Origin of the sequence: Tahibacter aquaticus (assembly GCF_004363655.1) — a bacterium.
Classification (GTDB): Bacteria; Pseudomonadota; Gammaproteobacteria; order Xanthomonadales; family Rhodanobacteraceae; genus Tahibacter; species Tahibacter aquaticus.
Genome location: NZ_SNZH01000001.1, coordinates 334,451 through 392,121, shown reverse-complemented (window position 1 = coordinate 392,121; position 57,671 = coordinate 334,451). Strand labels below are relative to the sequence as shown.

Genomic DNA, 57,671 nt, shown 5'->3' with positions numbered 1-57,671 from the left:
TATCTGCGCCTGCCGCAGGCGACGGCGGACTTCATCGAGGTACGCGGCAACGGCACGGCGGCACGCTTCGCGCCGCTGCGGGCGGCGCGCGAATCGCTGCTGCTGGCGCAACGCGGCGGCGACGGCCTGATGGCCGAAGCCGAACTGCTGCCCGAACTGCGCGACGCCGTCGCGCGCAACCTCGATCGCTGAAGCCGGGAGCCTCCATGAAAGCCTTGATCCGTCATGCCGTGCTGGCCGCCTTGCTGGCCGCCAGTGCCAGCAGCAATGCCGCGTACCGTTATCTCAATGTGAACCTTGTCACCCAGGAGCACAGCAACTGGTGCTGGGCCGCCACCGCAGTCGACGTGCTGCGCTGGTACGGCTCCACGCCCAGCCAGTGCGGCGTGGTCAACTGGGCCTACGGCCGCAGCGACGCCTGCGGCAACAGCAATTTCAACTGGAATTCCGGCGCAAATACGGCCAATTCCATGTACGGCACGGGCGGCAGCATCCAGTCCATCCTGTCCAACTGGGGCCTGTCCAGTTCCGGCTATGGGTATGCCTTGAGCTGGAATGCGGTGGTCAGCGACATCAACGCCAATCGCCCCTTCGTGCTGCGGTTCGGCTGGTACAGCGGCGGCGGGCATTTCATCGTCGGCTATGGCTACGACGACCGCAGCGGTACCCAGCGCGTGGCCTATATGAACCCCTGGCCGGGCGAAGGCTTTACCTGGTCCAACTACAACTGGACCGTTTCGGCGCCGTATGACCATACCTGGACGCATACGCTGCGTATGAACCGCTAGGCGAGGGGTGCGCCGGCCGGAGCGGGGAGGGGGCCTGTTGGGTTCCGGCCGGTAGCATCTTGCGCAAGACCAGAAAATCGCATTTGTAGCTTTATTTAATGTTTAGCGAGTCGCCAGCAGCTGCCGCGCCTGCTCGATCTGGTTGGCGCGGCAGTCGGGGCTGTTGCCCAGGTGGTCCAGTGCGGCAGCGAGCAAGGCTTGGCCCTCGCTGCGGCGGCCGGCCTGGGTCAGGGCCAGGCCGCGGCCCAGCTGGAGGATGGTCAGGCGCTGGTGTTGCGGCGCATAAAGCGGCTGGGCTGCAGCGATGGCACGGTCGAACAGAGGGATCGCCCAGGCATAGCGGTGCTGCGCCAGGGCCAGGTCGGCGCGGTTTTCCAGCACGATGGCCTTGACGAACGGCGTTGTTGGGCCGGATGCATCGAGGATGGCGTCGGCTTCGTCGAGTGCCTGCGCCGCGCCGGTGGTATCGCCCTGGCGCAGCAAGGCCATGCTGAGTACAGCCAGGCTCATCGCATGCCAGGGATGTTGCTCGCCCAGTTCGCGGGCACGGCCCTGCGCGGCCTGGCGCAGCCAGCTCGCGCCTTCGGCCTGGCCGGCGCAAGTCAGGGCGAAGCCCAGGTCGTGGGTTACCGTCAGCGTGGTCGGGTGCGCCGCGCCGTAGCGGTGGGACAGCTGCCGCTGCAGTTCGCGCAGCAGTACGACCGCTTCGTCGTAGCGGCCCAGCCCGACCAGGGCGGTTTCGATCGCGATATGCGTTTCCAGGGTGAATGCGTGATCGGCGCCGCGTACGCCCGCATACAGTTCGCGCGCACGCCGCGCGTGCTGCAGGGCGGCGTCGAAATGCCCCAGGCGCGATTCGCACAGGCTCAGGCCCATGTAGGTATCGGCCTGCGAGGCGGGCGTCATCTGCGCGGTGCGCGGCAGCAAGGCCAGATAGCGCGCTTCGCACAGGGCGAATTCTTCACGCAGGAAGGCGGCACGGCCGATCTGGTTGTCGATGTCGGCGACCAGCTCGGCGCGGTCGCCCAGCGCTGCAAGGGCATCGCTGCGCAGGACGTGCAGGTCGGCTTCGTTCTGGGCCAGGCCGGCGGCGCCGATGCGCACTTGGCTCAGGCTCAGACGCGCCTGCAGCACGCTGACATGCGTAGCCCCGCGCACCTGGCCCAGGCGGGCGATGGCACGGCCCAGGGCGACTTCGGCCAGGTCGTAGCGGCCCAGGCCGGCCAGCGAGCGGCCCAGGCTCAGGTCGATTTCGCCGGCCACTTCGGGCATGCCGGACAGGCGCTGCTCGACCTTGTCCAGCGCGCCGGCCATCAGCTCGGCCACGCGAATGTCGCCACTGCCGCGCTGCAGCGGATCGGCGCCGGGCAGGAAATCCTCGTTGATGAAGCGGTTGACTGCCTGGGCCACTTCGCGCGCCTGTTCGGCCGCATCGCGTTGGCGCGCCAGCTTGAGCATGAAGCCGGCGATGATGGCGACAAAGGCCAGCACCAGCAGGCCGGCGGCGAGCGAACCCAGTGGATAGGCCTGCAGCAGCAGGTGTGCCCTGTGCGCCAAGTGCGGCGGCCGCGCACTGACCGGCTGGTAGGCCAGCAGGCGTTTGAGATCGGCTTGCAATGCGGAAACCGTGGCGTAGCGCCGCGCCGGATCGTCGGCCATGGCCTTGGCCACGACAGCGGCGAGATCGCGCGGCGCGGCCGGGCTGTTGCCGGCGGCCAGCACGTCGTGCAGCAGCCGGCCCAGCTGCCAGATGTCCGAGGCGACCTGCGGCGCGGCGCCGGCCAGTTGTTCCGGGCTGGCATAGCCGGGGGTGAAGGCGCGTTGCGCCGTGCTGTCGGTCACCAGGGTGGCGATGCCGAAATCCAGCAGCTTGGCGCGGCCGTCCGCATCGACGCGCACGTTGGCCGGCTTGATGTCCCGGTGCAGCAGCAGCCGGCCATGGGCGAACTGCACAGCATCGACGACGGGCAGCAGCAGTTGCACGCGTTCGCGCCAGCCCAGGCCCTGTTCGGCGGCGTGCTGGTCGATGGTTGTGCCCTCTACGTATTCCATCGCAAACCAGAGGTGGCCGTCTTCGCCATGGCCGCCGTCGAGCAGGCGGGCGATATGCGGATGGCGCAGTCCGGCCAGAATCTGCCGCTCGTGCCGGAACAACTGCAGCGCGACGGCGTCGAGCCGGCCCAGCGGCAGCCATTTGATGGCGACGTCCTGTTCGTATTCGCCGTCGGCGCGGGCGGCGAGATAGACGATCCCCATGCCGCCGCGGGCGATCTCGCGAGCGATGCGGAACGGCCCCAGCGTGCGGCCGGGCGCCAGTTCGGCCAGGCCGGCCGAGCGCAGCAGGCTGCGCACCAGCGCGCCCTGCAGCAGTTGGCCTGGTTCGAACATGCGCTCGATCAGGCCGGCCATTGCCGGGCTAGGCCGCCAGCAGGTTCTGCAGGCGTTCCCGCGCCTGCGCCCAGAGGCGTTGCACCGAGCGCAGCGGCATGCGCAAGGCTTCGGCGGTCTCGACTTCGGTCAGTCCGCCGAAGATGCGGCAATCGACGATGCGCACCATGCGCTCGTCTTCGCGTCCGAGTTGTTGCAGTACCGAGTCCACGCCGATGAGTTCTTCCGCTTCGCGGTCGGCGGCGAGTTCGTGCTGGTCCAGCGTGGTGTGTTCAGCGCCGCCGCCGCGCTTGGCCGCCATGCGGTCACGGGCATGATTGACCAGGATCTGGCGCATGGCACGGCCGGCCAGGGCGAGAAAGTGCGAGCGGCTGCCGATGCCGTTCTCGCCGCTGTTGCTGGCGATGCGCAGGTAGCACTCGTGCACCAGCGCAGTGGCATTCAGGGTGTTGGGCCGGCCCGAGGTGCTGGCGCAGCGGGCCAGCCGCAGCAGATCGCCATACAGCAGGGCGACGACCTGTTGCCAGGCTGCGTCGTCACCGGCGTGGGCCTGTTCGAGCAACAGCGTGATTTGACTCATGAAACTTCCCCCGGTCGGAAGCGTTTGCCTGCGGGGGCTATAGATCCTCCCGAAACAATGCGCAGGCAGAGTCTATCGCCTGCGCAACATTTCGGGGATGCATAAGGACCGCGGCCGTGGCCGCGGCAATCAGCCGCGCTCGGTGAACGGAATCAGGCGCTTCCAGCTCTTCCGCTTGGGCGGGTACTTGCCCTGCAGATACGGGTGTTCCGGATAGTTCAGCTCCAGCACGCGCTTGGCGTCGGTACTGAGCTTGTCCTGGCCCAGGCGCGCATACGACTCGGCCAGCACGGCCAGGGCGTCGCCGGCCTGCGGCGTGCGCTGGTAGTTTTCGATGATTTTCTCGGCGCGGTTGGCGGCGGCCACATAGGCCTTCTGGCGCAGATAGAACAGGGCGACGCCGATTTCCGCCTGGGCCATGTTGTTGCGCAGGTAGATCATGCGCTGGCGGGCATCGTTGCTGAAGCGGCTGTCGGGATAGCGCTTGATCAGTTCGCTGAAGTCTTCGAACGACTGCAGGGCGAAGGCCTGGTCGCGCTTGGTCTCGTCGCGGCTGATATAGCGCTCGAGCAGGCCGTTGGACCGGTTGAAGTTGATCAGACCGCGCAAGTAGTAGGCGTAGTCGATGTGTTTGTGCGTGGGATAGGTCTTGATGAAGCGGTTGATCGCGGAGTAGGCCTCTTCCTCCTTGTGGTCCTTGTACTGGGCGTAGGCCAGTTCCAGCTGTGCCTGTTCCGTATAAGGGCCGAAGGGAAAGCGCGCGATCAGTCGTTCATAAGTACGGGCGGCGCGTTCGAGGTTATTGTTTTGCAAGGCCTCTTTGCCCAGGGAGTAGACCTGGTCCACCGGCAGGGTTTCGATCGGATCGCCCTTCTTGCCACTGCGCGAGCAGGCGCCCAGCGCCAGCAGTGCAACAAGCAGGGTCAGTCGGATCAGCAAGGAAACTCGCATGGTAGGGCCACGCTCTGCGAAAATGCGGGCCGCGATCATAGCCCAAAGAATCGAGCCTCGCCCCGGCCAGGCAAAACCCCGCATGAATGAATCCTCTGCTGTCCTTACCGTTGAAATTCCGTTCGAACACGCGGGCCGCCGCTTCGATCAAGTGCTGGCCGAGCTGTTTCCGGACTATTCCCGCTCGCGTCTGAGCAGCTGGATCAAATCTGGCGATGCCTTGCTCGACGGTGCCCTGGTGGCGCCGCGCCAGCTGGTCAAGGGCGGCCAGCGCATCAGCCTGGTGGCCGTGGCCTCGCAAGAGGTGCCGATGGCGCCCGAGGACATCGAGCTGGACATCCGCTTCGAAGACGCCGACGTGCTGGTGATCAACAAGCCCGTCGGCCTGGTGGTGCATCCGGGCGCCGGCAACCCGGCCGGCACTTTGCAGAACGCGCTGCTGCACTACGATGCCAAGCTGATCGAGATTCCCCGCGCCGGCATCGTGCACCGCCTGGACAAGGACACTTCCGGCCTGATGGTGATTGCGCGCAGCCTGCGTGCCCACACCACCCTGGTGGAACAGCTGTCCGAACGCGCCATGCACCGCCAGTACGAGGCCCTGGTCATGGGGCCGATGATTTCCGGCGGCAGTGTCGATGCGCCGATCGGCCGCCATCCCAAGGACCGGGTCAAGCAGGCCGTGGTCGACGAACCGGCCGGCCGGCCGGCGGTGACGCACTACCGCGTGCGCGAGCGCTTCCGCGCCCACACCCTGGTGCAATGCAACCTGGAAACCGGCCGTACCCACCAGATTCGCGTGCATATGTCGCATATCCGCCATCCGCTGGTGGGCGACATCATGTACGGCGGCGGCTTGCGCCTGCCCAAGGGGGCTACGCCGGAGCTGACCGAAGTGCTGCGCGGCTTCAAGCGCCAGGCCTTGCACGCGGAGAAGCTGGAATTCACCCATCCGGTCGGCGGCAAGACGATCTCGGTCGAGGCCGAACGTCCGGCCGACCTGGCGGCGCTGGTCGTGGCCTTGCGCGGCGATACCAAGGTCAACGGCGAAGCCGACAATGCGAAGCGGCGCTAGACCATGACGACAGCCGGCGGTCTTGTGCATCGGGCCGGCGGCTTGTTGATTCCTGCCTGGGAGCTGCCTCCCGGCGTGCGGGCAGCGGTGACGACGCGCCGGCTCGCCGGTGTTTCGCCGTCGCCGTTCGATTCGGGCAACCTGGGTTCGCGCTGCGGCGATGCGCCGGCCAATGTGGTGGCGAATCGTGTCGTGCTACGCCACACCCTCGCCTTGCCGTCCGAGCCGGTCTGGTTGCGCCAGGTGCACGGCGTTGCCGTGCATTCGGTGGCGCAGCAGGGCAACCCGGATGGCGACCATCACGACGATCCGGTCGCCGACGCGGCCTATACCAACCGCCCCGGCCTGGTCTGCCTGGTGCAGACGGCCGACTGCCTGCCGCTGCTTATCTGCAGCGACGATGGGCGCGAAGTCGCTGCCGTGCACGCAGGCTGGCGCGGGCTGGCCGCCGGTGTGATCGAGGCGACCCTGGCCCGCTTCGAGGCGCCGGCCGCGCAGTTGCGCGTCTGGCTGGGGCCGGCGATAGGGCCGGCGAGCTACGAAGTGGGCGAGGAAGTGCGCGCTGCCTTTGTCGCCCACGATGCCACTGCGCACAGGGCGTTCAGCGAGACGCGGCCCGGCCACTGGCTATGCGATCTGTATGAACTGGCGCGGCAGCGCCTGGCCGCCGTAGGCGTCGACGCTGTCAGCGGCGGCGGCTTCGACACGTTTACCGACCCGCGCTTCTATTCGCACCGGCGCTCGCGGCCGACGGGACGTTTCGCCAGCCTGATCTGGATCGAGCCGCTGGCGTCGGCACAGCCGGCGCAGCATACGGCAAGGCCAACTGCGCTCGCGGCGCATCGGCGCGCGACCCGGCTGATGTTCCCGCGCCTGCTCGGCAGCGCCTTCGCCAAGCTGCCCAGGACGGTGCAGGCGCTGCATCTGCGCCGGGGTCTGCAAACATTCCAGGGTGCGGCGACGATACGCCGCGGCAGTCATTGGCTGGCGAGGCTATGCGGACGGGTCACCGGACTGCCGCCCGCCATGCAGGATGCGCCGCTGTGCGTGGAAATCACCGCGACGCCCCGGCGCGAACACTGGCTGCGCAATTTCGACGGCCATCGCATGGGTTCGGCGATGTGGAAGCGCAAAGGCCGTCTGTGCGAACGTCTTGGCCTGGTCACCTTCCATTTCCGCCTGTCGGTGCAAAACGCTGCGCTGGTCTGGACAGTGGACCGCGTACGGGCGCTGGGTCTGCCCTTGCCGGCCAGCTGGTTCTCTGGCGTGAAGGCGCGCGAGTTCGAACGCGACGGACGCTATTGCTTCGAGGTCGCCGCCGCGCTGCCGCTGGCGGGCGAACTGGTTCATTACAGCGGCTGGCTCGATGCCGATCCGGCCTGGGTCGAAAACGAATGGCCCGACCAGCCCCTCGCCGATGAGGCTCGCGACGACTACGACAGTAGCGACGACTACGACAGCGAGCGCCACGGCAATGCCGATAGTGGCGACGGTGGTGGCGATGGCGGCGACTGAGCCTGTGCCTGTGGACAACGGCGGCGCGCCGGTCGTCGTGTTCGACGGGGTCTGTCGCCTGTGCAGCGGCTGGGTGCAGTTCCTGCTCAGGCATGACAAGGCTGGTCGTATCCGCTTTGCGCCCATGCAGTCGGCCAGCGGCCGCCGCTTGCTGCAGCAGCACGGGCTGGATGCGGACGATCCTTTGTCGTTCCTCTGGATCGACGCCGGCCAGGGATATCGCGACAGCGATGCGATCCTGCGCATCGTCGACAGCTTCGGTGGTGCCTGGCGCCTGCTTCGTGCGCTACGGCTGGTGCCGCGACCGCTGCGCGATGCGGGCTACCGCTTGGTCGCGCGCAACCGCTACCGCTGGTTCGGCCGGCGCGATACCTGCCTGCTGCCCGATGCGGCGACGGCGCCGCGCTTTCTCGACTGACAACGACGGAAGCCCCTTGGGCGGAGCTTCCGCCGTGGTGCGGCGACGTCCGCTCAGCCGTCGGACCTGCCGCAGTTGCGCGTTGAGCTGCCGGTACCCAGCAGCTGGTTGTTCGCGTCGAGCACGGTTACGCCGATCTGCAGCAACTGGCTGCCGCCGTTTTCCTGCGGACAGCGAAAGGTACAGGTCGAGCGGTTTTCGCAGGGCGAGGGAATCACCACGCTGGAATGCGGCGGGCCTTCGGCGTACGACCAGTTCCAGCTGTATTTGAACGGCGTCGGCGAACCGGGCTGCTGGCGAAGGCGAAGCAGATGTTGGTGGTCGAGCAGTCCAGACTGACCGAGGCGAAGGCTGCGCCGGGCAGCGTCAGGGCCAGCGCCAGCAGGGTAGTGCGAAACAGATTCATGGCTTTCGCCAACTCGACGGGGATAGACCCGCGCCGGCCAGCGTAATGACGGCGCCGACGCGGGCGATGCGCGTTCGGCTGCGGTGAGAGCGGCGCGCTGCCGGACGGGCCGGATTGGTTCCGGACCAACCAAGCTATTCGCAAAAACCGCGGCGATGTGATCAAGTTCACTTCGCTTCAACAGCGCAGTTTGGGAAAAAGCGGTTTCCACATCGTGCATCGATAGGGCGTGGAATGGCTGCCGGCTGTCAGCGCAGCCGGGTTTCGATCGCGTACGGCTGGAGCGAGCGCAGGCATTCGGCTAGCGTGAACAGACCGATGCAGGGCAGCGCGCCGCGCACGGCAAGCTCGCCACGGGCAAGTTTGATCGCGACGACGACGGCGGCCGTCGCCGGAATCTGCGGGCCGTCGCCGTCGCGGGCGATGATTTCCCAGCAGCGCTCGTGCGCGCTGCCGCTATTGCCCACGCCGCTCAGTGCGACGTGCATGGCGCCTTGCTCGCTGCCGTCCCGGGCGAACCATTCGCTCAGGCGCTTGAGCGTGGGCGCGTGGCGGGCCAGGTCGCGCACCAGGCCGGCTCGCACCAGCCAGGACAGCAGCCAAAGGCCGAAATGCAGGTGTTTGAGTTCCAGCCCGGCGCGAAAACGCAGATGCTGCAGCGGGCCGTAGCGCGGTTCGAACAGCGCAAGGTCCGGCACGTCGCAGGCGGCCAGCCAGCGCGGCCCCACCGGCGTTGCGTAGACGTGCCGTTGCAGGGCCTGCCAGCCGTATACCGCCACCGGCCGCGCGTGTTCGCGCCAGGGCAGGGGGCGGCCGACGTAGGACAGGATGGCCGCGACGGTGGCGAGCCCGCGCTCGGTACGGTTGCCCGGGCTGATGCCGATGTCGATGCCGTCCAGGCGCGAGAATTCGCCACGGCACTGGTCGACGACGGCAGCCGACAGGCCCGGCACGGTGCTGGCGCCGGTGACAGCAAGGCGGTCGTACTTGCGGGCCAGCGCATCCAGCGCCGGGCCGAAGCCGAGCACGTAGTCGCGGCCGTCGGCGAGATCGACGTAGTGCGCGCCGGCTTCCAGGCAGGCCTGCGCGATCGCATAGCCCTGCTGCTGGAACGGTCCGGCGCAGTGAATGACGAGCTGAGGCCGTTCGCGTTGCAGTAGCGCTGCGAAGCCCGCGGTGTGAGCATCCACGAGGACGGGGACGAGTTCGGCAAGGCAGTCCGGATCGGCGCGGCAGCGCACGGCCAGGGCCTGGGCGCGACTTGCATCGCGACCGGCCAGCAGCAGGCGCCAGCCGTTCTGCCGCGCCAGGCGTTGCGCGATGCGCGTGCCGAACAAGCCGTAGGCGCCGAGCAGCAATACGGTCCAGGACATAAGCGACGTCGCCGCAAAAACGCCATGGTAACCGCGCCGTGCCAACCGCCTGCAATGCTGCCGGGCGCCACACCTGTGCTTGAATCGGCGCGCCGCGGCCTTATTCATGCGCCATCGCCGGGATTACCCGGCCTCCTTCTTTCCTCCGGGTGACCCATGCGTCTGGACAAGTTCACATCGCGTCTGCAACAGGCCCTGGCCGATGCGCAAAGTCTTGCGCTGGGCCGCGACCACAACATGCTGGAACCGCTGCACCTGATGGCGGCCCTGCTCGACCAGCAAGGCGGTTCCACCGTGCCGCTGCTGAGCCAGGCTCAGGTCAATGTGCCGCTGCTGCGCCAGCGCGTGGCCGAGGCCGTGCAACGCCTGCCGCAGATCAAGGGGCAGGAAGGCAATATCAACATTTCCAGCGATCTCAACCGCCTGCTCAACCTGTGCGACAAGCTGGCGCAGCAACGCGGCGACCAATTCATTGCCAGCGAACTGTTCGTGCTGGCTGCGCTGGATGACAAGGGCGAACTGGGCACGGCGCTGAAGGCCGCCGGCGCGAACAAAAGCAATGTCGCTGCGGCGATCGACAAGATGCGCGGCGGCGAAAAAGTGCAGAGCGAAGGCGCGGAAGAGCAGCGCCAGGCGCTGGAAAAATACTGCGTCGACCTGACCGCGCTGGCCGAGAGCGGCAAGCTCGATCCGGTCATCGGTCGCGACGAGGAAATCCGCCGCACCATCCAGGTATTGCAGCGGCGCACCAAGAACAATCCGGTGCTGATCGGCGAGCCCGGCGTGGGCAAGACCGCCATCGTCGAAGGACTGGCCCAGCGCATCGTCAATCACGAAGTGCCGGAAAACCTGCGCGACCGCCGCGTGCTGAGCCTGGACATGGGTGCGCTGATCGCCGGGGCCAAGTTCCGCGGCGAATTCGAGGAGCGCCTCAAGGCCGTGCTCAGCGACCTGTCCAAGCAGGAAGGCCGGGTGATTCTTTTCATCGACGAGCTGCACACCATGGTCGGCGCGGGCAAGGCCGAAGGCTCGATGGACGCGGGCAATATGCTCAAGCCTGCGCTGGCCCGCGGCGAGCTGCATTGCATCGGCGCGACCACGCTCGATGAATATCGTAAATATGTGGAAAAAGACGCTGCGTTGGAGCGGCGCTTCCAGAAGGTGTTCGTGGGCGAGCCCAGCGTCGAGGACACCATTGCCATCCTGCGCGGGCTGAAGGAGCGCTACGCCGTACACCACGGCGTGGAGATCACCGACCCGGCGGTGGTCGCCGCTGCCACGCTGTCGCACCGCTATATCGCCGACCGCCAGCTGCCGGACAAGGCCATCGACCTGATGGACGAGGCGGCCTCGCGCATCCGCATGGAGATCGATTCCAAGCCCGAGGAAATGGACCGGCGTGAGCGCCGCCTGATCCAGCTGAAGATCCAGCGCGAAGCGCTGAAAAAAGAGAAGGATTCCGAATCGATCCAGCGCCTGGCCGACCTGGAAAAAGACATTGCCGTGCTGGAGCGGGAGTTCTCCGACCTGGAAGAAGTGTGGAAATCGGAAAAAGCCACGCTGCAGGGCGCTACCCGCATCAAGGAGCAGATCGAGCAGGCGCGCCTGGAGCTGGAAGCGGCGCAGCGCCATCAGGATTTCGCGCGCATGAGCGAAATCCAGTATGGCCGCCTGCCCGAGCTGGAAAAGCAGCTCAAGCTGGCGCAGGAAGCCGAGAACGTCGGCTTTACCCTGCTGCAGGACAAGGTCACGGCCGAGGAGATCGCCGAGGTCGTGGCGCGCTGGACCGGCATTCCGGTCAGCCGCATGCTCGAAGGCGAGCGCGAAAAACTGCTGCGCATGGAAGCCGAACTGCACAAGCGCGTGGTCGGCCAGGACGAGGCCGTGCGTGCGGTCAGCGATGCGATACGGCGTGCCCGTGCCGGGCTGTCCGATCCGAACCGGCCGTCCGGCTCTTTCCTGTTCCTCGGACCGACCGGCGTGGGCAAGACCGAACTGTGCAAGGCCCTGGCGGATTTCCTGTTCGATGCCAGCGATGCGATGGTGCGTATCGACATGTCGGAATTCATGGAAAAACATTCGGTGTCGCGCCTGATCGGCGCGCCGCCGGGCTATGTCGGCTACGAGGAAGGCGGCTACCTGACCGAGGCGGTGCGGCGCCGCCCGTACAGCGTGATCCTGCTCGACGAAGTGGAAAAAGCGCATCCGGACGTGTTCAACGTACTGCTGCAGGTGCTCGACGACGGCCGCCTGACCGACGGCCAGGGCCGCACCGTGGATTTCCGCAACTGTGTGATCGTGCTGACCTCCAATCTCGGTTCGCAGCTTATTCAAGAGGCGGCGAGCATCGGCGGCGAGGAAGGCTATACCCAGATCAAGGCTGCGGTAATGGGCGTGGTGCAGGCGCAGTTCCGTCCCGAATTCATCAACCGGCTGGACGAGATCGTGGTGTTCCGCCCGCTGGAGCAGGCGCAGATTCGCGCGATTGCACGCATCCAGACCGCCGGGCTGGCCCGGCGCCTGGCCGAACGCCAACTGCGGCTGGAAATCAGCGACGCGGCGCTGGACCTGCTCGGCCAGGCTGGTTTCGACCCGGTATACGGCGCGCGGCCGCTCAAGCGGGCGATCCAGCAGCAGTTGGAAAACCCGTTGGCGCGGCAGATCCTGGAAGGCCGTTTCGGCAGCGGCGAGACCGTCACGGTAGACGCCCACGGCAGCCAGCTGGTGTTCGGCCACACGGGTGCTACGGCAGCGGCCTGAGACGCCGTCCGGCCGAAATTGCTTGAAAACCCCGCGCCGGTCCGCACAATGCGGGCCGGCGCCGCTTCCTGCGGCGCGTTTTTGCCTATCCAGGTGCAGCAATGCCGATCTATGAGTTCGAATGCAGCGAGTGCGGCAAGCGCTTCGATCGCCTGCAGAAATTGTCCGACCCCGATCCCACCGACTGCCCGGCCTGCGCCAAGCCCGGCGTGCGTCGCCGCGTGACCGCACCGTCGTTCCGGCTGGCCGGCTCGGGCTGGTACGAGACCGATTTCAAGAAAGACGGCGACAAGAAGCGCAATCTGGCCGAAGGCGGCAGCGACAGCGGTGCAGCCAAGAGCGAACCGGCCAAGAGCGAGCCCGCGGCAGCGACGCCGAGCAGCGACAAGCCGGCGACTGCTACCACGACGCCGTCGTCGGGCTGAGTTTTGCTGCGGCCTGAACCATTGCCGTGCTGCAGCGTGGTCCTCACGCACCTGTCAGGTGTTCAGCACTTACACTAGGCAGGCGTTTGGCCAAAGGAGAAGGTGCAATGATCACGCGTGTGCTGGGAATAGCCGCTCTGTTTCTGGGGGCATTGTTGGGGACTTCGTCCGTGGCCCAGGCTCAACGGGGCGGCGGTCGCGATTCGATCGAATGCCGTAGCGAGAATTACCGTTACGCCCGCTGCGATGCCGGCTGGCGCGACGCCCGCCTGGTGCGCCAGCTGTCGGGCAGCAGTTGTGTACGTGGCCAGACCTGGGGCATCGACCGTCGTGGCAGCATCTGGGTAGACCGCGGCTGTTCCGGCGTCTTCGTCGAAGCAGGCGGCGGCGGAGGTGGTCACGGCGGTGGTGGTGGCGGTGGCTGGAATCCGGGTCCGGACTGGGACCGCGACATCAGCTTCGTCTGCCGCAGCAGCGACTACCGCTACAACATGTGTCAGGTCGATGTCGGTCGTGGCGGCGAAGTACGCCTCGTGCGCCAGATCTCCAGCACGCGCTGCGTCCAGGGCCGTACCTGGGGCTATAACCGCGCCGGCGTCTGGGTCGACCAGGGCTGTGCTGCCGAGTTCGTGGTGGAGCGCCGTTGGCGCTGATCCCCAGCCGGCAATAACCTGCTGAAATGCCTGCCACCTCCTGCTGAGACGCAGAAGGTGGCAGCCGCCGGGCCTGCAACGGGCCGCGGCGACAACGACGGACAGATCCGTCCCGGCGGCCTTAGTGCCGGCTTTTGTTTGCAGCGCAACAAATTCCTCCGTAGGATTCCGGCCTTTCCGCCTGTGCCAGGCGGACAGTCTATTCCGGAGCCTTGAGCGTATGCGCAGCCATTACTGCGGTCTCGTCGACGAGACCCTGATCGGTCAGACCGTCACCTTGTGCGGATGGGCTGATACCCGGCGCGACCACGGCAAGCTGATTTTCATCGACCTGCGCGACCACGAAGGCATCGTCCAGTGCGTGGCAGAGCCGGAGAATGAGGCCGCTTTCAAGCCGGCCGAAGGCGTGCGCTACGAATACTGCCTGCGCATCGTCGGCAAGGTGCAGGCGCGACCGGCCAGCCAGGTGAACGAGAACTTGCGCAGCGGCAAGATCGAAGTGATCGCCGATAGTGTGGAAATCCTCAACGCCGCGGCACCACTGCCTTTCATGCTGGACGACAGCGTTGGCGAAGACACGCGTCTGCGCTACCGCTATCTGGATATCCGCCGCCCCGACATGCAGCGCAAGCTGCGCATGCGCACGCGCCTGGTCTCGGCGCTGCGCCATTACCTGGACGACAAGGGCTTCCAGGACATCGAAACGCCGATCCTGACCAAGGCCACGCCCGAAGGTGCGCGCGACTATCTCGTGCCCAGCCGCGTGCATCCGGGCGAATTCTTCGCCTTGCCGCAGTCGCCGCAGCTGTTCAAGCAGCTGCTGATGATGGCCGGCATGGACCGTTACTACCAGATTGCGCGCTGCTTCCGCGACGAAGACCTGCGTGCCGACCGCCAGCCCGAATTCACCCAGCTCGACATGGAATTCGCCTTCGTCGGCGAGCGCGATGTGCAGGATTTCGTCGAAGGCATGATCCGCTCCATCTTCAAGCAGGTGGTCGATGTCGACCTGGTCGCCGAATTCCCGCGCCTGACCTATGCCGAGGCCATGCGCCGCTACGGTTCGGACAAGCCCGATCTGCGCATCGAGCTGGAACTGGTCGACGTGGCGGACGCCGTGAAGAGCTGCGACTTCAAGGTGTTTTCCGGTCCGGCCAATGACATCGGCGGTCGCGTTGCGGCGCTGCGCGTGCCCAGCGGGGCCGAACTCACGCGCAAGCAGCTCGACGACTACGGCGTCTACGTGCAGAAGTGCGGCGCCAAGGGGCTGGCCTGGATACGCATCGACGACCTCGACAAGGGGCGCGAAGGACTGACTTCACCGATCGTGAAATTCCTCGGCGATGATGCGATCAAGGCCATCTTCGCCGCGGTCGGCGCGCAGACCGGCGACGTGATCTTCTTCGGCGCCGGCCCCTACAAGACGGTCAGTGATTTCCTCGGTGCGCTGCGCCTGAAGGTCGCCCGCGACCTGGGCCTGGTCGCCAACGCCTGGCGTCCACTCTGGATAGTCGATTTCCCGATGTTCGAATACGACTTCGACGCCAAGCGCTACGTTGCCCTGCATCATCCGTTCACCGCGCCCAAGGTCGACGATGTCTCCGACCTGCGCGCGAATGCGGCGATTTCGGTGTCGCGCGGCTACGACATGGTGCTCAACGGCAACGAGATCGGCGGCGGCTCCATCCGTATCCACCGGCCGGAAATGCAGAGCACCGTGTTCGAGCTGCTCGGCATCGGCGCGGAAGAAGCCGAGGCCAAGTTCGGCTTCCTGCTCGATGCGCTCAAATACGGCGCACCGCCGCACGGCGGCATTGCGTTCGGTATCGATCGCATCGCCGCGCTGATGGCGGGAACCGAGTCGATCCGCGACGTGATCGCCTTCCCCAAGACCGCCAGCGCGCAATGCCTGCTGACCTCGGCGCCGTCCAGCGTGCCCGAAGCGCAGTTGCAGGAATTGCACGTGCGCGTGGTCAAGCCGGTGAAGAGCTGAGATGAAACGGCCGCGGCTTGCATGGCAGGCCGCAGCACGAGCAGGATGCGCGCATGAGTGACGAGGCAGTGATCCTGGTCCACGGCGTCTGGATGCGCGCATTCAGCCTGCTGGTCTTGCGCCGGCGGCTGCGCGAAGCCGGCTTCCATACCGAACTGTTCGACTATGCCAGCGTATTCGGCCGCGGCGAGCGCGGTGTCGAACGCCTGTGCCGGCGCGTGCAGGCGCAGCGTGCAAGCACAGTACATCTGGTTGGCCACAGCATGGGCGGCCTGCTCGCCCTGCAAAGTCTGCAGCGCCTGCCGCAGGGACTCAGCGGCCGTATCGTCTGCCTGGGCTCGCCCTTGAACGGCAGTGCGGTGGCGCGTCGCGTCGAGCGCTGGCCGCTGGGACCGCGCATTCTCGGCGGCAGCCGCGATCCGCTGTGCAAGGGGCTGGGCGAGGCCAGGCCGGCGGCCAGCGTCGGCGTCATCGCCGGTACGCGCGCCTTCGGTCTGGGCCAGCTGGCTGGCGTGTTCGACGAGCCCAACGACGGCACCGTCGGCCTGTCCGAAACACGCTGGCCCGGTGCCAGTGCGCACTGCGCCGTGGATACCTCGCATACCGGCCTAACCTTGTCGCGCGAAGCGGCCAGGCTGACCGTGAATTTTCTGCGTTCGGGAAATTTCCACAACGAGGCAATGCCGTCTTGACCGTCCTGATCGGCGTGCGCCAGTGGGTTGCGCCCACCAACACGGCCCTGCCGCCGATGCGCATCCTGGGCATCGATCCGGGCTCGCAGCGCACTGGCGTCGGCGTGATCGAAACCGATGCCCAGGGCAATGCGCGCCACATCTTCCATGCGGCGATCAACCTGCTCGCCAACGACAGCTTCGCCCTGCGCCTGAAGCAGATCTTCGACGAAATAGGCGCGGTGATCGAAGCGCACCAGCCGACCGAAGTGGCTATCGAACGCGTCTTCATGGCGAAGAACGCCGATTCCGCGCTGAAGCTGGGGCAGGCGCGCGGCGCGGCGATCTGCGCTGTCGTGCATCGCAATCTCAGCGTGGCCGAATACGCCCCCAAGGAAATCAAGCAGGCCGTGGTCGGCGGCGGCGCGGCGGACAAGAGCCAGATCCAGCATATGGTCGGCGTGCTGCTGCAATTGCCGGGTAAACTCCAGGCCGATGCGGCCGATGCCCTGGCTATTGCGCTGACGCACGCGCATACCCGGGCGACGACGCAACGTATCGGCATACCGCGCACCGCATGGAGGCGCAGGCGATGATTGGTCGACTCAAAGGCGTACTCGCGAGCAAGCAGCCGCCCTGGCTGCTGATCGACGTCAACGGCGTGGGCTACGAGCTGGAAGCGCCGATGTCCACGTTCTACGACCTGCCCGAGGTCGGCCGCGAAGTGACCCTGTGCACGCACTATGCGGTCAAGGAAGATTCGGTCGCGCTGTACGGCTTTCTGCGCGAAAGCGAGCGGCTGCTGTTCCGCACCGTGCAGAAGGTCAGCGGCATCGGCGCGAAGATCGCCCTGGCGATTCTTTCCGGCGCCTCGGTGGAAGAGTTTTCGCGCCTTGTACAGACCGGTGACATCGCCGCGCTGACGCGCATTCCCGGCATCGGCAAGAAGACCGCCGAACGCATCATCGTCGAGCTGCGCGATCGTGTAGACGGCCTCGGCGGTGGCATTGCCGGTATCAGCCTTGGCGGTGCCGTGCCCCACGACCCCGTCGCCGAAGCCAGCGTCGCGCTGCAGCAGCTGGGCTACAAGCCAGCCGAGGTCAGCCGCCTGGTCAAGGACGCGTCAGCCCCCGGCGACACAGCCGAAGCGATCATTCGCAAGGCGTTGCGCGCCGCGCTGCGCTGAAGCTCTACATTTCCCTTTTTTTCGATGCCTTCCCCATGAGCAGCCAAGAGCACGGCAATAAGAATCTGTATGCCCTGGCGCTGGGCGCGATCGGCGTCGTCTACGGCGACATCGGCACCAGCCCGCTTTACACACTGAAAGAAGCCTTCGGCCCGCACGGCGTGGCGGTTACGCCCGACAACGTCCTTGGCGTGCTGTCACTGATCTTCTGGTCGCTGATCGTGGTGGTGTCGATCAAATACGCCACTTTCATCATGTCGGCGGACAACAAGGGCGAGGGCGGCATCATGGCCCTGACCACGCTGGCGCACCGCGGCGTGCGATCCAGCGCCCGTGCGCGCTGGATCATCATGGTGCTGGGCCTGTTCGGCGCGGCCCTGTTCTTCGGCGACAGCGTGATCACGCCGGCCATGTCGGTGCTGTCGGCGGTGGAAGGCCTCAAGGTGGCCACGCCGGCGCTGGACCGTTTCGTCGTGCCGATTGCGGTCGTGGTGCTGATCGCGCTGTTTGCACTGCAGCGCAACGGCACAGCCAAGGTGGCACGCGTGTTCGCGCCGATCATGGTGATCTGGTTCCTGGCGCTGGCCGTGCTGGGCGTGATCAAGATCATCGATGCGCCGCAGGTATTGAACGCACTGAATCCCTACTACGCGATGGAGTTCTTCTACGAGAACGGCCGCGTCGGTTTCTTCGCACTGGCCTCGGTCATCCTGGCGCTGACCGGCGCCGAGGCGCTGTATGCGGACATGGGGCATTTCGGCAAGCGGCCGATCCGCCGCGCCTGGTTCGCTTTCGTGCTGCCGGCATTGATGCTCAATTATCTGGGGCAGGGTGCCTTGCTGCTGGCCGATCCGGCCGCGGCGCAGAATCCGTTCTACCTGCTGGTACCGCCGGTGCTGCTCTACCCGATGATCGCACTGGCGACAATGGCGGCGGTGATCGCTTCGCAGGCGGTGATCTCCGGCGCCTTCTCGGTCACGCGCCAGGCGATACAGCTGGGCTATCTGCCGCGCATGGAAGTGGTGCATACCTCGCGCGAAACCATGGGCCAGATCTACCTGCCCGGGCTCAACCGCGTGCTGCTGGTACTCACCGTTGCGGTGGTGATCGGCTTCCACAGCTCGACCAATCTGGCGGCGGCCTACGGCATCGCGGTGATTGGCACCATGACCATCGACTCGGTGCTGGTGATGATCGTGGCGCGGCGCATCTGGGCCTGGCAGCGCTGGCACGTGGCGGCGCTGGGCGGCTTGTTCCTCGCCGTCGACCTGGCCTTCCTCGGCGCCAATCTGGAAAAAGTGGAGCATGGCGGCTGGTTCCCCCTGGTGCTGGGCCTGGTCGTGTTCACCGTGATGACGACCTGGCGCCGTGGCCGCGATCTGGTCATCCGCGAACTGAAGAACGCCGGACTCGCTCTGCGCCCGTTCATCGAATCCATCGCCGAACATCCGCCGCTGCGCGTGCCAGGGCAGGCGGTATTCCTGACCGCGCAGATCGATGCCGTGCCGCACGCCTTGCTGCACAACCTCAAGCACAACAAGGTGCTGCACGAGCAGAACGTGGTACTGACGGTGGAATGGCTGGAAACGCCTACGGCTGAGCCGGAAGAGCGCATCGAGCTGATTGCACTGGGGCACGAATTCCACCAGCTGACCATCCGCTACGGCTTTGCCGAAGACCCCGATGTGCCCGACATGCTGGCCAAGTGCGAGAAGGCCGGGCTGGTATTCGACATGATGGACACCACGTTCTTCCTCAGCCGCGAAAGTATCGTCGCGACCGACAACCGCGGCATGCCGAAATGGCGCGACAAGCTGTTTGCCTTCATGCAGCGCAACGCCTTGCCGGCGACGGCGTTCTTTCAGATTCCCGGCAATCGCCTCATCGAGCTGGGCACGCAGGTGGAGATCTGATGCCTGGCCAGGGCAGTGCGCACGGCCGCGGCGCTGCGGTAATTCGTATACAGGTGGAACGATGAACGATCGCGTCAGCTCCAGCGCATCCACGCGCGAGGACGAATTGCTGGAAGCCTCGATCCGGCCGCAGCGCCTGGCCGAGTACCTGGGCCAGCAGGCCGCGCGCGAGCAGCTGAGCATCTACATCGAGGCAGCACGCCGGCGCGCCGGTGCGCTGGACCACGTTCTGATCTTCGGCCCGCCCGGCCTGGGCAAGACCACCCTCGCCCACGTGATTGCCAACGAGATGGGCGTGAACCTGCGCACGACCTCGGGGCCGGTGATCGAGCGTGCCGGCGACCTGGCGGCGCTGCTGACCAACCTGCAGCCCCACGACGTGCTGTTCGTCGACGAGATCCACCGGCTGTCGCCCGTGGTCGAGGAAGTGCTGTATCCGGCCATGGAAGACTTCCAGATCGACATCATGATCGGTGAAGGGCCAGCTGCCCGTTCGATCAAGCTCGACCTGCCGCCGTTTACCCTGATCGGCGCAACCACCCGCGCCGGCCTGCTCACCAGTCCGCTGCGCGACCGCTTCGGCATCGTGCAGCGGCTGGAGTTCTATACGCCGGAGGAGCTCGGCGCGATCGTGCGGCGCTCGTCGCGCATCCTCGGCATTCCCTGCGAGCCGGCCGGCGCGGCCGAGATCGCACGGCGTTCCCGCGGTACGCCGCGCATTGCCAACCGCCTGCTGCGCCGGGCTCGTGACTTTGCCGAGGTGCGCGCCGGTGGCGTCATCACGCTCGATGTCGCCAAGGCGGCGATGGACATGCTCAAGGTCGACCCCGAAGGCTTCGACGCACTCGACCGGCGCCTGCTGCGCACCATCATGGAAAGTTTCGACGGCGGTCCTGTCGGGGCTGAGTCGCTGGCTGCGGCGTTGTCGGAAGAGCGCGGCACTATCGAAGATGTGCTGGAGCCCTATCTGATCCAGCAGGGCTACCTGGTGCGCACCGCGCGCGGCCGCATGGTGACCGCGCGGGCCTATCAGCATTTTGGCCTGAAGCCGCCGCGGCGGGCCGATCAGGCGCCGGATCTGTTCGGGGCTGAGCCCTAGCGATACCTGGGTGCGGCCGTGTTCAGGCGCGGCCAGCTATGATCGCCGCCTCGTTTTGCGCGCAGAAATCACCGTCGCTGTTGTCCGGCGGCACTGTCCCCGTCCAAGGATGCGTCATGGTCGCTGCTCAGTTCCGCTGGTCTGTCCGAGTGTATTGGGAAGACACGGATGCGGGCGGGGTGGTCTACCATGCGAGCTACCTGCGTTTCCTCGAGCGAGCCCGTACCGAGTACCTGCGTCATCTCGGTATTGAGCAGGAGGGGCTGCGCAAGGACAATAACCTGGTCTTCGTGGTGCGCGATCTTGCGATCGGTTTCGAGAAACCGGCGCGGCTCGACGATCTGCTGGGTGTTACCGTGGCGCTGGTGGAACGGCGTCCGGCCAGCCTGGTGTTCCAGCAACAGATCCTGCGCGAGTCCGATGCGGTAGTACTGGTGCAGGCGCGCGTGCGCGCCGCCTGTGTCGCTGCAGCGGGTTTCCGTCCACGTCCCATTCCCGACGGCTTGTTTGCGGAGATTTCCAAGGCATGAACGCTGGTGATTTGAATATTTGGCAGCTGGTCCTGCACGCAAGCCTGTTCGTCAAGTTCGTCATGCTGGTGCTGCTGGCGTTCTCGTTCCTGTCCTGGGGCATCATCTTCCGCAAGCACACCATGCTGAAGACGGCGCTGACCGGCGCGAACGAATTCGAAGAGCGCTTCTGGTCCGGCGCGGATCTGGCCGCGCTGTTCCGCGAAGTGACCGGCCGTGGCGGACAGATCAGTGGCATCGAAGGCATCTTCGAGGCGGGCTTCCGAGAGTTCGCGCGCCAGCGCCAGCGCCGCGGGGTCGACCCGCGTACCCTGCTCGAAGGCGCCCAGCGTGCCATGCGCGTCGCCCAGACGCGCGAGATCGATCGCCTCGAAGGCAATCTGGAATTTCTTGCCAATGTCGGCTCGATCAGCCCCTACGTCGGCCTGCTCGGTACCGTCTACGGCATCATGATCTCATTCCAGGGCCTGGCCACGTTGAAGGAAGCGACCATCGCCAGCGTCGCGCCCGGTATTTCCGAAGCCCTGGTCGCCACCGCCATGGGCCTGATCGCGGCCATCCCGGCTTCCTGGGCCTACAACCGCTATTCCAACAAGGTCGAGCGTGTCGCTACGCGCTTCGATACCTTCACCGAAGAGTTCTCCGCCATCCTGCAGCGCCAGGCGCACGTCGAGGATTGAGCGCAACCCCGCGTTCGAATCCGTACCGTTGGAGCCGCCGATGCAAACCCACCGCCGCAAGCGCAAGAAACTCAAATCCGAAATCAACGTCGTGCCGTATATCGACGTGATGCTGGTGCTGCTGATCATCTTCATGGTCACTGCGCCGCTGCTGAACCTGGGCGTGGACATCGAGCTGCCCGAGTCGGAAGTGGCAAAAAGTATTAGTGTGGACAAAGACCCGGTCGTGGTCAGCGTCGACGAGGCCGGCAATTTCTATATGACCGAACCCAAGGGGGAGCGCATCAAGCTCGATGCGAATGCCTTGAGGGAGCGCATGGCCGCCTACGTGCGCAACAACCCCAAGCAGCCGGTCTACGTGGCCGGCGACGGCAAGGTCGAGTACAGCAAGGTGTACGACGCCATGGCGCAGCTGCAGGCCGCCGGCGTGCCCAAGGTCGGCCTGATGGGCCAGCCGCCGCCGGACAAGGCGAAATGAGCGCCGCCTGATGTATAGCGACGACGACAGCCTGCTGCCCTGGGTGTATTCCCTGCTCTGCCATCTCGGCGTGGCAGCATTGGTCTTTGCCGGTATCTGGTGGAGCAGCAAGGCCGTGGTCGTGAGCATTCCGGGGCCGATCATCGAGGGCGTTTTCATCGGCAAGGCAGCGACACCACCGCCGCGAAAGAAAGCCGAGGTCAAGCCGCCCAAGCCGGTCGAGGCCAAGCCCGAAACGGAAAAGCCCAAGGTCGAAGAGCCAGCACCGGAACCGCCCAAGCTGGACCGGAAAGACCAGGAAAAGGTCACCGACAAGATCACCCAGCAGAAAGCCGACGACGACGCCAAGGTGCAGGAAGAACTGCGCAAGAAGCAGGACCAGATCGAGCTGGCCGAGAAGCAAGCCGCCGAAGCCGAGAAAAAGAAAAAGCTGGAAGAAGAAAAGGCGCAGCAGAAGCGCGATCGCGAGGCCAAGGCCGCTGCGGAAAAGGCCAAGAAGGAAGAGGCCGCGCATCTGCTGGCGATGATCGCCGACGAAGCCAAGAGTGGCCAGGAAGGTACCGATACCAGCCTGGAGGCCGAGTATTACGCCGCCATCCAGCGCGTGGTCACGGACAACTGGCTGCGGCCCGAAAGCACGCCGGCCGGGCTGCGCTGCACCCTGGAAATTGTCCAGTATGTCGGGGGCGACGTGGTCAGTGCCGTGGTGGTTAACCCCTGCAATGCCGACCAGCCCACCCGCACCTCGCTGGAGCAGGCGCCGATGCGGGCCTCGCCCTTGCCGTATACCGGCTACGAGTCGGTGTTCAAGCGCCGCTTGCGCTTCGAGTTCAAGTATGACGGCTGATGTGTACGCGATAACCGTCGATACGGGATTGCTTGCCGCTGACGACGTTCTGGCGGACTCTTCCATATCTGCGGAAATTCGCCGTGAGCTGGCCGGCCCCGTGGCTGCCGTGCACGCGGCAGTCATGGCGAATTGGGTACAAGCGGCAACGGCCAGGAGTTGCCTGAGTTGCCCGGCCGACAGTATTCAGCCTGGTGGTGGCGACGTCGTTCAGGTCAGCTTCGGCAAGCCCTGCAATGCTGATGTGGCCTCGCGCAACGCCATCGAACGGGCTGTGCGGCGCACATCGCCACAACCTTTTGCCGGCTTTGAACAAGCGCTTCAGCGCCGGATTTCCCTCGTTTTCACGTACAACGGCCACTAGGGCGGACCCGATCTATGCGAGCAAAACCCCTCATCCGATTCGCCAATCACCTGCTTTGCCTGCTCGCCTTGAGCCTGCTTGGACTGGGCCCGGCCCTGGCCCAGGCGCCGCAGGCGGGGCTCAGCAGTGACGTGCCGACCATTGTCATCAATACCGGCACGGCTGCCCAGCTCAAGATTGCTGTCGTCCCCTTCGCCTTCGAAGCTGCCGGCGCGCCGGTCGAGACCGATGTGTCCGATGTCGTGCGCATGGATCTGTCCCGCTCCGGCACGTTTGCCCCGCTGGACAAGAAAGACGTCGTCGAATTCCCGACCCGCGGCAACGACATCAAATACGCCACCTGGAACCTGCTCAAGCAGCAGTTCATCGCTGTCGGCCGCGTGACCGATGCCGATGGCGGCGCCATGCGGGTCGAGTTCGAGCTTTACGACGTAGCCAAGCAGGAACGCCTGCTCGGCCTGGCCATCACCGGCCAGCGCAGCGACCTGCGCGGCGTCGGCCACCAGATCGCCGACCTGATCTACGAAAAGATCACCGGCCTGCGCGGTGCGTTCTGGACGCGAGTGGCCTATGTCACCGCTGCCGGCGTCAGCCCGAACATCAACTATGCGCTGATGGTGGCCGATTCCGACGGTTACAACCCGCAGGTATTGGTGAAGTCGCGCGAGCCGCTGCTGTCGCCGTCGTGGTCGCCGGACGGCAAGAAGCTGGCCTATGTCTCGTTCGAGCGCGGCGATTCGGCCATCTACATCCAGGAAATCGCCACCGGTTCGCGCCAGGTCGTGTCCAACCGCAAGGGCATCAATGGCGCGCCCGCGTTCTCGCCGGACGGCAGCAAGCTGGCCCTGACCCTGTCTTACCTGGGCAATCCCGACATCTTCATCATGGATCTGGCCAGCCGCGAACTGAAGCGCGTGACCAACCATTTCTCCATCGATACCGAAGCCCAATGGATGCCGGACGGCCAGTCCCTGGTGTTCACTTCCGACCGCTCGGGCAAGCCGCAGCTGTATACCGTATCGACCGCGGGCGGAGACGCTACCCGCCTTACGTTCCAGGGCGAATACAACGCCAAGTCGTCCATCTCCTACGACGGCAAGAAGTTCGCTATGGCGCAAGGCACTGGAAATGTGTATCGTATTGCGGTTTTGGACCGGAGCAAGTCCGCGGCGGGCATGAATGTCCTCTCGCCAGGCAGCGTGGACGAGTCGCCGAGCTTCGCACCGAATGGAAGCATGCTGCTTTACGCCGCTACCGACGGACCGCGCGGTGTGTTGTATGCGGTGTCGGCGGATGGCCGAGTGCGCCAGCGGCTAGTTCTGGCAGACGGTGATGTGCGGGAGCCGTCGTGGGGCCCATTCCGACAGCGATAAATGAAGACGCCGGGTGACCGGCGCTAGCTACTGACCTTGTTTTATCTGACTGACCTGACCTCCTAAGGACTACACCATGAACACCTCGCTTCGCCTTGCTATCGCCGCGCTGCTTTGCGTCACCGCTGTTGGTTGCGCCAAGAAAGCCGTCAAGACCCAGCCGTCGGGCAACACCGAATCCACCTCGCAGCCCACCACCGGCGGCAGCACCGAAGCCGGCGGCTACAAGGAAACCGACCTGACCTCGGACTCCTGCCTGCGCCAGCGCGTGATCTACTTCGATCTGGACAAGACCGAGATCAAGGGCGAATTCCAGGCCCAGATCGCCTGCCATTCCAAGTTCATCCGCCAGTTCCCGAACTACAACGTCACGCTGGAAGGCAACGCCGACGAGCGCGGTTCGCGCGAATACAACCTGGGTCTGGGCGAGCGTCGCGGCAATGCCGTGCAGAGCGGCCTGTCCTCGGCCGGCGCCCCGGGCAACCAGCTGAACGTGGTGTCCTACGGCGAAGAGCGTCCGACCTGCAAAGACCACAGCGAAGACTGCTGGTCGAAGAACCGTCGCGTCGAAATCGTCTACACCAAGAACTAAGCAGTAAAGGAAGGCGATGCGCGTGATCACCACCTCGTTCGGTGCCCGCATCACAGTCGCGGCGGCCTTGGCCGCCGCGACTGTTTCCATGCCGGTAGCCGCAGAACGACTGAGCCTCGCCGAGCGCGTGGCTGCCCTGGAAGCCCAGGCTCAGGCCGGCAAGGGCAATGTCGACATGGTCAACCAGATCCAGGCGCTGCAGACGGAAGTTCAGCAGCTCAACGGGCTGGTCGAACAGCTTCGCCACCAGCTCGACGAAACCAAGGAACGCAACAAGCAGCAATACGGCGACCTCGATTCCCGTCTCGGCCGCCTCGAAGGCGGTGGTGGCGGTGCTGCCCCGGCCAGTGCGCCGGCGAACAACGGCCAACTCCAGGATATTCAGCTGAACGCGCCAGCCGGTGCGGCCAGCACTCTGCCGCCACCGTCGACCGATCCTGCACTGGATCTGGGCGGTGCCAGCTCAACCCCCTCGCATACGCCGGAACCCGCGGCGGTCCCGCCGCCGGCTTCGCCGCGGTTCGACCCGGCAGCGGAAAAGGCGGGTTATGACGAAGCCTTTGCTGCGCTCAAGGACGGCCGCTACGCGGAATCCGCGCGCCGTTTCCAGGCCTTCATCGACGCCTATCCGAACTCCGAACTGACTGCCAACGCCTATTACTGGCTAGGCGAGTCGTACTACGTGACGCAGAACTACCGCGTCTCGCTGGATACCTTCCAGACCTTGCTGAAGACCTATCCGGACAGCCAGAAAGCGCCGGATGCGATGCTCAAGACCGGCTACTGCCAGTACGAACTGAAACAGTGGGAGCCGGCCAAGGCGACGCTGACCCGCGTCGTGCAGAAGTATCCGGACACCACGGTGGCGCGCCTGGCCCAAGGCCGTCTGCGCGCGCTGCAGTCCGAGGGCGCACGCCAGTAAGCAGCACCCGCTGCCTTCGGTGCCAGTGGCCGGTTTGCAGGGAAACAGCCAGGGCCGACAGCATTGCTGTCGGCTTTTTCCATTTTGCGGCAGCCATGCGAATGGCTTGCTGGCCGGACCCTGAGGCTGCAGCGATCCCGCCGCCCGTGCCAACGGGGCGCGCTGTACTTCACTGGCGGCACGGCCGCGTCGTCCGACGAAACCCCGCCGCCACGATTGAAACTACTTGCGAGACAGAAGCCAGCCCGATGCATTTTTTCCCTTCCAACCTGAGTCCCTGTCCGGTGTCAGCGCGATGACGGCCGGTGCTGGCCAGTCTGTGCCCGCTGCTGCATCCCGGGCCGATGCCGTGCCGCTGGATCAGCGCCTGCGCATCACCGAAATCTTCCACTCCATCCAGGGCGAGGCGGATGCGGTGGGCTGGCCGACGGTGTTCGTACGCCTGACCGGCTGCCCGCTGCGCTGCACCTGGTGCGACACCACGTATTCCTTCCATGGCGGCCAGTGGCACAGCATCGACGAGATCCTGGCAGAAGTCGGCCGGCACGGCGCGCGCCATGTCTGCGTCACTGGCGGCGAGCCCCTGTCGCAGAAACGCTGCCTCGTCCTGCTGCGCAGGCTCTGCGATGCGGGCTACGACGTGTCGCTGGAAACTTCCGGTGCGCTCGACGTCGCTGCCGTCGATGGCCGCGTGCGCAAGGTGATGGATCTCAAGGCGCCCGACTCGGGCGAGTTCAAACGCAACCGCTGGAGCAATCTCGCCCACCTGCGCGCACACGACCAAGTCAAATTCGTCCTGGCTGGCCGTGCCGACTACGAATGGGCACGTGCCACCGTCGAAGAGCATCAGCTGGCACAAACCTGCCAGGTGCTGTTTTCCCCCGTGCACGCCAGCCTGAAACCGCGCGCGCTGGCCGAGTGGATACTCGCCGACCGCCTGCCCGTGCGCATGCAATTGCAATTGCACAAACTGCTCTGGGGCGATGAGCCCGGGCATTGAAGGTCAGAACTAACCCATGAGCAAACCCGCAGTCGTACTCGTTTCCGGTGGCATGGATTCCGCCGTCGTCCTCGCCATTGCGCGCGAACAGGGCTTCAGCTGCCACGCCCTCAGCGTGGCCTACGGCCAGCGCCACGTGTCCGAGCTGGACGCTTCCGACCGCGTCTGCGCCCTGCTCGGCGCCGCCGCCCACAAGACCGTCACCGTCGACCTGCGCAGCATCGGCGGCTCTGCCCTTACGGCCGACATCGCCGTGCCCGAACAGGGTGGCGCCGGTATCCCGATCACCTACGTGCCCGCGCGCAACACCATCATGCTGTCCATCGCCCTGGGCTGGGCCGAGGTGCTGGGCTCCAGCGACATCTTCTGCGGCGTCAACGCAGTCGACTACTCCGGCTATCCCGACTGCCGCCCCGCGTTCATCGACAGTTTCCAGCAGTTGGCCAACCTCGCCACCAAGGCGGGCGTCGAAGGCGCCGGTATCCGCGTCCACGCGCCGCTGATGCGCATGAGCAAGGCCGACATCGCCCGGCAAGGCCAGCGCCTGGGCGTCGACTTCGCCGTCACCGTGTCGTGCTATCAGGCCGACGAAAAAGGCCGCGCCTGCGCCCACTGCGACGCCTGCCGCCTGCGTGCCGAAGGCTTCCGCGACGCAGGCATGATCGATCCGACGCGTTACCGCTGAGCGCCACACTCCGGCTTGCCGCACTGCGCGCTCGCGCGAGCGACAAATGCGGCGGTGCTACCTGCATAAAGCCGCTTGTCCCTGGCCGTCCCAGGCACTAAACTTCGCCTCCCTCGCGCGCCGGCCTTCCCGCCAGCGCCCAGAAGCACCCTCCGTGGGCCGTTAGCTCAGTGGTAGAGCATCGGACTTTTAATCCGTTGGTCGATGGTTCGAGTCCATCACGGCCCACCACAAACTAGTCCGGCAACGTCCGCCGGCATCCACAGCCCCCCCAGAAACCGCGCCACAGCGGGTTCTTCGTCGGGCAGTGTCCGACTCTGTCCGTTGAGAACCTGACAAAGGTGAGGGCACTTTTGGGGGCATCGCGCTAACTCGCAAGGCTGATAGCCCCAATGGCACTGACCGATACTGCTAGGACTGTTCTCGTACTCGTCAGTGGATGCGCGCGTGCGGCGGAGCATCCGATCCTCAAGCTGCGTGAACTGGTGGACGGTGTTCTGCGGGAGATGTGTGGGCTATTCGAAGCGCGTTATGCGAAAACCGGCCGGCCATCGATTCCGCCGGAGCGTCTGCTACGCGCTTCGCTGCTGCACGTGGTCTACAGCGTGAAAGAGCGAGCTTCTGTTGATGGAGCAGTCGGACTACAACTTGCTGTTCCGCTGGTTTGTCGTCTTCAACATCGATGAGGCGGTATCGGATCCCTCGACATTCTCTTTCAATCGTGAGCGGTTGTTCGACGAGGAGGGCGCCCAGCAGTTCTTCGACAACACCGTGCTGGTGGCGCAGCCCAAGCAGCTGACGAGCAACGAGCATTTCTCCGTAGCCACAGCTCATCGCTCATCCGACACTCCCTTTCCAGCTCGACGGCGTGCCGGGTGACCTGCACAGGGCGGCACACAGCAGAGTCATGGTCTGTGCGCCCAGCGCCAGTTCCGGATCTCGGGCATGTCCTGGCCGTTTCGATTGATGTACAGCCTGTGCTCGATCAGCTTCGCCTCAAGCCGCTGCTTGAGTTCCAAGCCCTCGTCGCCGGTTTTTGGCAGGCGATTTATGGTGTCGATCGCGAGATGGAACCGATCCATGTCGTTGAGTACAGTCATGTCGAAGGGCGTGGTGGTCGTGCCTTCTTCCTTGTAGCCGCGAACGTGGATGTTGCGGTGGTTGGTGCGGCGGTACGTCAACTTGTGAATCAGCGACGGATACGCATGAAACGCGAAGATCACAGGCCTGTCGCACGTGAACAGCGCGTCGAAGTTCGCATCGCTCAATCCATGCGGGTGTTCGCTCCGCGGTTGCAAGCGCATCAGGTCGACGACATTGACCACGCGAATTTTCAGCGCCGGCAGGTGTTCGCGCAGGATGGAAACCGCGGCCAGCGTCTCCAGTGTCGGCACGTCGCCACAGCACGCCATGACGACATCCGGCTCCTGGCCTGCATCGTTGCTTGCGAAGGACCAGATGCCGATGCCGGCCGCGCAGTGTTCGGCCGCCGCATCCATGTCCAGCCATTGCGGTGCCGGATGCTTGCCGGCAACGACGACATTGACGTAGTGGCGGCTGCGCAGGCAGTGGTCCATCACCGACAACAGGCAGTTCGCATCGGGCGGCAGATAAACGCGTACCACGCCGGACTTCTTGTTGGTGACGTGGTCGATGAAACCGGGATCCTGGTGCGAAAAGCCGTTGTGGTCCTGGCGCCAGACGTGCGAAGCCAGAAGGTAGTTCAGCGACGCGACCGGGCGGCGCCACGGTAACTGGGCGCTGACCTTCAGCCATTTGGCGTGCTGGTTGAACATCGAATCCACAATGTGGATGAAGGCCTCGTAGCAGTTGAACAAGCCATGCCGCCCGGTCAGGAGGTAGCCTTCAAGCCAGCCCTGGCATTGGTGCTCGCTCAGCATCGAATCGACCACGCCGCCACTGTGCGCAAGGAACTCGTCGTTCGGCAGAGTCGCCGCTTCCCACTGCCGGCTTGTCACATCGAAGAGCGCCGCCAATCCGTTGGAGGCTGTCTCGTCCGGTCCGAACACGCGGAAGTTGCGAGGTGTCTCGTTGCGCTTCGCCACGTCGCGCAGGAACGGACCCAGCACGCGCGTATCGCCGATGCCCGGAGTACCTGGCGCAGGAACGGGCGCGGCATACTCGCGGAAGTCTGGTAACTGTAGATCGTGCAGGAGCGCGCCGCCGTTTGCGTGGGGGTTTGCACCCATGCGCCTGTTGCCTTGAGGCGCCAGTTCAGTGAGTTCGGCGTTCAGCCGTCCGCGCTCGTCGAACAGTTCTTCTGGCCGGTAACTCTTCAGCCAATCTTCCAGCAGCTTTAGGTGCGCCGGCTGAGCGGAGGGCGCCGATATAGGCACCTGGTGTGAGCGAGAGGTACCTTCGATCGTTTTACCGTCGACAACTTTAGGGCCGGTCCAGCCTTTGGGCGACGACAGCACGATCATCGGCCAGCGCGGTCGGGCGAGATCTCCGTCGACGCGCGCCCTGTGCTGGATGGCTTTGATCTGGAAAATCGCACTGTCGAGCGCGCTGGCCATCGCTTCGTGCATGAGTGCAGGGTCGGAACCTTCGACGAACAACGGAGACCACCCGTAGCCGAGGAACAGTTGTTCCAGTTCTTCGTGTGTTATGCGCGCCAGCACGCTGGGGTTGGCGATCTTGTAGCCGTTGAGGTGCAAGATCGGCAGCACAGCGCCGTCGGAAGCCGGGTCGAGAAATTTATTGGAGTGCCAGGCCGTGGCCAGCGGGCCGGTCTCGGCCTCGCCATCGCCGACCACGCACGCGACGACGAGCGATGGGTTGTCGAACACCGCGCCGAACGAATGACTCAGTGAATAGCCCAGCTCGCCGCCTTCGTGGATCGAGCCGGGACACTCCGGCGATGCGTGGCTGGGAATGCCGCCGGGAAATGAAAACTGGAGAAAGAGCTTTTGCAGCCCAGCTTCGTCCTGGCCGATGTGCGGGTAAATCTCGCTGTAGCTGCCCTCCAGATACGTGTTCGCCACTACGGCCGGCCCGCCGTGCCCTGGGCCGCACACGTAAATCATGTCGAGGTCGTACTGGCGAATGACCCGGTTGAGATGCACGTAGATGAAGTTCTGTCCCGGTGTCGTGCCCCAGTGGCCGAGCAACATCGGTTTCACGTCGCTCAGCATCAGCGGCCGTCTCAGCAACGGATTGTCGAACAGGTAGATCTGGCCCACAGACAAGTAGTTGGCAGCGCGCCAGTAGGCGTCCATTTTCCGCGACAGTTCGGGCGCGAGCGTCGGAGCGTTCATGATTGCGTTCTCTGTGCGGTACACCGCGATGGCCGCCCGAGAAACCGGAGCCTTCGGCTCGTTGCAGAGAGCCCTTCGATGAAAGTCCGCTCTTCCTTGGCATCGGACGCAGCAATCGGACGGATAACGACGCGATTTCTGTCGCGTAACGTTTGCGTCCAGTGCTGATTGACTATCGCGGCGGGTAAGGATGGTTGCTGCATGACGGTGCTCCGGAGTGGGCCATTCGAGGCGAGTTCGCTGCAACCTATCGCGGTGGCAGGTACGCAGCGGTGCGGGAGGCTAGCCCGCAGTTCGCCGGCAAACCGTTTCGGATAGGCTGTGGGTGGAAAAATCAACCGACACAGCAGATAGGCTCGCCGCGGTCTCTGTCGATGCGCAGGCTGCGTGCGGACTCTCGCCCCTAACGAGCAGGGCGCGGTGCCGGCCGGCCCAGGAAGAAGCCTTGCCCGAACTGAACTCCTAGTTCGACGAGTACTTCAAACTCGGCGTCAGTTTCAATTCCTTCCGCAACCAGGGCCGCTGCGGTACCGTTCGCGAAAGTCAGCATCGCCGATACCAAGGTTTGATGCACGGGCTTCTGGTCAATGGATGCTGTAATCGATCGGTCAAGTTTGATCAGGTCCGGTTGCACATGCAGTACATGGCGAAGTGTGCTGAAGCCTGCGCCGGCATCGTCAACGGCAATCTTCACACCGTGCCGGCGTAGCCAGTGGGTCCTCTCCAGTAGCTCTGCATAGTCGTCTACGGAACTATGTTCCGTGAGCTCCAGGATGATGCGCTCAGCTTTGTGCGACACGCACAGTTGAGCCAGACCGTCGGAAATCATGGTTGCCGGGGAGACGTTGACGGCGACATATAACTCTTCTGGCACGACAGCCAATTCGACCAACGCTCGTTTTGCGAGGGCAAGTTCAAACTCGACGCCGAGTCCTACATTCGCAGCTGCCCTCAACCACCATTCTGTCGGTTCGCTGGCGTTAGGGAAGCGTGCCAACGCCTCCAGACCTACTTCGCGTCGCTCGCCAATATCGAAGATCGGTTGATAGACCATGTCAAAAGATTCACTGGCGATCACGGCTTCAACACGTTCGCGCGTCTGCTGTAGGAGTTCAGACTCTTCACGATCGAGAGTCTTGTCGAACATGCGTTCCCGGGCCTGGCCCAGCGCGAACCCCATGAGGACACTGAGGTGTTCCAGAGCCATGACGTCACCCGGCCCGTAAGAAAACGCGTAGGGCGAAACGACTTTAAGGATTGCAATAGTCCGGTTGTCAAACGGCAGGGGAGCAACGATCAGCGAACGGGTCCCGTCGCGAATACTGGCCTTGTGATCGATTCTTGCGTCGTTTTCGCTGTCGTCGCAGACGAGCACGCATTTCAGCCGGGAGCAAAGGCCTGACAGACTTTTCTCCGCGCTGCACTTCTGCCCGAGAAACCGCTGCATGCTCCCACTGGCAGCTCCGTAGATCAGCTGATCGCCATCCAGCATCTCAAGTACAGCGCCAGCCGAGCCGGTAAGGGCCTGCGCCTGTTCCAAAATCGCTTCAATCACGCTGCCAGGTTCCGTACCTGCACCGACAATAATGCCTTGTGCTTCGAGCAGCGATTGAAGAAACAGGGAATCTGCTCCGGACATCCGCCTATGGCACTGGGGAAATCTTGGCAAGGCCGGGCGTATAGGCGCAAACGGCACCATCATTTATCACCTTTTGATGAGCATATCTGTAATTTTTTCTCAGAACAGCAGCGTCCTCCGTAGAAGGTGCAGCACGTGTGAAGAAATTGCGTTGGCCTGAAGTCGGGCGGCTTCGTTCTGGCGCCGATGCCAGCGGTTGTCGGCGAGCAGCGATGTCGGCGTGCAGCCGGGTCCGCGTTGCCGAGCGATTCGTTGATCGATTGCTACTCGCGTATTTCTCCGCTATATCCGGGAAATTTGACGACAAATTCGCTACCTTTCCCGCCGCCGGCACTGGTAGCGACGACAGTTCCGCCGTGGGCTTCCACCAGCTCCCGCACGACCGCGAGTCCGATGCCCAGGCCGGCGCGGTTGAAATTGACCGCCGTCTTCTCTTGAACGTAGGGATCGAAGATGGTGAGCAATGCTTCGGCAGCAATTCCGATACCGTCATCCGCCACGGTCAGAACGAGATGGCCTTCCGGCTCTTCGAGCGAAAGGATGATGTGTCCACCGTTGCCCGTGTATTTGGATGCGTTGTCGAGCAGATTGCGAACGATCTGAGCCAGGCGAACGGGATCACCCTGCATGTTGGTCGACGATGACGGAAGACGAACATCCAAGTGCTGCAACCGCAAATCCATCGCCGGTCGACACGCATTCGCTGCGCCATCGACAACATGGGCCAAACTGACGATCTGACGTTCCAAGTTCATCTTGCCGCTGTTGATGCGCCCAGCGTCAAGCAGGTCATCGACCAGCCGCGTCATGTGCCCGATCTCTCGCTCAATGATGGAATGCATCTTCGGGTGCTCGGCCACCGGGAGCCGTCCCATCAAGTTGGCAGCCATGCGAATGGGCCCGAGTGGCGAACGCAGTTCGTGGGCCAGCAGGGCGAGAAATTGGATCTGATCACGTTGCGACTGCTCGGCATTGCCTTGCAAGACTTGTGCGCTGATGGCGGCCTTGACGAGCTGTTCGTTGGCATCGCGCAATTGGTTGAGATGGTATTCGGTTTCGCTGGTTGTCCCCTCCGGCGCGTTCGGCGGCTGCCGAAGTGCGGCCAAAGGCAGCGCTGGCGGAGGCTGCTTTCCGGCCAACAAGGCGCCGTGTGAAACAAAGCGCCCGACGCCATGGCGCTTGGCCAGGTACATGGCGGCGTCGGCACGATCAATAAGTACGTCGGCCTCGTCTCCGTCGTCGGGATACAAACTGATGCCAATGCTTGCTGTCAGGCGAAGTACGTTGTTTCCGAAGCGGCTGGGCGCGCCGAGCGTGGTTGTCATTTTGTCGGCAATGGCGACCGCATCAACGGCCAGCTTCACCTCGGTGAGCAAGACCAGGAACTCATCGCCTCCGTGGCGACTGACGGTGTCGCTCTCGCGGATGCAGCCGGCCAAAGAGTGGGCCGCCCGTTGAAGGACCTGGTCGCCGATCGCGTGGCCCAGCGTATCGTTGATCTGCTTGAAGTGGTTGAGGTCCACAAACAACACGGCCAATCGCGTGCCGTGGCGATGCGCCTGCGCGATGGCTTGTTCGAGGCGATCATGGAAGAGCACCCGGTTGGGTAGCTCCGTCAACGGATCATGTTCGGCTGCGCGGGAAACCTCGCCAAGGGTCCTGTTGCAATCGTCGGCGTCGAGCTGGGCCTTGAGTGCCGAGCAAACCAGCCGCTCGTTGACCGCCCGCAGGGGCGACGCGGCATCGCTGTCTGCTGCGTTCATCGCCTCCACGATGGTCTGCCGCAGTCGAGTCAGCATCTCCCGGGCAACCTGGGTTTGGCGTCGAACGGCAGCCAGCTCCAAAGCCGCTTCCATTGCGTCGAGCGCGGCCTGATCCGGCAGATCGTTCACGACGCCGGGACCGTGCCCATACCGGCGGGTGGGTTCGAAACCCACTCCTGAACGGGATGGTGCGTCGTTGGCCGACCGCCCAGGAGGCCCACGTAGTCAGGCAGTTTGTCGCCGATGCAAATGCCTTCCGTTGAAATGGTGAACTCGCGCAATTCGTGCGAATGGGTGCTTCCGCGCACCTTGACCACCGCCATGACGCGTCTGATTTCGCTGTGCACTTCGATGTATCGCTGAACAATAATCGCGTCGGTCAGAAACGCCGTGCCGTAGGGGCTGAAGCGAAGGTCGGTGTATCGGTCTTCCAGTTCCGATGTCATCAGCACCGAAACGCCCGCATGAGCCAATGCCATGACCAGGCGAGCCAGTGATTCGCGAAAGTCGGCGCGGAAGGTTGGCGCGATCGCCAGCTCAAAGCCCGACAGGGAATCGATGACTACACGTGTGGCCTTCAGACGATGGATCTCATCGAGCAACAAACGCACGATTTCATCGATGGACAGATCGGGAGCCTGGGGATCGACCAGGGCCACACGATCGCTACGAATCAGTTCGGCCAGCGCCCGGTTGTAGAAGGGATTGGGCCGGCGTTCGAAAGCCGCGATGACGCCCGACTCGCCGCGGCGTGCGCCTTCTGCGAGGAACGCTGCGGCCAGCACGCTCTTGCCCGAACCCGAGGGGCCGGCCACCAGCAGGGAGTAGCCCCGCGGCAGGCCACCGCCCAACATGTCGTCCAGGCCGGGCACCCCCATCCCCAGACGAAAGTCCAGCGCGCCTGAGTCAGGGCGATCGTCGATGGCGGCCGCACGCGCGGGTGCGAAGACCTGGATGCCGGCCGAAGTGATGCGGAACGTATGCAAGCCCGGCAACGAAGACTGTCCCCGCATCTTCACGATTTCCATTTTGCGGACCATCGAGTTGCGCTCCACGCTTTGGCGCAACCAGATCAGGCCGTCGCACACCGTGAACACCGGATTGGCGTCGGATTCCGCAAAATATTCGCCAATCAGAAACGTCGTGGCTTGCCAGCTGGTCATGAGCACACCCAGCTGCTGTACGAACTGTTGAAGGGCGTGGTTCGGCTTGCCCTCGGTCGTGCTGGCCAGCACAACCGATCGAAATGAATCGACGAAAACCAGCGCCGAATCGTGGGCACGAACTTCCGCGACGATGCGCTGCAGCACCGCGCCCAGATCACCCTTGAGCGTGTCGTCCGAAAGGTTGACGAAACGGATCGAACGATTGATCGCCGTGCTGTCGAAATAGGAAAACTGCTGCTGGTACCGGAGCATCTTCAACGGCGGTTCGCCCAGCACCGTGAAGTAGATCGCCGGACGCTCGGGGGTCGCCATCGCAAACATCATCTGGTGTGCCAGTGTTGTCTTGCCACAGCCGGGGGCACCAGCAATGAGGTTGAACGAAAACTCCGGCAGTCCGCCGCCGAGAACCTCGTCCAAACCGGGGACGCCTGTGCCGAGGCGCTGGATGGTAGCTGTGTGGTTCATGGGGCATCCTGGACAGGTGAACCCGCGGGCGGTTGAATCCACACCGCCCCGAGCAATTGTTCCGAAAGCGAAAGGCCGATCAAACTGACGAGCAACCGGGAGAATCTCTCCAGTATTTCCACGCCGCCGGCCAGTGCCGTCTCGTCGGTCTGTTGTGCCAGCAGAGTTCGCAGTGTGGAAAAATCAACGCGAGGGGTTTGCGCTGGTGAGGAGATGTCGATCCAGTGATGGGTCGCCTTGGCAAGATGCAGACTGCGCTGATAGAGCGCGACCACGCCGCCTGGTCCAACAATGGGCGTCAGAGCCCCCTCGATTTCCCGATAGACGGCGACCACGACATCGGCGATGTGGGGCGACGTCGCATCCTGGCCGAGTCTATGGTTCAGAGTGGCGGCAATCCGCGGGCTGAACGTGTCTTCCACGTAGAAGGTTCCCGTAGATGTTCGCGAGGAACATCCTGAGTCTACGCCCTTCTTCGGGCCTTCCACGTGAAGGGTGGTAACCTGTTGATTTATGGTGATAAGAGCATAAGTTTTTGGTATCAAAATATTTCTTATGTTGAAAGGTATCTTTGTATTAATGCTTATTTGGGTTGGCCGCTCGTTCTTATTTGCTGCCGCGTACGCCCAAATCGACGGAGATTTATGCAAAACGAGCAGAAGAGTGCGGACATCGCTGAGCCGGGGTGCAGCATCGCAGTCGGGCGGGATCGTCCAGCGGTAGCGAATACATGACCTGCATCAGGTTCGTCACTATCCCCAAGTTCAGTGAGGTGTCCGGCTACGCGGAAAACGCGATGCGCACAAATATCCGGGACGGCATGTGGCTGAAGGACGTGCTCTGGGTCAAGGCGCCCGACGCAAGGGTGCTCAAGTGTGAGACAGCCCCGGTACGAATGGCTGATCCACCGGCCGGCGCTGTCGCATACCGTTGGCAGGCTCGCCAGGCGACCATGGGTCGCTTAGCCGGCAACGCAGCGATCGAGTCCGTATATCCGGGGAGTGGCAGCCATCGTGATACCGAAATGCAAGCCTGATGCGCGGCCGGCAGCGGGTGGATTCCGCTGCTGGCTGGCCGCCGTGTTCGTCGGCCTGTGCGTGTTGCAGCCGGTGACTGGCGCCCCGGTACTCGCCAACGCCGGCGCTGCGCCGCCTGCCTATGTGCAGCGAACGCTCGCCAACGGCCTGCGTGTGCTGGCGATCCGCGATACGACGACGCCGAATGTTTCGGTGCAGGTCTGGTATCGGGTCGGTGGCAAGGACGACCCGAAAGGCGGGCTCGGTTTCGCGCACCTGTTCGAACATCTGATGTTCAAGCAGACCCGCAATCTGCCCGCCGGCAGTTTTGTCGGGCTGGCGGAGGATGTCGGTGGCACCAACGATGCCTCGACAGAAGACGACTACACGCGCTACTACACGACGGTTCCTGCCGCGTATCTTGAACGCATCCTGTTCGCCGAAGCGGAACGGATGTCGGGGCTGGTCATCGAGCCGGCCGATTTCGCCGCGGAACGCGAGGTGGTGAAGAACGAAATCCGTATGCGCGTATTCGGCGAGGCCTACGGCAAGCTGGTGCAGATGTATTTGCCCGAAGTGTCGTACAGCCGCTTGCCCTACGCGCGGCCTACGCTGGGCAGTATCGCCGACCTCGATGCGGCGACGGTCGACGAAGCGCGCGCGTTCCACGCGATCTATTACCGGCCGGACAATGCGGTGCTGATGGTTGCCGGCAACTACGAACCGGCGCAGCTGGACGCGTTGGTGGACCATTATTTCGCGCCGATTGCGCAGCCCGTCTGGCCGGTTCCGCGTGTCGACGTGGTCGAGCCGGAGCGTACCGCGCCGACTCGCCATGTCGTGTATGAAACCGGCACGCCGTCGCCGGCAGTTGTGGCGAGCTACGCCGTGCCGCCAGAAGCGCACGCCGACACACCCGCGCTGATGGTGCTCGATGCCGTGCTTTCTGCCGGTGCCGGCTCGCGCCTGCAGCAAGCGCTGGTCGAGGGCAAACGCATCGCGCAAAAGTCGGCTTCGCTGCTGGAGCAGCGCCAGCTCGGCGGCGCGCTGGCGGTCTACGCGATTCTGTCGGGCGAGGTCGCGACGGCCGATGGCGAGGCAGCATTGCAGGCGGAAGTTGCACGCCTGCGCGATGCGCCGGTCACGCCGCAGGAATTGCACCGTGCGAAGAATCAGATCCTGACGCGCGTCGTGCGCGCGCGCGAAACGCTGGACGGCAAAGCCGCGGAAATCGCCAAGGCGGTCGTCGTGCTGAATGACCCGGCAGCGCCGGCGCAACGGCTCGCTGCGATCGCCGCGGTGACGGCGCAGGACGTGCAGCGAGTTGCGGCGACCTATCTCGTCGACCGGCGCGTTGCGATCATTCACTACCAGCCGGCCGAGGCTGCGGCGGCGGGCGCGCCGGCCGACATCATCGACGTGCCCCCGTCGGTAGTGCAGAAAACGCTGCTGGCGCCGGCCGGCGTGCGCGTGGTGAAACCGGCCGACGCGGAGCAGCGCATTGCGCTGCCGCCGGCCGGCAAGCCTGCCGGCTTTGCCTTGACGCCGATGCAATGGCGCCTGCGCAACGGCCTGCGCGTAGTGCTGGTCGAACGCCATGGCGCGCCGCTGGCAAGCCTGAAGATGGTCGCGCCGGCCGGCAGTGCGGAAGATCCGCCCGGACGGGCAGGTCTCGCCGCACTCACCGCCAGCCTGATGACGAAAGGCACTGCGACGCGATCCGGCGCCGATATTGCGAACGAGATCGAGTCGCTGGGCGGCAGCATCGGCACCGGCGCCGGCTGGGACGGCGCGTCGATCAGCGTGACGGTGCGATCCGATGTCGTCGCCGCGGGGTTCGGCGTGCTTGGTGATGTGGCGAGAAACCCGCGCTTTGCCGTCGCCGACATCGACGGCGCCCGCGAGCAGGCCATCGAAGTGCTGGACGATCAGCGCCAGGATGCAATGGCGCTCGCCCGCCTGGTCGCTGCGCGGGTGGCGTTCGGCAACACGCCCTACGGCAGTCCGAAGAGCGGAACCGTGGCGGCGCTGAAGGCGATAGTGCGGAACGATATTGTGCAGACGTATACGCGTGCCTGGCGGCCGGCGACGGCCACGCTGGTGATTGTCGGCGATGTTGCGCCGGCGGCGGCGCGGCGGCTTGCCGAACAGGCGTTCGGCGACTGGCGTGTCGCCGAGGCCGTGCCGCGGGCCGAACCGGGCCGCGCCGCGTTGCCGGCAGCGCGAGTCGTCGTGGTCGATATGCCGGATGCTGCCGAAGCGGCGGTCGTGGTCATGCACCCGGCGGCGGCGCGCAGCGATCGCGCCTACCATGCGCTGCTGGTCGCGAACGCGACACTGGGCGGCGGCGGTTCCTCGCGGCTGAACAGCGAGATCCGCTACAAGCGCGCGCTGAGCTATGACGCAGGCAGCGCTGTGCTCGACGGACGCAGCCCCGGCGCCGTCGTCGCGGCGACGCTGACGGCAAACGATGCCGCCGCGCAAGTCGTCGAACTGATGACGGCGCAAATGCGCAATCTCGCCGATGCGCTTGTGCCGACCACCGAACTCGCGACGCGCCGGCAATTGCTGGTCGGGAACTTCGGCCGTGCCATCGAAACGGCGGACGGGCTGGCGAACCTGCTGGGCAATCTCGCCTTGCAGTCGGTGCCGCTGACCGAGGCCACGCGCTTTGCGCGCGCGGTCGATCGTGTCGATGCCAGGGCGGTGCGCGCCGCGGCGGCGCGGTGGCTGGATCCGTCGGGCGCGAGCATCGTCGTGGTGGGCGATGCCAGGCGGTTCGTCGACGGCCTGCGCGCGAGCTATCCCAATCTCGACGTGATTGCCGCGAGCGAGCTTGTCCTCGACAACGAACGCCTGCGCTAGGCCCGCAGTGTGCTGCGGCAACCGCTGTCGCTGCGATAATGCTGCCGCGTGGAGTGCCTCCCGCGATACGACGAATGCCCTGGCTGCCCATGCGCAAACTGCTCCTGATCGGTCCCGGCGGCTCCGGCAAGTCCACGCTTGCCGCGGCGATCGCGTCGCGCACAAAAATTCCCGTTGTTCACCTGGATACTATTTTCTGGCGCGCCGGCTGGGTGGAGACGCCACGCGAAGAGTGGGTTCGCACGGTTGAAGGCATGATCCAGGCCGATGCCTGGATCATGGATGGCAACTACGGCGGCACGCTGGACCGGCGACTGGCCGCCTGCGATAGCGTCGTCTTCCTGGATATGCCGGCGTATCTGTGTGTCTGGCGCATCCTGCGGCGGCGCTGGCAGTTCCGCGGGCGCAGCCGGCCGGATATGGCCGAAGGCTGCGCCGAAAAGCTCGGGCTGGATTTCGTCTACTGGGCGCTGAGCTACCGCTACCGCCGCCGGCCTGCCGTCCTGGCGAAACTGGAGGCGGCCAGGGCGGCGGGCAAGCATGTCGTCGTGCTGGCATCGCGCCAGGATGTGCAGGCCTTTCTTGCCACCCTGTAGCGCCCTGGGCCTGTGGGTCACAGCGTCGACGAAATACGGCGGAACGGCTGGTGCGGCTGCGCTGGGATGTTGCAGGCCGCCGCGACCAGGGCAAATCGAAAGGGATGCGCCGGCGACGGCCTGCGGGGCTACGGCTCGAAACCGTCGGCAAACAGCGCATCGGCGCTGTCGGGTGTATACAACTCGCCGTATTCCACCCGGCCGCCCTTGGGGTCGAGCAGGTCGCTGCCGCCGCTGAGCAGGACGCGGCCGTCGGGCAGCACGGTTGCGTCGCCGCTGCCGCGTTCAGTGGCCGGGCCGGGTTCGATGGAACTGAAGGTGTTCGTCGCCGGCGAGAACAGTTCGGCGGTCGACGCGGTGAGGTCGTAGCGCTGGCTGCCGATGGCGAGCACCTGGCCGTTGCCCAACGTACGCAGGCGGTAGTCGACACGCGGCACGGCCATGGCGTTGGCAGCGGGCTGGAAGGTGCTGCTGGCCGGGTCGAACAGTTCGGCCGAGGTGAGCTGCTCGCCCACGGTATAGCCGCCGGCGATCAGTACGCGGCCGTCGGCCAGCAGCGCGGCGGCATGGCGTTCGCGCGAAACGCCCATGCTGGCCGGCAGCAGCTGGAAGCTGCCGGTGGCCGGATCGTAGATTTCCGCGTCGCTGCGCACGGCGCTGCCGCCAAGACCGCCGACTACCAGCACGCGGCCGTCATTCAGGCGCGTCGCCGTGTGGACGTAGCGGCCTATGGTCAGGTTGCCAGTGGTGCTGAAGCTGTTCGTGGCCGGGTCGAAAATCTGCGCGCCGCTGAGCACGCCCATGCGGAAGCCGCCGACGATCAGAACCCGCCCGTCCAGCAGTACGGTCGCGGTGCTGCGCTCGCCGCCGACGCTGACGCTGCTGGCGATGGCGCTGAACGTGCCGGTGACCGGATCGAACAGCTCGCCGTTGGACTGGGTTTCTTCGTTTCCATAGCCGCCGACGATGAGCACGCGGCCGTCGGCCAGCGCCGCCGCGGCGTGGTCGAAGCGCGGCACGGTCATTTCGCCGGTAGCACTGAAACTGCCGCTGGCGGGGTCGTAGATTTCCGCCAGCGCACTGGGTGCCCGCACTACCGGACCGGCGTTGCGCGGGCGCTCGTCGCTGGGACGGTTGCCACCGGCGATGAGTACGCGGCCGTCGGCCATCAGGGTTGCGCTATGCACGGTGCGCGGAAACACCATGCTGCCGCTGGGCACGAACGCCGCGGCGGCCGTGCCGGCGGCCAGGGCGCACAACAGCGCGCCGACGACGCGGGAAGCGGCAGTCGCCGCGGGGAAAGACAGCAAGGACATGGCCACAACTCCGCGACAGGATCGAGATTGCAGTATTGCGGCGGTACCTGGCCGCGGCTTTCGCGATCGCTGAGATAGCGGTGAGATTGGCGTATCGGCGCGCTTAGCGCGCTGGCGTATGGCTGGGCGTGGGCAGGTCGGCCGCCGCGGCGGCGCGCTGTGGCGGGCGGCTCAGCTCGGCGGGTATCGCGCGCTCGCCGGCCAGCGCCTGTGCCTGCAGCAAGGCAGCCTGCCAGGCTGCCGGGCGGCCCAGCGCAGCCTGTACGCGCAGTTGCACGAGGGCAGCAGCGAAATCGGCCCGCGCCCAGGCGGCGACGCGGCCGGCCACGACACCGGCTTCTGCCGCATTGCCCTGGGCCAGCAGCCAGGCGACGTAAGGCTGGGCGATGGCCAGCAGGTCGCTCGGGGTCTGGTTTGCGTCGGCCGTGGCCAGCGCGCGTTCGAAGGCGCTGCGGGCTGCGGTGGCATTGCCCCGCGCGGCGGCGAGCTCGGCCCGGGCCAGGGTGGCGTAGACCGGGGTCTCCGGCGCCGGGTCGGCATCGGCCCAGGCCTGCATGCGCGCGAGCACGCGCTCGGCGTCGGCGGCATCGCGGGTCAGGCGCTCGCGCAACAGCAGCAGCCAGGCGCGGCCCTGGTCGCGGCCGCCGGGCTTGCGCGCGCTGGCATCGGCCGATGCCGGTTGCAGGCTGTCGGCCAGCTCCTGCAGCGCGACAGGTGCGTTGCCCTCCAGTTGCACGCGCAAGGCGGCCAGCTGCAGGCGCCAGGGATGCTGCGCACAGCCTTGTGCAGCCTGGACCGGGCAGAGCAGCGCCAGGCCGGCCCGCACTTCGCCCAGGCGGCCGTTGGCCTGCAGCACTTCCAGCCGGGTGAGCTGGGCCAGGCTGCGCGCGGCCGAGTCCGGCGCGCGCTCGATCAGGTTGCGCAGGCGCGGCTCCAGCGCCAGTGCGTCGGCCGGTTCCAGCAGCTGCAGATGCGTTTCCAGCAGATGCACGCAGGCCAGCAGTTCGTCGTGGACATCGCGCAGGGCGCCCAGGTTGAGCAGGGCCCCCTGGAACAGTGCACGCGCCTCGCCGAAGCGGCCCTGGCGCTTGTAGACCACGCCCAGGGCCAGGTCGGCCCTGGCCATGCCAAGGCGGTCGCCGCCGCTTTCCAGGGCAACGCGAGCCAGTTGGAAGTCGCGCCGGGCGGCATCGATCGCGTTCTGCCGCACCTGCGCGACGGCTCGGCCCATCAGTGCGCGGCCCAGTTCCACCGGTGCGTCCTCGGCCTGCAGCAGTGCAATCGCTTCGTCGGCGGCGGCGCGCTGCGCGGCGAAATCGCCGCGCTGGTAGTACACGTTGGCCAGGCCGTTCAGCGCGCGCGCGCGCAGCACCGGTGCATCGGCAGCGGACAGCTGCGCCAGCAGGCCCTGGAATTCTGTCGCGGCCTGGTCGAGCTGGCCGGCGAGGAACGTGCTCCAGGCGCGCTGGTAGCGGTATTCGGGATTTTGCCGGCCGGCTTCGTCGACCCGGTCCAGCAGGGCAAACGCTTCGTCGCTATGGCCGGCCAGGGCGGCGGCTTCGACCTGTAGCAGGCCGTCGCCAGTGGCGGTGTCCGCCGTCGGCGGGATATGCCCAAGCAGGCGGGCGAGGCCGTCGGTCGCGTTGCGGGCTGCTTCCAGTACATCGGCGTGGCTGGCCTCGCTGTGCAGCGAGGCCGCACCTTCGCGCAGCAGTGCGGCCTGCACCCGCCAGTGGCCTTCGCGCTGCTGCGCCGACAGCTGCACCACACCGCTATGCGGCCAGGCCTCGGCAATGTTCGCGTCGATGGCAGCGGCGCCGCTGACCAGGTCGAGTCCGCGCGTCAGCGCAACCACGTTGTCGGCTGGCACTACCGCCTGTCCCGCCGTGCGCAGGCGTTCGATCGCCAGCGCCATCAGGCCCAGCCGCAGCCAGGCGTGGTCGGCCGAGGCATCGATGCGTGCCGGCAGAACCAGGGCACGCAGGCTGTATGCCTGTGCTGACGGGGCAGGGCGCGGCGGCTGCTGCACGGCAAAAAGCAGGGCCAGCACCAGCAGCAAGGCCCAGCGCAGGTAGAGCCAGTTTGCGCGCGGCGGCGGCACCGGCGCGGCCGGGGCAACCGCGTCGGCTGCCTCGCTGCTGTCGATCTGCGTCGGCAGCACCCAGCGATAGCCGAAACGCGGCACGGTACGGATCGCGCTGTCGGCGCCGTCGGCGTCGATCAGGCGGCGCAGCCGCGCAATCACCTGTACCAGTACGTTCGCGTCGGCGTCGACCTGGCCCCAGACTGCGGCCAGCAATTCGTCGCGGCCGACGGCGCGGTCGCGGTGTTCGATCAGCCAGCTCAGACATTCGAACATCCGGGGCGGCAGCAGCTGCCGTTGCGTGCCGTGCACCAGCTCGCGCGTTGCGCTGTCGAGCGTGCTGCCGGCGAACCTGTAGATCTTGCGCATGCCGATGCTGCCGTTGTGCGGTGCGTAGTAGCGTCCGATCGGACAGCCACTCGCCGGTAAACCCGGCCGAGCATAACCCAGGCGCCGCGCGACCACGCTCGGCCATGGCAGTGCCGGAGTGGATACGCGAAGCAGGCAGTGGCAATGCTAGCCTGTGGTTTTCCGCCGGAGCTGTCATGGACGAATCACGCATCCTGCCTTGTCCGCGCTGCCTGACCTTGAACCGCTTGCCGCTGGCAAGGCCGGCCGTTGAAGCTCGCTGCGGCAAGTGCGCGCTGCAACTGTTCGGCAACGGGCCGTTTGCGCTGGACGTGGCGGGCTTCGACCGCTTTCTCACGCGCTCGGAACTGCCGCTGCTGGTGGATTTCTGGGCTAGCTGGTGCGGCCCCTGCCTGCAGATGGCGCCGGCCTACGAGGCCGCGGTGGCACAGCTGGAGCCGCAGCTGCAGGCGGCCAAGGTCGATATCGATGCGCAGGCGCCGCTGGCCCAGCGCTACCAGATACGCAGCGTGCCGACCCTGATCCTGTTCCATCGCGGCCGCGAAATCGCACGCCAGTCCGGTGCGATGGGTCGCAGCGATATTGTCGACTGGGTGCGCGGCTACCTGAGCTGAGGCAGCGAATTGCGTCGCACAGTCTCCGCCTGGTAGCTGTTGTGTACACCGTGCTGTGCAATTCGCTGTGCTCATCGCACCCTACGCAAGGCTACGGCCGGCCAGCTTTTACTATACGTTTTTAAAATTTATCGTTGTGGGTTTGTCGGTGGCGGCCTGCCCGTGCTTTGGCATCGCTCCGCCGCTACGCGCGATCCAGTCGCCAGCCAACAAAAAAGCGCAGCCAGACGGCTGCGCTTTTCGTTTTCCGCCAGCCGGCATTGCCGCAGCAACGCCGGCCTTGGTGCTTACATCACGCTACTGCTCCGGCGCCGGCGCAGACCGGCAAAAGCCAGCACGCCGATCAGCAAGGCCACCATCGGTGCCGACAAGGCCGGTACCGCGGTGCTGCCCAGGGTGATCACGGTCGGTTCGCTGTCGCCGCCCGGATCGCCGCTGGGTGCCGGGTTGACGCCGTTGTGCGACAGATCGCTGACCGGCACGCCACCGACGCTACCGCTGGCGGTGACCTGGTTGCTGTAGGTGCGGCCCGGTTCGAAGCGGATGTTCACGCTCAGGCGGATCGTCGTGGTCGCCCCGGCGGCCAGCGTGTCGGTGCCGGCGAGCAGGTTGGTGACGCTGCGGCCGTCGAACGCCGGGTTCAAGGTCAGGCTCGGTGCGGTGACGCCGGTGACGCTCCAGTTGGCCGCGGCGCCAAAGGTGGCGACAAGGTTTTCCGTCACCTGCAGAGTGTCCACCGGCTGGCTGGAGTAGTTGCGCACGGTCAGCACATAGGCCACATCTGCATTGCCCGGTGCTGCGCCGCTGCCGTAGCCGCCGCCACCGGTGACGCTGAGCACCTGCGCGGCCTTGGCCACGCCGAGCACGGCCGAACCGCTGCCGGTGCCGATCGAGGCCGGGTCGGCATCGTCTTCGTCGCCGTTCGCATCGCCGTCGCCGGGCGTGCCGCTGCCGTTGCCGCCGGTGGCGTCGTCAGACGGGGTGTTCGGCGTGCCGCCGGCATCGTTGCCCGGATTGCTGTCCGGCGTGGAGTCGATGTCGGTCGGCGGCGTGTTGCTGGCATCGCCGTCGTCATCGGCGCCGCCGATTTCCGCGCGGTTGACCAGCGGCGACCCTGCGGCCGGCTGCACCCGCAGCAGTATCGTCACGCTGGTGCTGGCGCCTGCCGCGAGCGGGCCGGCGATGGTACGCGTCGCCAGCGTCGGCGAGACCGAGGTCCAGTTGGTTTCTGCCGGACTCAAGGCCAGGCCGGCCGGGATGTAGTCGTTGACCAGGATGTTCTGCGCTGCGATGCCGCCCTGGTTGATCACCGTGATATCGAAGGACACATCCTGGCCGGCGATGAACGGTCCGGTCTGGCCCGCCGTCAGGCGCTTGGTCAGGGCCAGGTCGAAATTGCCGAGCAGGCCGAAGTCGACGCTGAGGTTGCCGTTGCTGCCGTCGCCGTCGTTGGTCGGCTCGCCGCCTACCGTCAAGGTCACCGTGCCGGAGCGGATGACCGCGCCGCCCAGCGTACCGTTGTCGTCGTTGTCGGCATCGTTGTCCGGATCGGCGGCAGGCTCGCACGTTCCACTGGTTGCATACGGGAAACCGCTGCAGCTGCTGCCCAGGTAGCCGGCGGGCGGCACGATCTCGACGATGTAGCTGTCGGGGTCGAGGTTCTGGAACAGGTAGTTGCCGTTGGTGTCGGTGCTGGTATTGGCCAGCGCGGCGCCATCGGGCGTGCCGTCGTTGTTGCTGTCCTGGTACAGCGCGACGGCGACGGCCGGCAGGCCGGCTTCGCCCGCGTCGACCTGGCCGTTGTTGTTGCGGTCGTTCCAGACCAGGTTGCCCAGGCTCAACACGCCGGCGCCGATGTTCACCGGATAGTCTTCGACTTCGCCGTCGATGGCCGCACCGCTCGGCGAACAGGTGCCCGCGGTGGAGACGCGGAAGCGTGCATAGCTGGCCGCTACCGCGTTGTTCGGCACGCTGCCGAAGTTCAGCGTGACCAGGGCATTGCTGCTGCCGTTGGGCAGGCTGCCCTGGGCGGTTTCGCCCGGTGCGCTGAAGGCGCCATCGCCGTTGTAGTCGATGAAGCCGCAGATCGTCGCCGCGCTGCCGGTGCTGTTGCTGCCGGTCACGCGCACGGCCGGTGCCACGCCGCGCTGCAGGGCAAGGTCGGCAGTGTTGACGCCGTCTTCGTCGTCGGGCGTGCCGTTGGCATCGTCGTTGTTGGCGCTGGTACCGGGCTGGCCGTCGGCTTCCGCATCCACGCCGGCACCGAGGAACAGGCCGGGTACGATGCTGTGACGCGCGCCGTCGTCGGAAAGCAATGTGGAATAGTTGCCTGCACCGTTGCCGGCGCCCGTATCCGGCAGGTCGCCGAAGTCGGTGGCGGCGATGGCGATCGGGTTGTCTTCCACTTCGCCGTCCGGTGCCAGGCCGACCGGTGTGCAGGCGGCGGTGCTGGTGCTCAGGCGGAAGCGTGCATAGGTGTTGCGCGCGGCATTGCTCGGCACGATGCCGAAATCGAGCGTGAACGGCGCGGCGTTGCTGCCCACCGGCACGGTCACCGCAGGCGCGGTTTCGCCGGCATCGGCGAAGTCGCCGTCACCGTTGAAATCGACGAAGCCGCAGAGCTGGGCCGGTACCGCCAGGGTATTGGTTGCTGCGGTGCGCACGCGGGCGACCGTGCCGGCGATCAGCGACAGATCGCCGACCACAACGCCGTCTTCGTCGTCCGGCGTGCCGCTGGCGTCGTCGCCGTTGGCACCGGTGCTGGGCTGGCCATCGGCTTCGCCGTCTTCGTTCGCGCCCAGGCGCAGGCCGGCGACGATGGGATGGCGCGGACCGTTGTCGGCGAGCAGGGTGGCGTAGTTGCCCGGGCCGTTGCCGGCGCCCGTATCCGGCAGATCGCCGAAGTCGAGCTGGCCGATGGACACGGGATAGTCTTCCACTTCGCCTTCGCTGGCCGGGCCGGTGGCGCTGCAGGCGCCAGCGCCGCGATCCAGGCGGAAGCGGGCATAGGTGCTGGCCGCTGCATTGGCCGGCACCGTGCCGAAGTTCAGCGTGACGGTCGCATTGCTGGCACCGGCAGCGACCGGCTGGGTCGCGCTTTCGCCCGCATCGGCGAAGTCGCCGTCGCCGTTGAAGTCCACGAATCCACAAAGGCGCGCCGCCGCGCCGCTGTTGCTGGCGTTGACGCGCACGCTGGCGCTGGTGCCGCTGACCATGCTCAGGTCGGCGATGGTGACGCCGTCTTCGTCGTCCGGTGTGCCCGTGGTGTCGTCGCCGCTGGCGGCGGCATTCGGCTGGCCGTCGCCTTCCGCATCCACGCCGGCACCGAGGAACAGTCCGCCGACGATGACATGGCTGGCGCCGCTGTCGGCTTCGCGCGTGTTGTAGTTGCCGGTGCCGGTGCCGGCGGCCGCGTCGGGCAGGTCGCCGAAGTCGAGCGCGGCGATGGTGGCGGTATAGTCTTCCACTTCGCCATTGGTCGCGATGCCGCTGGCGCTGCAGCCCGCATCGGTACTGAGGCGGAAGCGTGCATAACTGGCCGTGGCGGAACCGGCCGGCACCACGCCGAAGTTCAGCGTGAATGCCGCGTTATTGCTGCCGTTGGGCACGCCGAGGTTGGCGCTTTCGCCCGCATCGGCGAAGTCGCCGTCGCCGTTGTAGTCGATGAAACCGCACAGCTGTGCCGCGGCGCCGCTGGTATTGGTTGCGTTGACGCGTACCGCCGGCGCACGGCCTACGCGCAGGGCGAGGTCGGCAACGGTGACGCCGTCTTCGTCGTCGGGCGTGCCGTTGCTGTCGTCGCCGCTGGCGGCAGCATTGGGCTGGCCGTCGGCTTCCGCATCCACCGTCGCGCCGAGGAACAGGCCGGGCACGATGCCGTGCGCCGCGCCGTTGTCCGCCGCCAGGGTGTTGTAGTTGCCGCTGCCATTGCCGGCGGCGGTGTCGGGCAGATCGCCGTAGTCGAACGAGCCGAAGCCGAAGTCGATGCTGTGGTTGTTGTCGCCCGCACCGGCCAGGGTGAAAGCGGCTCCCAGCGTGGTGGTCGAGGCGGGAATGGTCACGGCCACGCCGTCGGAATCGCGCAGGTCGGCTACGCCGCCGCCGCCGGTATTCGCCACGGTCGCACGCAGATTGACCAGTGCGCCGCCGGCGCTGAAATTGGCCGGCACGATGCCGATGGTATAGGTGGAGAAATACGGATTTGGCGCGACGATGAGGTTGTCCGTCGTGCTCGCGTCGGCCGCGCCCTGGCTGAAGACGAAGTAGTACTCGCCGTTCGCATCGGTGGTCGCGCTGCCGAGCACCGCGCCGCTGCTGCTGTACAGGTTCAGTACTACGTTGGCGATGGGCGCTTCGCCCGGGTCCATCACGCCGTTGTGATTGCTGTCGTTCCACACATAGTTGCCCACCTCCACCGGCGCTGCGCGGCACAGCGCGTCGGCGTCGCCGAGGCCGTTGGCCTTGGAGAAACCGCCGCTGCCGGTCTGGAAGATTTCATAGCCGCGCGAGCTGGCCGGATCGGCCGGCGTGAGGTTGCTGTACCAGCGCAGGCCGCCCGAGTTGAAGCGGAACGGGTCCATGATGGTCGAGGCGACCGTGGCGTAGCCGGGCACCTGGATCAGCGCGCCCTGGGCGTTTTCATCGTGACGGCCGTTGTAGTCCGGCGGCGTGTCGTTGATGAAGAACGGCGGCGAGGTATCCGAGTAGTGGTCCAGCGGATAGAACTCGCCACCGCGCGTATTGCCGGCGGAGTTCGGGCCGCGCGCCTGGTTGGTGGCCGTGCCGGCGGCACCAGTGACGCCGCCGCAGCTGCCTTCCTGTTCGAGATTCCAGCCGCCCGCGCCGTTGGCGCAGGCGCGCAGGATTTCGCCCGCGGTAATGCCGCGGATGGTGCCGACGTTGCCTGTGCCGGTGTGATCGCCGTGGCGGTCGCGCAGGCCGAGTACGAGATCGGGGCCGTCGAAGGTCAGGTCAGAGAACATTGGTTCGGCGTACACCGAATTGTTGGTCGCTGCCGGCGTGCCGGCGACCGACGACCAGGCGCGCCAGATCGCATCGCCGCTGGGGTCGTTGACCGCGTCGCTATTGCCCGCTGCGCGCGGATAATTGAGCGCGAACTGCAGCACCGGCGTGGCGCCGAACGTGCCGGCGACGGTGTCGTAGGCATACACCCAGGCGCGCAGATCGGCGGCGAGCTGAGTGGACTGTGCCGAACAGACGCCGCTGACGTACAAGGTGGTGCCGCGCATCGCCAGGCCGAACGGACGCGCGTCCGCTGCCGTGGTGCAGGGCGAGGGAATCGGCCGCCGTGTGATGGTGGTGGTGTTGAGCGCGCCGCTGGTGGGAATCGTATACAACTGGCGGTCGGCCATGTTCACCGCGAACAGGCTTGCGCCGTCGAGGCTCAGTTCCAGGTCGCCGTACGCGCTTTTGCCGACCTGGTCCCAGGTGGTGTCGCCACCGGCGCCGCCTTCGTAGTTGCCGCGCACGGTATCGGTGCCGGTGGTGGCGGGGCCGAATACCGCATTCAGGTCGACGAAGCTGGCCGGTGCCGCCGGGGCGCCGCTGGACGCGGCGTTGACGCGATAGATGGTGCCGGTGCCGCCGGGACCGAAGCCTGCGTGGCGCTTGTGATAGGCGGCGATGAACAGGTTGTCCTGCAGCTTGTCGTAGGCCATGCCGTAGACCGTGCCGACCTCGGGTACGCCGGCTATGCCGACCGGACCGGTGGGTTGCGGCGTGCCGACGCTGCCGGTCAGCGAATAGGGGAAGCGCACGACCGCATCGATGGAGGCGTTGGCCGCGGCCTGGGGATCGCCGAAGGCCTGCTCGGCGACGGCCACCAGCGGATCGTCCTGGCAGAACTCGACCGGGGCATTAAGTCCGACTTCCACATTGTTGGCGCCGTCGGCGACGAACTGCACGGTCGTGCCGCCGCGCGTTGCCACCGGTGCGCCGGAGGAGGCGCGGGAGTGGAAGCTGGGTTGCAGGCCGGCCGGATAGCCGGTGAACTCGACACGCAGAGGCGCCGCTGCACTGCAGCCGGTGACGTTCAGCGTGAAGCTGCCGAGGCTGGCCGGCACGCTGCTGGTGGTGGCCGCCACGCCGCAGGCACCGCTGACGTCGTAGGCGCGTACGCTGACCCCGCCGATGCCGCGGTCGACCGCGGCGGCGACGCCGCCGAGATCGCGCTGGCCGTTGGAATTGAAGTCCTGGAATACCGTGCCCGAGATCGCCGCGAATGCGGCCGGGCTTAGTCCTGATCCGAGCAACAACAGAACATGCGCTGCCCTTCGGCCGCGTTTTGTGGGTGTTTGCATTGTTATATCCCCAAGTGCTGAAAATCGCCTGCGTAGACCGCCTCTGGGCGATGTGCGCGGGCGAGCCTGTCGTCCGTCTTCCCGGCAATGAGCGTGCCGGTCGGTGCGCTGAAACGGCGCGGGTACGGCCGCTTCGTTTCAGTCAAGCGATACAAGTGAACTAAAGCTATTAATAAAAATAGAAAACAAACGTGTCGCGTCGTTATGGTGTGCGGGTGCCTCCGCGCAGCAGTGCCTCGAACGCATCGGAAAAAATCCACCCGGTACCGGGCGCGCCCGGCACCAGCGCGGCCAGCGCCGGGCCTGCCTGTTGCGCATCCGCATCCAGCCAGGTCTGCAGCGTGCCGCTCACGGGGGCCGCGTCGGCGATGAGCGAGTAGCGAAACAGGCTGCCCCAGTCCAGGCTCGTCCCGGGCACGGCCTGCCAGCGCAGTTCCTGCGCCAGGCGATGGCTGTTCCAGTCGTTGCCGGCGAGCAGGTCGCCGTCGACGAAGACGCTGGCCAACACGCGCGTCGACGCGGGCAGCGGCAGCGACACGGCGGCAAGGCCGGCATTGCCGAGCACACGCAGGTTCGGTTCGCTGCCGGCGGTCTGCACCTGGGCGTAGTCGAAATTCACTAGCGCGTAGTCGTAGCGCCAGCGGCCCTGGCCGAGATCGCGTACGCGCGTGGCCAGGCGCAGCTGGCCACGCGCATCGCGATGGCTGCTGACGAGTTGCAGCGGATCGGCAGCTTGCGGTGGTGCCCAGGCATCCAGCGCGCTACCGCGCCGGAATGCCGTAGCGGGTGCCGGCGGCAATTGCCAGGTGCCTTCCCAGTGCGGCGCTACTTCGATAAAACCCATCGAGTTATAAATGTTTACATCGTCGCGGACCAGGTACCAGGCCTCGAACAGATAGCGCGATCCCACGTGTTGCGCCGGATCGAGCTGCGATTCGCGCACGCTCAGGCGATGGCTCCACACGGTGTTGCCGCTGGCGTCGCGCTTGCCGTCGCAGCCGCCGAGGTCGGGGTTGGGTGGCACGACCTCGTCATCGTCGAGCGAGCCGCAGCGGCCCCAGCGCACCTGGGTCGGGTCGACTTCGCGGCGTGCCCCCAGGGCGGCGTTGTTGTCGTTGTTGTTGCTGGCGTAGGTGTCGCTGCAGCCACGGCCGAGGATCTGCGCGTCGGCACAGGCGCACTGGCTGTTCAGGGCGACGAAGGCGTGCTTGACGCCGGAGCGGCCGATCTGGCTGATGCCGCCGTCGGCATCCAGCCGGTACAGGTTCCAGATCAGCAACGGGTGCTGGTCGTTGCCGTGAGGCGGCCGCGGCGGCGAGAAGCGCGCATTCCAGGGCAGGTCGGCGCTGCAGGGGTCTGCCGCTGTGCAGGGCAGGCCGCCGTTGTCGTCGTCGGGGTTGGACAGCTCGGCGGCCGGCGCGATCACCACCGCCGCGTCGGTGCCGCCCGGGCCATCGCAGGTGCAGGCGTTGCCGCTGCAGCCCGGTTCGCCGCAACGCATCATCTGCGCCGTGATGCCGTCCAGCTGCAGGTCGGCGGCATACGCACCGTCGCCGCTGCCGGGCCAGTTCGGCACGGCGCAGCTGGATTCGCCCGCCGGGCTGGGTCGGGTCAGCTTCAGGCTGAGCTGCGCATCGGCGATGGTCAGTCCGGCCCAGCCGGGTTGGCCCAGCTCCGCCGCGGCTTCCGGGGCCAGGCGCAGGTCCAGCGAGAGCACCTGCAAGGCCGCAGCGTCGCTGGCGCGTATGGCCATGACCGAATCCGCCCGCAGCCGGGCCGCAGTGGTGGCGCCGCTGAAATCCAGTTCGGTGCTGCCACGCCGCGGTATCAGCGACAGTGTGCGGAAATCGAGCCGGGTAGTGCCGTCGCCGTCGGCAAGGACGAAGCCGGCGGCGGCCCTGAGTTCGCCGCCCTGCCAGGCGCGCAGGCCGGCACCCTGCAGTTCCAGCCGGGTTTTTCCCAGCGAACTCAGTGGTATGGCAAGCCCCTCCGTGGCCACACTGCGGCCGTCTGCCTGCAGCGCTTGCAGGCCGAGCTGGGCGAGCAATTCGTGATTGAAGCGGATATGCAGTTCGCCATCGCCGGCCTCGGCATACGTAGGCCGTGCCGGCGAGGCGTTGGCGTGGGGAGGGAATGCCGCGCCGTGCGCCGCTATCGGACCCAGCAATAAGCCCACGCCGCACGTCGCGATGACACCGGTTGCAACGGACGCGAAGAGCGGCGCCCAGCGCCGGCTGACGGCCGAAACACCGCTTCGCGATAACAGCGCGAATGCCTGCATGGGTCGGTTGGTTCCCCTGTCTGGCCGCAGCGGCGTCGGTATCGAGGCTCGACATACGGCTACGTATCCGGGGAAGTATAGTCATGCAAAGCGGGCGCAGGTGTCCCATTCACAAGGCTGAACATTAGTTAACAGTCGCTAACTAATGTGTCACGCGGCACGGAATTTCTGCCCCCTTCATGGCTGAAACCCGCGTCGCACAACGATTCTGCTTTGTGCAGAATCGTGCAATTACCCATTGAGAAAATTTCATAACGCTGAAAACACAGGCGTTTTGCCGTCGGCTTCAGGCTTGGCTGCGGATTGAAGGTGCCGAGTTCGTTACATCGGCGACACCTTTGTAAATTTGGGACAAAACTGTCCTGGCCTGGTGTCAATCCTGCTGTCGGCGGGCTCTGCCGTGTTACTTTGAATACGCCAAAGTACTGAGTGGGCAGGCATTGCCCCTTCGGCACGAATAGCGCAGGAGCGGCGGCACGAGTTCTTGTGCGAACCCGTAGCGGCGCAGGCCATCAGGCCCGCTTCGACCAGCAATCAAAAAAATCACCACGAAAATTGCCTGCAACGGCTGCGTAGCCATGCGGGTGTCTTTGACGTTTCAGGGGAACGGCGAGATGACTGCACACAGCGGTACCGATCCGGCGCAACGGCGCGCCATCGATTCAAGCGGCCGCGCGTCGGCCGGCTCGGCCAGGCGCAACTGGGCCTTGCGAGGCATGGCCTTGCTGCTGGGTGCCGCGGCCAGCCTGAGTGCCTGGGCCGAAGGCAGCCGGTCCATGTATCCGGCCGGCTACGAGGCCGCTGGCTTCCGCGCCACCATGGACTTGCGCAACAACGGCAACTACATGGGCATCATTCCGGCGCGCCAGTTCCTCTACGTCTACGCCGAGGCCAACGAGTACATCCTGCTCGGCTCGCGCAACCGCAATAACGGCACCAGCGGCGAGATCTTCGTCTACAACCCGCAGAATTTCGGCACCAAGGGCGCCGAGACGATTCCGGGCACGGCCAACTTCGCCTGTACCCAGACCACGCCGCCGGCGGGCAGCTATTCCGGCACCACGCTGGGCCAGATCGGCTCGCGCGCAGCGGAACTCGCCGGCCCCAACAGTGCTGACAATTCCGTTTCCGTCGGCGCCAACGGCTATGCACCCTGCGCCTACCGTGCACCGGTCAGCGGCATCTACGGTGTGCGCTTCGCCGGCGGTGCGTCGGGGACTACGGTCGACGGCCTGGTCGCCACGCCGCAGATCCTGACCCAGCAGGTATCGGCCTGGGACGTCACCGTGCGTGCCACGGCCAGCTCCATCACCGACCTGAACGGACGTCTGTTCACCTATGCCTGGGTTGGCTATACCGGCAGCAATCCGCGGGCGATCTACCACACGCTGTACTACACCACGCTCGACGGCTACCGCTATCGGCAGAAGATGCAGGGCATCGATCCGAATGCCTACGCGCTGTACGCCAACTCCGGCGGCTTCATGGACGAAGGTTCGTCGCTGTACAAGGACATTCGCGGCAACAACCAGTTCGTTGACTCGGGCTTTCCCGCCGGCGTGACGGCGCAGCGGCCGCAGGATCCGATTTTCTTCAGCGACATCACGCCCACTGGCGCGAACGCGGCCGAGGTCAACAAGGTCTTCACCTTCCTCGGCATTCCCTCGACACCGCCCGTGCCGCAGCTGTCGGCGGTGTCCTTCACCGGCAATGTCGGCGGCTCGACCTCGACACAGGGCGCGGGCGGTACCTTCCAGTTCACCACGGTGAACACGGTATCGTTCCAGATCGTGATCAGCGCGGGGGCGAACTTCGATCCGGGCGACACCAGCAATCGCGTCATCACCGGCACGGCCGGCACCGGCACCCACACCATCGTCTGGGACGGCAAGAGCAACGCCGGCACCGATTTCCCCGCGGGCGGCCCGTATTCCTACCGCGTCACTGGCCGCAACGGCGAAATCCATTTCCCCATCATCGACACCGAGGGCAACGCCAGCGGCGGCCCGACGATGACCAAGCTCAATGCCAGCGGCGATTCCGTCGTGTATTACGACGATCGCAGCTATGTCACGCGGCGCAACGTAACCGTCGGCGCACCGATCAACAGCAACCTCTGCGGCGCCGGCTCGGCCCAGGTGCCGCCGACACCGCCGTACAACCTGATCGGCGTGGATTCCAGCGTCGCTACAGCAGGCCGCTACTACCGCTGGTGGACCGCATCGGGCAATAACAACACCGACTGCAACAACAATGCGGCCTCGGCCTTCGGCGATGCCAAGGGTCTGGACCTCTGGTCGTATGCCTCGACCGGCGACATCACCGAAACCCTGATCATCGTGCCGCAGACTGTCACGCGCGACCTGGGCACTGCCGTCTCCGTCGACCCCGCCGCGAATCCGGGCCAGACCGTCTACGGCAGCTTCGTGTTCCGCAACGACGGTACCGGCTCGGCCACGGTCAGCAGCGTCACTGCCAGCATCGGCACGCCCGGCAACTGCCCTGCCAGCGTCACCTTCACCTATGTGCCGCCGGGCCTGACCGCGGTCTATTCGGCGGCCACCTGCAACGTGACCTTCACCGGCATCACCACGATGACGGCGGGCCAGCAATACCTGTTCCGCTTCACCTATCCCGCGCCGGCCTCGGGCACGGTGCCGGTGAATACCACCATCGCCGGCAACGAGACCGTCGGTGCGGTATCGCCCAACAGCGCCAGCGGCGTCACGGTAATCACCGTCGCCGACGTGGCCGCCAGCGTCAGCGTGCCGCCGACCGCTGCGGTCGGTTCCACTGTCGCGGGAACAATTACCTTTGGCAACTATTCCCCCGGCAACGCCACGGCCGACACCGTCATCTACAGCGCGACCATCGGCACGCCCGGCAGCTGCCCCAGCGGTGTCGCCTTCCCGGCACCGCCTGCCGGCGTCACCCTGAGCTACAACACCAGCACCTGCGAGGTGCTGTTCAGTGGCATGCCGGCCCAGCTGACCCTGGGCCAGAGCGTGTCGATCAACTTCACCTATACCGCACCCGCCAGCGGCACCGTGCCGGTGACAGCGAGCATTTCCACCAGCACGCCCCAGGTCACCACCGCCAACGACAGTGCCAGCGGCAGCACCAGCTTCTTCGTGCCTGTCGCGAATCTCGGCATCGCCAAGACCGGCCCGGCCGTGGTCGCGGCAAACGGTGCGATCAGCTACAGCCTGCTCATCACCAATGCCGGCCCCGATGCGGCGAACAACGCGAGCTATGTGGACAACGTACCGGCGGGCATCACGGGCGTTGCTGCGACCTGCACTTTGCCGACCGGTGGCGCGGTCTGCGCCGCGCCGACCGTTGCCGGCAATGCGGTCAGCGGCACGGTACCGACCCTGCCCAATGGCGGCAGCGTCACGATCACGATCACGGGCACTGCGCCTGCGGCCGCGACGACGCTGAACAACACGGCGACCGTAACGGCACCGCCGGGTACGACCGATCCGACGCCGGGCAACAACTCCAGTTCGACCACGACACCGGTCGTGCTGATCGTGGCCGACGACGACAGCTACGGCTCGATCAACGGCAACAGCGGCAATGCGAATGTCGGCAATGTGCTCGGCAACGACTCGCTCAACGGCGCTGCGGCAACCATCGGCAACGTGACGATCGGCATCGTCACGCCGGCCAGCAATGCGGGCGTGACGCTGGATCCGGCCACGGGCATCGTTGCGGTTGCGCCGGGCACGCCGGCCAACAGCTACACCATCGTCTACCGCATCTGCTCGCAGGCGAATCCGACCATCTGCGATAACGCGACAGTGACCATCGTCGTCACGGCGCCGAGTGCCGATGTGCGTATCGCGAAGACTGGCCCGGCCGTGGTCGCGGCAAACGGTGCGATCAGCTACAGCCTGCTCATCACCAATGCCGGCCCCGATGCGGCGAACAACGCGAGCTATGCGGACAACGTACCGGCGGGCATCACCGGCGTTGCTGCGACCTGCACCTTGCCGACCGGTGGCGCGGTCTGCGCCGCACCGACAGTTGCGGGCAATTCCGTCAGCGGCACGGTACCGACCCTGCCCAATGGCGGCAGCGTCACGATCACGATTACCGGCACTGCGCCTGCGAGTGCGACGACGCTGAACAACACGGCGACCGTGACGGCGCCGCCAGGTACGACCGATCCGACGCCGGGCAACAACTCCAGCTCGACCACGACACCGGTCGTGCTGATCGTGGCCGACGAC

The 57,671-nt window shown here is 65.8% G+C and carries 44 protein-coding genes, 1 tRNA gene and 1 pseudogene (1 of these 46 cut by a window edge); 32 read left to right on the top strand and 14 right to left on the bottom strand.

The genetic code is table 11. From position 1 onward, the window contains the following. Both DFR29_RS01575 and DFR29_RS01570 read left to right on the top strand, forming a co-directional pair. Nucleotides 1-192, top strand: the 3' portion of a protein-coding gene (locus DFR29_RS01575; protein ID WP_133816796.1) for a hypothetical protein. It extends 495 nt beyond the left edge of the window; only the last 192 of its 687 coding nucleotides appear in the window; the start codon falls outside the window, past its left edge; its stop codon occupies nucleotides 190-192. Between the two features lie 14 nt (nucleotides 193-206). Beyond that, a complete protein-coding gene (locus DFR29_RS01570; RefSeq protein ID WP_133816795.1) occupies nucleotides 207-788 on the top strand; it encodes a C39 family peptidase in 582 nt (193 codons plus the stop codon). A 102-nt stretch (nucleotides 789-890) separates the two neighbouring features. Here the strand turns inward: DFR29_RS01570 and DFR29_RS01565 are convergent, their stop codons facing one another. The 3 genes from DFR29_RS01565 to DFR29_RS01555 form a co-directional block, all read right to left on the bottom strand. Beyond that, nucleotides 891-3,176 carry a serine/threonine protein kinase gene (locus tag DFR29_RS01565; protein WP_166653807.1) on the bottom strand — a complete coding sequence of 762 codons (2,286 nt, stop codon included), beginning with the start codon at nucleotides 3,174-3,176 and terminating at the stop codon, nucleotides 891-893. A 28-nt stretch (nucleotides 3,177-3,204) separates the two neighbouring features. Continuing rightward, a complete protein-coding gene (locus DFR29_RS01560) occupies nucleotides 3,205-3,756 on the bottom strand; it encodes an ECF-type sigma factor (protein WP_133816793.1) in 552 nt (183 codons plus the stop codon). Nucleotides 3,757-3,885: 129 nt separating this feature from the next. Further along, nucleotides 3,886-4,707, bottom strand: coding sequence for an outer membrane protein assembly factor BamD (locus DFR29_RS01555; RefSeq protein ID WP_133816792.1), 822 nt, complete (start codon nucleotides 4,705-4,707; stop codon nucleotides 3,886-3,888). Between the two features lie 82 nt (nucleotides 4,708-4,789). Between DFR29_RS01555 and rluD the strand changes: the two genes are divergently transcribed. The 4 genes and pseudogenes from rluD to DFR29_RS01540 all read left to right on the top strand — a co-directional run bounded on the left by rluD (nucleotide 4,790) and on the right by DFR29_RS01540 (nucleotide 7,715). Continuing rightward, a complete protein-coding gene (gene rluD, locus DFR29_RS01550) occupies nucleotides 4,790-5,782 on the top strand; it encodes a 23S rRNA pseudouridine(1911/1915/1917) synthase RluD (protein WP_133816791.1) in 993 nt (330 codons plus the stop codon). 3 nt (nucleotides 5,783-5,785) lie between these two features. Then, nucleotides 5,786-6,568 (top strand): annotated as a pseudogene (gene pgeF / locus DFR29_RS28925) (peptidoglycan editing factor PgeF); the annotation flags it as partial. Nucleotides 6,569-6,643: 75 nt separating this feature from the next. Further along, entirely contained in the window at nucleotides 6,644-7,297 is a 654-nt protein-coding gene (locus DFR29_RS28920; RefSeq protein ID WP_166653835.1) for a DUF4166 domain-containing protein, read from the top strand. Further along, on the top strand, nucleotides 7,284-7,715 hold the full coding sequence (locus DFR29_RS01540) for a thiol-disulfide oxidoreductase DCC family protein (RefSeq protein WP_166653806.1): 432 nt from the start codon (nucleotides 7,284-7,286) through the stop codon (nucleotides 7,713-7,715). The genes DFR29_RS28920 and DFR29_RS01540 overlap by 14 nt, the downstream gene beginning before the upstream one ends. A 53-nt stretch (nucleotides 7,716-7,768) precedes the next feature. On the opposite strand, the gene DFR29_RS01535 is transcribed toward DFR29_RS01540, so the two are convergent. Together DFR29_RS01535 and DFR29_RS01530 are read right to left on the bottom strand one after the other, a co-directional pair. Beyond that, nucleotides 7,769-8,332: a hypothetical protein gene (locus tag DFR29_RS01535; RefSeq protein ID WP_133816788.1), complete on the bottom strand. Its 564-nt coding sequence runs from the start codon at nucleotides 8,330-8,332 to the stop codon at nucleotides 7,769-7,771. Between the two features lie 37 nt (nucleotides 8,333-8,369). Further along, nucleotides 8,370-9,494, bottom strand: a complete 1,125-nt coding sequence (locus DFR29_RS01530; protein ID WP_133816787.1) for a saccharopine dehydrogenase family protein — start codon at nucleotides 9,492-9,494, stop codon at nucleotides 8,370-8,372. A 156-nt stretch (nucleotides 9,495-9,650) separates the two neighbouring features. Between DFR29_RS01530 and clpB the strand changes: the two genes are divergently transcribed. The 22 genes from clpB (at nucleotide 9,651) to DFR29_RS01425 (ending at nucleotide 28,544) form a co-directional block, all read left to right on the top strand. Then, a complete protein-coding gene (gene clpB, locus DFR29_RS01525; protein WP_133816786.1) occupies nucleotides 9,651-12,254 on the top strand; it encodes an ATP-dependent chaperone ClpB in 2,604 nt (867 codons plus the stop codon). Nucleotides 12,255-12,355: 101 nt separating this feature from the next. Continuing rightward, the gene (locus DFR29_RS01520; protein WP_133816785.1) at nucleotides 12,356-12,679 is read left to right on the top strand and encodes an FmdB family zinc ribbon protein; all 324 of its coding nucleotides are present in this window, start codon (nucleotides 12,356-12,358) and stop codon (nucleotides 12,677-12,679) included. A 107-nt stretch (nucleotides 12,680-12,786) separates the two neighbouring features. Next, nucleotides 12,787-13,332: a DUF3011 domain-containing protein gene (locus tag DFR29_RS01515; RefSeq protein ID WP_133816784.1), complete on the top strand. Its 546-nt coding sequence runs from the start codon at nucleotides 12,787-12,789 to the stop codon at nucleotides 13,330-13,332. Nucleotides 13,333-13,552: 220 nt separating this feature from the next. After that, complete coding sequence (gene aspS / locus DFR29_RS01510) at nucleotides 13,553-15,325, top strand: aspartate--tRNA ligase (RefSeq protein WP_133816783.1); 1,773 nt, start codon at nucleotides 13,553-13,555, stop codon at nucleotides 15,323-15,325. A 53-nt stretch (nucleotides 15,326-15,378) separates the two neighbouring features. Next, a complete protein-coding gene (locus tag DFR29_RS01505) occupies nucleotides 15,379-16,017 on the top strand; it encodes an esterase/lipase family protein (protein ID WP_133816782.1) in 639 nt (212 codons plus the stop codon). 56 nt (nucleotides 16,018-16,073) lie between these two features. After that, complete coding sequence (gene ruvC, locus DFR29_RS01500; RefSeq protein WP_133817063.1) at nucleotides 16,074-16,592, top strand: crossover junction endodeoxyribonuclease RuvC; 519 nt, start codon at nucleotides 16,074-16,076, stop codon at nucleotides 16,590-16,592. Then, nucleotides 16,589-17,182: a Holliday junction branch migration protein RuvA gene (gene ruvA / locus DFR29_RS01495; protein ID WP_133816781.1), complete on the top strand. Its 594-nt coding sequence runs from the start codon at nucleotides 16,589-16,591 to the stop codon at nucleotides 17,180-17,182. Before ruvC ends, ruvA begins: the two co-directional genes overlap by 4 nt. A 35-nt stretch (nucleotides 17,183-17,217) precedes the next feature. Beyond that, entirely contained in the window at nucleotides 17,218-19,095 is a 1,878-nt protein-coding gene (locus DFR29_RS01490) for a potassium transporter Kup (protein ID WP_133816780.1), read from the top strand. Nucleotides 19,096-19,156: 61 nt separating this feature from the next. Continuing rightward, complete coding sequence (gene ruvB / locus DFR29_RS01485; protein WP_133816779.1) at nucleotides 19,157-20,194, top strand: Holliday junction branch migration DNA helicase RuvB; 1,038 nt, start codon at nucleotides 19,157-19,159, stop codon at nucleotides 20,192-20,194. Between the two features lie 116 nt (nucleotides 20,195-20,310). Further along, complete coding sequence (gene ybgC / locus DFR29_RS01480) at nucleotides 20,311-20,724, top strand: tol-pal system-associated acyl-CoA thioesterase (protein ID WP_133817062.1); 414 nt, start codon at nucleotides 20,311-20,313, stop codon at nucleotides 20,722-20,724. Beyond that, nucleotides 20,721-21,404: a protein TolQ gene (gene tolQ, locus DFR29_RS01475; RefSeq protein ID WP_133816778.1), complete on the top strand. Its 684-nt coding sequence runs from the start codon at nucleotides 20,721-20,723 to the stop codon at nucleotides 21,402-21,404. The genes ybgC and tolQ overlap by 4 nt, the downstream gene beginning before the upstream one ends. 40 nt (nucleotides 21,405-21,444) lie before the next feature. Further along, complete coding sequence (tolR, locus tag DFR29_RS01470; RefSeq protein ID WP_133816777.1) at nucleotides 21,445-21,882, top strand: protein TolR; 438 nt, start codon at nucleotides 21,445-21,447, stop codon at nucleotides 21,880-21,882. A gap of 10 nt (nucleotides 21,883-21,892) precedes the next feature. Beyond that, nucleotides 21,893-22,729 (top strand): hypothetical protein, encoded by an 837-nt coding sequence (locus DFR29_RS01465; protein WP_133816776.1) that lies wholly within the window; start codon nucleotides 21,893-21,895, stop codon nucleotides 22,727-22,729. Beyond that, complete coding sequence (locus DFR29_RS01460) at nucleotides 22,719-23,093, top strand: hypothetical protein (protein WP_133816775.1); 375 nt, start codon at nucleotides 22,719-22,721, stop codon at nucleotides 23,091-23,093. Before DFR29_RS01465 ends, DFR29_RS01460 begins: the two co-directional genes overlap by 11 nt. 14 nt (nucleotides 23,094-23,107) lie before the next feature. Further along, nucleotides 23,108-24,466, top strand: coding sequence for a Tol-Pal system beta propeller repeat protein TolB (gene tolB, locus DFR29_RS01455; protein WP_133816774.1), 1,359 nt, complete (start codon nucleotides 23,108-23,110; stop codon nucleotides 24,464-24,466). A gap of 76 nt (nucleotides 24,467-24,542) precedes the next feature. Next, nucleotides 24,543-25,058, top strand: coding sequence for a peptidoglycan-associated lipoprotein Pal (pal, locus tag DFR29_RS01450; RefSeq protein WP_133816773.1), 516 nt, complete (start codon nucleotides 24,543-24,545; stop codon nucleotides 25,056-25,058). 22 nt (nucleotides 25,059-25,080) lie between these two features. Beyond that, a complete protein-coding gene (ybgF, locus tag DFR29_RS01445; protein WP_425598813.1) occupies nucleotides 25,081-25,980 on the top strand; it encodes a tol-pal system protein YbgF in 900 nt (299 codons plus the stop codon). 295 nt (nucleotides 25,981-26,275) lie between these two features. Continuing rightward, nucleotides 26,276-26,980 (top strand): 7-carboxy-7-deazaguanine synthase QueE, encoded by a 705-nt coding sequence (queE, locus tag DFR29_RS01440; protein ID WP_133816771.1) that lies wholly within the window; start codon nucleotides 26,276-26,278, stop codon nucleotides 26,978-26,980. Nucleotides 26,981-26,996: 16 nt separating this feature from the next. Beyond that, nucleotides 26,997-27,665: a 7-cyano-7-deazaguanine synthase QueC gene (queC, locus tag DFR29_RS01435; RefSeq protein ID WP_133816770.1), complete on the top strand. Its 669-nt coding sequence runs from the start codon at nucleotides 26,997-26,999 to the stop codon at nucleotides 27,663-27,665. A 156-nt stretch (nucleotides 27,666-27,821) separates the two neighbouring features. After that, nucleotides 27,822-27,896, top strand: a tRNA-Lys gene (locus DFR29_RS01430). A gap of 161 nt (nucleotides 27,897-28,057) precedes the next feature. After that, complete coding sequence (locus tag DFR29_RS30615; protein WP_486679320.1) at nucleotides 28,058-28,351, top strand: transposase; 294 nt, start codon at nucleotides 28,058-28,060, stop codon at nucleotides 28,349-28,351. Beyond that, nucleotides 28,293-28,544 (top strand): transposase, encoded by a 252-nt coding sequence (locus DFR29_RS01425; RefSeq protein WP_133816769.1) that lies wholly within the window; start codon nucleotides 28,293-28,295, stop codon nucleotides 28,542-28,544. Before DFR29_RS30615 ends, DFR29_RS01425 begins: the two co-directional genes overlap by 59 nt. A 26-nt stretch (nucleotides 28,545-28,570) precedes the next feature. On the opposite strand, the gene DFR29_RS01420 is transcribed toward DFR29_RS01425, so the two are convergent. The 5 genes from DFR29_RS01420 to DFR29_RS01400 form a co-directional block, all read right to left on the bottom strand. Further along, complete coding sequence (locus DFR29_RS01420) at nucleotides 28,571-30,967, bottom strand: phosphoketolase family protein (RefSeq protein ID WP_279571511.1); 2,397 nt, start codon at nucleotides 30,965-30,967, stop codon at nucleotides 28,571-28,573. 379 nt (nucleotides 30,968-31,346) lie between these two features. Then, complete coding sequence (locus tag DFR29_RS01415; RefSeq protein ID WP_166653804.1) at nucleotides 31,347-32,582, bottom strand: sensor domain-containing phosphodiesterase; 1,236 nt, start codon at nucleotides 32,580-32,582, stop codon at nucleotides 31,347-31,349. Between the two features lie 263 nt (nucleotides 32,583-32,845). Then, on the bottom strand, nucleotides 32,846-34,474 hold the full coding sequence (locus DFR29_RS01410; RefSeq protein ID WP_133816766.1) for a diguanylate cyclase domain-containing protein: 1,629 nt from the start codon (nucleotides 34,472-34,474) through the stop codon (nucleotides 32,846-32,848). Continuing rightward, a complete protein-coding gene (locus DFR29_RS01405) occupies nucleotides 34,471-35,976 on the bottom strand; it encodes an ATPase domain-containing protein (RefSeq protein ID WP_133816765.1) in 1,506 nt (501 codons plus the stop codon). The genes DFR29_RS01410 and DFR29_RS01405 overlap by 4 nt, the downstream gene beginning before the upstream one ends. Continuing rightward, a complete protein-coding gene (locus DFR29_RS01400; protein WP_133816764.1) occupies nucleotides 35,973-36,398 on the bottom strand; it encodes a hypothetical protein in 426 nt (141 codons plus the stop codon). Before DFR29_RS01400 ends, DFR29_RS01405 begins: the two co-directional genes overlap by 4 nt. 591 nt (nucleotides 36,399-36,989) lie before the next feature. On the opposite strand from DFR29_RS01400, the gene DFR29_RS01390 reads away from it, so the two are divergent. Both DFR29_RS01390 and DFR29_RS01385 read left to right on the top strand, forming a co-directional pair. Beyond that, nucleotides 36,990-39,857 (top strand): M16 family metallopeptidase, encoded by a 2,868-nt coding sequence (locus DFR29_RS01390; protein WP_208113484.1) that lies wholly within the window; start codon nucleotides 36,990-36,992, stop codon nucleotides 39,855-39,857. An 89-nt stretch (nucleotides 39,858-39,946) separates the two neighbouring features. Further along, a complete protein-coding gene (locus DFR29_RS01385) occupies nucleotides 39,947-40,453 on the top strand; it encodes an AAA family ATPase (protein WP_133816763.1) in 507 nt (168 codons plus the stop codon). A 128-nt stretch (nucleotides 40,454-40,581) separates the two neighbouring features. On the opposite strand, the gene DFR29_RS01380 is transcribed toward DFR29_RS01385, so the two are convergent. Next, entirely contained in the window at nucleotides 40,582-41,769 is a 1,188-nt protein-coding gene (locus DFR29_RS01380; protein ID WP_133816762.1) for a Kelch repeat-containing protein, read from the bottom strand. A gap of 103 nt (nucleotides 41,770-41,872) precedes the next feature. Beyond that, nucleotides 41,873-44,221: a winged helix-turn-helix domain-containing protein gene (locus tag DFR29_RS01375; protein WP_133816761.1), complete on the bottom strand. Its 2,349-nt coding sequence runs from the start codon at nucleotides 44,219-44,221 to the stop codon at nucleotides 41,873-41,875. A 176-nt stretch (nucleotides 44,222-44,397) separates the two neighbouring features. Here DFR29_RS01375 and DFR29_RS01370 point away from each other — a divergent pair, with 176 nt between their 5' ends. Then, the gene (locus DFR29_RS01370) at nucleotides 44,398-44,835 is read left to right on the top strand and encodes a thioredoxin family protein (RefSeq protein WP_133816760.1); all 438 of its coding nucleotides are present in this window, start codon (nucleotides 44,398-44,400) and stop codon (nucleotides 44,833-44,835) included. A 287-nt stretch (nucleotides 44,836-45,122) separates the two neighbouring features. Here the strand turns inward: DFR29_RS01370 and DFR29_RS01365 are convergent, their stop codons facing one another. Further along, nucleotides 45,123-51,155, bottom strand: a complete 6,033-nt coding sequence (locus DFR29_RS01365; protein WP_133816759.1) for a GEVED domain-containing protein — start codon at nucleotides 51,153-51,155, stop codon at nucleotides 45,123-45,125. 202 nt (nucleotides 51,156-51,357) lie between these two features. Then, nucleotides 51,358-53,322 (bottom strand): hypothetical protein, encoded by a 1,965-nt coding sequence (locus DFR29_RS01360; RefSeq protein ID WP_133816758.1) that lies wholly within the window; start codon nucleotides 53,320-53,322, stop codon nucleotides 51,358-51,360. Nucleotides 53,323-54,050: 728 nt separating this feature from the next. Between DFR29_RS01360 and DFR29_RS28915 the strand changes: the two genes are divergently transcribed. Further along, the coding region (locus DFR29_RS28915) for a DUF11 domain-containing protein (RefSeq protein WP_166653803.1) at nucleotides 54,051-57,671 on the top strand (3,621 nt) is incomplete at its 3' end.

Coding starts and splice junctions, on each gene's coding strand:
- ruvC (WP_133817063.1), top strand. CDS start 16,074: ATGCGCATCCTGGGCATCGATCCGGGCTCGCAGCGCACTGGCGTCGGC.
- ruvA (WP_133816781.1), top strand. CDS start 16,589: ATGATTGGTCGACTCAAAGGCGTACTCGCGAGCAAGCAGCCGCCCTGG.
- DFR29_RS01425 (WP_133816769.1), top strand. CDS start 28,293: ATGGAGCAGTCGGACTACAACTTGCTGTTCCGCTGGTTTGTCGTCTTC.
- aspS (WP_133816783.1), top strand. CDS start 13,553: ATGCGCAGCCATTACTGCGGTCTCGTCGACGAGACCCTGATCGGTCAG.
- DFR29_RS01560 (WP_133816793.1), bottom strand. CDS start 3,756: ATGAGTCAAATCACGCTGTTGCTCGAACAGGCCCACGCCGGTGACGAC.
- DFR29_RS01365 (WP_133816759.1), bottom strand. CDS start 51,155: ATGCAAACACCCACAAAACGCGGCCGAAGGGCAGCGCATGTTCTGTTG.
- DFR29_RS01385 (WP_133816763.1), top strand. CDS start 39,947: ATGCGCAAACTGCTCCTGATCGGTCCCGGCGGCTCCGGCAAGTCCACG.
- DFR29_RS01380 (WP_133816762.1), bottom strand. CDS start 41,769: ATGTCCTTGCTGTCTTTCCCCGCGGCGACTGCCGCTTCCCGCGTCGTC.
- DFR29_RS01460 (WP_133816775.1), top strand. CDS start 22,719: ATGACGGCTGATGTGTACGCGATAACCGTCGATACGGGATTGCTTGCC.
- DFR29_RS01490 (WP_133816780.1), top strand. CDS start 17,218: ATGAGCAGCCAAGAGCACGGCAATAAGAATCTGTATGCCCTGGCGCTG.
- DFR29_RS01540 (WP_166653806.1), top strand. CDS start 7,284: ATGGCGGCGACTGAGCCTGTGCCTGTGGACAACGGCGGCGCGCCGGTC.
- DFR29_RS01570 (WP_133816795.1), top strand. CDS start 207: ATGAAAGCCTTGATCCGTCATGCCGTGCTGGCCGCCTTGCTGGCCGCC.
- DFR29_RS28920 (WP_166653835.1), top strand. CDS start 6,644: ATGTTCCCGCGCCTGCTCGGCAGCGCCTTCGCCAAGCTGCCCAGGACG.
- DFR29_RS01465 (WP_133816776.1), top strand. CDS start 21,893: ATGTATAGCGACGACGACAGCCTGCTGCCCTGGGTGTATTCCCTGCTC.
- DFR29_RS01515 (WP_133816784.1), top strand. CDS start 12,787: ATGATCACGCGTGTGCTGGGAATAGCCGCTCTGTTTCTGGGGGCATTG.
- DFR29_RS01520 (WP_133816785.1), top strand. CDS start 12,356: ATGCCGATCTATGAGTTCGAATGCAGCGAGTGCGGCAAGCGCTTCGAT.
- tolB (WP_133816774.1), top strand. CDS start 23,108: ATGCGAGCAAAACCCCTCATCCGATTCGCCAATCACCTGCTTTGCCTG.
- DFR29_RS01375 (WP_133816761.1), bottom strand. CDS start 44,221: ATGCGCAAGATCTACAGGTTCGCCGGCAGCACGCTCGACAGCGCAACG.
- rluD (WP_133816791.1), top strand. CDS start 4,790: ATGAATGAATCCTCTGCTGTCCTTACCGTTGAAATTCCGTTCGAACAC.
- clpB (WP_133816786.1), top strand. CDS start 9,651: ATGCGTCTGGACAAGTTCACATCGCGTCTGCAACAGGCCCTGGCCGAT.
- DFR29_RS01415 (WP_166653804.1), bottom strand. CDS start 32,582: ATGTCCGGAGCAGATTCCCTGTTTCTTCAATCGCTGCTCGAAGCACAA.
- tolR (WP_133816777.1), top strand. CDS start 21,445: ATGCAAACCCACCGCCGCAAGCGCAAGAAACTCAAATCCGAAATCAAC.
- DFR29_RS01405 (WP_133816765.1), bottom strand. CDS start 35,976: ATGAACCACACAGCTACCATCCAGCGCCTCGGCACAGGCGTCCCCGGT.
- DFR29_RS01555 (WP_133816792.1), bottom strand. CDS start 4,707: ATGCGAGTTTCCTTGCTGATCCGACTGACCCTGCTTGTTGCACTGCTG.
- ybgC (WP_133817062.1), top strand. CDS start 20,311: ATGGTCGCTGCTCAGTTCCGCTGGTCTGTCCGAGTGTATTGGGAAGAC.
- DFR29_RS01505 (WP_133816782.1), top strand. CDS start 15,379: ATGAGTGACGAGGCAGTGATCCTGGTCCACGGCGTCTGGATGCGCGCA.
- queC (WP_133816770.1), top strand. CDS start 26,997: ATGAGCAAACCCGCAGTCGTACTCGTTTCCGGTGGCATGGATTCCGCC.
- queE (WP_133816771.1), top strand. CDS start 26,276: ATGACGGCCGGTGCTGGCCAGTCTGTGCCCGCTGCTGCATCCCGGGCC.
- pal (WP_133816773.1), top strand. CDS start 24,543: ATGAACACCTCGCTTCGCCTTGCTATCGCCGCGCTGCTTTGCGTCACC.
- DFR29_RS01370 (WP_133816760.1), top strand. CDS start 44,398: ATGGACGAATCACGCATCCTGCCTTGTCCGCGCTGCCTGACCTTGAAC.
- DFR29_RS30615 (WP_486679320.1), top strand. CDS start 28,058: ATGGCACTGACCGATACTGCTAGGACTGTTCTCGTACTCGTCAGTGGA.
- DFR29_RS01530 (WP_133816787.1), bottom strand. CDS start 9,494: ATGTCCTGGACCGTATTGCTGCTCGGCGCCTACGGCTTGTTCGGCACG.
- ruvB (WP_133816779.1), top strand. CDS start 19,157: ATGAACGATCGCGTCAGCTCCAGCGCATCCACGCGCGAGGACGAATTG.
- tolQ (WP_133816778.1), top strand. CDS start 20,721: ATGAACGCTGGTGATTTGAATATTTGGCAGCTGGTCCTGCACGCAAGC.
- DFR29_RS01565 (WP_166653807.1), bottom strand. CDS start 3,176: ATGTTCGAACCAGGCCAACTGCTGCAGGGCGCGCTGGTGCGCAGCCTG.